The sequence below is a fragment of the Verrucosispora sp. CNZ293 genome (genome assembly GCF_002754655.1).
In genome coordinates this window covers 1204336-1262006 of record NZ_PEFR01000001.1, presented here as the reverse complement: position 1 = coordinate 1262006, position 57671 = coordinate 1204336, and the positions used below count along the sequence as shown (strand labels likewise).

Annotated in this window: 55 protein-coding genes and 1 pseudogene (1 of these 56 running past the window's edge); 26 read left to right on the top strand and 30 right to left on the bottom strand. The window is 71.9% G+C overall.

The annotated features are described in order from the left end of the window. The first annotated feature begins 34 nt into the window (after positions 1-34). From CLT74_RS05760 to smpB, 5 genes are all read left to right on the top strand, one after another. Positions 35-478, top strand: a complete 444-nt coding sequence (locus CLT74_RS05760) for an SCP2 sterol-binding domain-containing protein (RefSeq protein WP_099845613.1) — start codon at positions 35-37, stop codon at positions 476-478. After that, entirely contained in the window at positions 475-2535 is a 2061-nt protein-coding gene (locus CLT74_RS05755) for a glycogen debranching N-terminal domain-containing protein (RefSeq protein WP_099845612.1), read from the top strand. The genes CLT74_RS05760 and CLT74_RS05755 overlap by 4 nt, the downstream gene beginning before the upstream one ends. Positions 2536-2571: 36 nt before the next feature. Then, positions 2572-3084, top strand: coding sequence for an NUDIX domain-containing protein (locus tag CLT74_RS05750; RefSeq protein ID WP_099845611.1), 513 nt, complete (start codon positions 2572-2574; stop codon positions 3082-3084). A 123-nt stretch (positions 3085-3207) separates the two neighbouring features. Then, the gene (locus tag CLT74_RS05745) at positions 3208-5628 is read left to right on the top strand and encodes a hypothetical protein (protein ID WP_099845610.1); all 2421 of its coding nucleotides are present in this window, start codon (positions 3208-3210) and stop codon (positions 5626-5628) included. 47 nt (positions 5629-5675) lie between these two features. Continuing rightward, entirely contained in the window at positions 5676-6167 is a 492-nt protein-coding gene (smpB, locus tag CLT74_RS05740) for an SsrA-binding protein SmpB (protein WP_099845609.1), read from the top strand. Between the two features lie 37 nt (positions 6168-6204). Here smpB and CLT74_RS05735 read toward each other — a convergent pair whose 3' ends face one another. From CLT74_RS05735 to CLT74_RS05725, 3 genes are all read right to left on the bottom strand, one after another. Continuing rightward, positions 6205-6618: a hypothetical protein gene (locus CLT74_RS05735; protein ID WP_099845608.1), complete on the bottom strand. Its 414-nt coding sequence runs from the start codon at positions 6616-6618 to the stop codon at positions 6205-6207. A 41-nt stretch (positions 6619-6659) separates the two neighbouring features. Then, positions 6660-7556 carry an MHYT domain-containing protein gene (locus CLT74_RS05730; RefSeq protein ID WP_099845607.1) on the bottom strand — a complete coding sequence of 299 codons (897 nt, stop codon included), beginning with the start codon at positions 7554-7556 and terminating at the stop codon, positions 6660-6662. 170 nt (positions 7557-7726) lie between these two features. Continuing rightward, the gene (locus CLT74_RS05725; protein WP_099845606.1) at positions 7727-10504 is read right to left on the bottom strand and encodes a DEAD/DEAH box helicase; all 2778 of its coding nucleotides are present in this window, start codon (positions 10502-10504) and stop codon (positions 7727-7729) included. An 86-nt stretch (positions 10505-10590) separates the two neighbouring features. On the opposite strand from CLT74_RS05725, the gene CLT74_RS05720 reads away from it, so the two are divergent. Continuing rightward, a complete protein-coding gene (locus CLT74_RS05720) occupies positions 10591-11358 on the top strand; it encodes an HAD-IA family hydrolase (protein WP_099851380.1) in 768 nt (255 codons plus the stop codon). A 112-nt stretch (positions 11359-11470) separates the two neighbouring features. Here the strand turns inward: CLT74_RS05720 and CLT74_RS05715 are convergent, their stop codons facing one another. After that, on the bottom strand, positions 11471-12403 hold the full coding sequence (locus CLT74_RS05715) for a diacylglycerol kinase family protein (RefSeq protein ID WP_099845605.1): 933 nt from the start codon (positions 12401-12403) through the stop codon (positions 11471-11473). Between the two features lie 228 nt (positions 12404-12631). Between CLT74_RS05715 and lanKC the strand changes: the two genes are divergently transcribed. The 4 genes from lanKC (at position 12632) to CLT74_RS05695 (ending at position 18935) form a co-directional block, all read left to right on the top strand. Then, complete coding sequence (lanKC, locus tag CLT74_RS05710; RefSeq protein WP_099845604.1) at positions 12632-15226, top strand: class III lanthionine synthetase LanKC; 2595 nt, start codon at positions 12632-12634, stop codon at positions 15224-15226. A 5-nt stretch (positions 15227-15231) separates the two neighbouring features. Further along, positions 15232-15351, top strand: a complete 120-nt coding sequence (locus CLT74_RS05705; RefSeq protein WP_093405935.1) for a SapB/AmfS family lanthipeptide — start codon at positions 15232-15234, stop codon at positions 15349-15351. Between the two features lie 72 nt (positions 15352-15423). Beyond that, positions 15424-17154: an ABC transporter ATP-binding protein gene (locus CLT74_RS05700; protein WP_099845603.1), complete on the top strand. Its 1731-nt coding sequence runs from the start codon at positions 15424-15426 to the stop codon at positions 17152-17154. Next, a complete protein-coding gene (locus CLT74_RS05695; protein ID WP_099845602.1) occupies positions 17151-18935 on the top strand; it encodes an ABC transporter ATP-binding protein in 1785 nt (594 codons plus the stop codon). Before CLT74_RS05700 ends, CLT74_RS05695 begins: the two co-directional genes overlap by 4 nt. 27 nt (positions 18936-18962) lie before the next feature. Here the strand turns inward: CLT74_RS05695 and CLT74_RS05690 are convergent, their stop codons facing one another. From CLT74_RS05690 to CLT74_RS05655, 8 genes are all read right to left on the bottom strand, one after another. Continuing rightward, positions 18963-19541, bottom strand: a complete 579-nt coding sequence (locus CLT74_RS05690; RefSeq protein ID WP_099845601.1) for a response regulator transcription factor — start codon at positions 19539-19541, stop codon at positions 18963-18965. A 122-nt stretch (positions 19542-19663) separates the two neighbouring features. After that, the gene (locus tag CLT74_RS05685; RefSeq protein ID WP_486582025.1) at positions 19664-20269 is read right to left on the bottom strand and encodes a response regulator transcription factor; all 606 of its coding nucleotides are present in this window, start codon (positions 20267-20269) and stop codon (positions 19664-19666) included. A gap of 194 nt (positions 20270-20463) precedes the next feature. Next, positions 20464-21726 (bottom strand): hypothetical protein, encoded by a 1263-nt coding sequence (locus tag CLT74_RS05680; RefSeq protein ID WP_143697080.1) that lies wholly within the window; start codon positions 21724-21726, stop codon positions 20464-20466. 341 nt (positions 21727-22067) lie between these two features. After that, positions 22068-23018: a twin-arginine translocase subunit TatC gene (tatC, locus tag CLT74_RS05675; RefSeq protein WP_099845598.1), complete on the bottom strand. Its 951-nt coding sequence runs from the start codon at positions 23016-23018 to the stop codon at positions 22068-22070. Positions 23019-23036: 18 nt separating this feature from the next. Next, positions 23037-23333, bottom strand: coding sequence for a Sec-independent protein translocase subunit TatA (gene tatA / locus CLT74_RS05670; RefSeq protein WP_099845597.1), 297 nt, complete (start codon positions 23331-23333; stop codon positions 23037-23039). A gap of 249 nt (positions 23334-23582) precedes the next feature. Then, a complete protein-coding gene (locus CLT74_RS05665; protein WP_099845596.1) occupies positions 23583-23831 on the bottom strand; it encodes a hypothetical protein in 249 nt (82 codons plus the stop codon). Between the two features lie 10 nt (positions 23832-23841). Further along, a complete protein-coding gene (locus tag CLT74_RS05660) occupies positions 23842-24864 on the bottom strand; it encodes a helix-turn-helix transcriptional regulator (protein WP_099845595.1) in 1023 nt (340 codons plus the stop codon). Then, positions 24861-25850 carry a WYL domain-containing protein gene (locus CLT74_RS05655; protein ID WP_099845594.1) on the bottom strand — a complete coding sequence of 330 codons (990 nt, stop codon included), beginning with the start codon at positions 25848-25850 and terminating at the stop codon, positions 24861-24863. The genes CLT74_RS05660 and CLT74_RS05655 overlap by 4 nt, the downstream gene beginning before the upstream one ends. A 207-nt stretch (positions 25851-26057) precedes the next feature. On the opposite strand from CLT74_RS05655, the gene CLT74_RS05650 reads away from it, so the two are divergent. Further along, the gene (locus CLT74_RS05650; RefSeq protein ID WP_099845593.1) at positions 26058-27170 is read left to right on the top strand and encodes a DUF3866 family protein; all 1113 of its coding nucleotides are present in this window, start codon (positions 26058-26060) and stop codon (positions 27168-27170) included. A gap of 49 nt (positions 27171-27219) precedes the next feature. Here the strand turns inward: CLT74_RS05650 and CLT74_RS05645 are convergent, their stop codons facing one another. Genes CLT74_RS05645 through rfbA form a run of 4 tightly spaced genes read right to left on the bottom strand, consistent with a single transcriptional unit; the run spans position 27220 to position 30400 of the window. After that, complete coding sequence (locus CLT74_RS05645) at positions 27220-27405, bottom strand: hypothetical protein (RefSeq protein ID WP_099845592.1); 186 nt, start codon at positions 27403-27405, stop codon at positions 27220-27222. 53 nt (positions 27406-27458) lie between these two features. Beyond that, positions 27459-28817, bottom strand: coding sequence for a Pup--protein ligase (gene pafA / locus CLT74_RS05640; RefSeq protein WP_099845591.1), 1359 nt, complete (start codon positions 28815-28817; stop codon positions 27459-27461). A gap of 57 nt (positions 28818-28874) precedes the next feature. Then, positions 28875-29492 (bottom strand): dTDP-4-dehydrorhamnose 3,5-epimerase, encoded by a 618-nt coding sequence (locus tag CLT74_RS05635; protein ID WP_099845590.1) that lies wholly within the window; start codon positions 29490-29492, stop codon positions 28875-28877. Beyond that, a complete protein-coding gene (gene rfbA / locus CLT74_RS05630) occupies positions 29489-30400 on the bottom strand; it encodes a glucose-1-phosphate thymidylyltransferase RfbA (RefSeq protein ID WP_099845589.1) in 912 nt (303 codons plus the stop codon). Before rfbA ends, CLT74_RS05635 begins: the two co-directional genes overlap by 4 nt. A gap of 85 nt (positions 30401-30485) precedes the next feature. Between rfbA and rfbB the strand changes: the two genes are divergently transcribed. From rfbB to CLT74_RS05600, 6 genes are read left to right on the top strand one after another with little or no spacing between them, the layout of a single operon-like run. Then, positions 30486-31481, top strand: a complete 996-nt coding sequence (gene rfbB, locus CLT74_RS05625; RefSeq protein WP_099845588.1) for a dTDP-glucose 4,6-dehydratase — start codon at positions 30486-30488, stop codon at positions 31479-31481. Then, positions 31478-32362 (top strand): dTDP-4-dehydrorhamnose reductase, encoded by an 885-nt coding sequence (gene rfbD, locus CLT74_RS05620; protein ID WP_099845587.1) that lies wholly within the window; start codon positions 31478-31480, stop codon positions 32360-32362. The genes rfbB and rfbD overlap by 4 nt, the downstream gene beginning before the upstream one ends. After that, positions 32359-32760 carry a DUF2304 domain-containing protein gene (locus tag CLT74_RS05615; protein WP_099845586.1) on the top strand — a complete coding sequence of 134 codons (402 nt, stop codon included), beginning with the start codon at positions 32359-32361 and terminating at the stop codon, positions 32758-32760. The genes rfbD and CLT74_RS05615 overlap by 4 nt, the downstream gene beginning before the upstream one ends. After that, positions 32753-33454 carry a glycosyltransferase family 2 protein gene (locus tag CLT74_RS05610; RefSeq protein ID WP_099845585.1) on the top strand — a complete coding sequence of 234 codons (702 nt, stop codon included), beginning with the start codon at positions 32753-32755 and terminating at the stop codon, positions 33452-33454. Before CLT74_RS05615 ends, CLT74_RS05610 begins: the two co-directional genes overlap by 8 nt. Then, the gene (locus CLT74_RS05605) at positions 33451-34755 is read left to right on the top strand and encodes a lipopolysaccharide biosynthesis protein (RefSeq protein ID WP_486582023.1); all 1305 of its coding nucleotides are present in this window, start codon (positions 33451-33453) and stop codon (positions 34753-34755) included. The genes CLT74_RS05610 and CLT74_RS05605 overlap by 4 nt, the downstream gene beginning before the upstream one ends. Then, on the top strand, positions 34752-35780 hold the full coding sequence (locus CLT74_RS05600) for a glycosyltransferase family 2 protein (protein WP_099845584.1): 1029 nt from the start codon (positions 34752-34754) through the stop codon (positions 35778-35780). The genes CLT74_RS05605 and CLT74_RS05600 overlap by 4 nt, the downstream gene beginning before the upstream one ends. Positions 35781-35863: 83 nt before the next feature. Here CLT74_RS05600 and prcA read toward each other — a convergent pair whose 3' ends face one another. From prcA to arc, 6 genes are all read right to left on the bottom strand, one after another. Then, positions 35864-36697 (bottom strand): proteasome subunit alpha, encoded by an 834-nt coding sequence (gene prcA / locus CLT74_RS05595; protein WP_099845583.1) that lies wholly within the window; start codon positions 36695-36697, stop codon positions 35864-35866. Positions 36698-36759: 62 nt separating this feature from the next. Next, the gene (gene prcB / locus CLT74_RS05590; protein ID WP_199172119.1) at positions 36760-37599 is read right to left on the bottom strand and encodes a proteasome subunit beta; all 840 of its coding nucleotides are present in this window, start codon (positions 37597-37599) and stop codon (positions 36760-36762) included. Then, positions 37518-37949 carry an endonuclease VII domain-containing protein gene (locus CLT74_RS05585; RefSeq protein ID WP_486582022.1) on the bottom strand — a complete coding sequence of 144 codons (432 nt, stop codon included), beginning with the start codon at positions 37947-37949 and terminating at the stop codon, positions 37518-37520. The genes prcB and CLT74_RS05585 overlap by 82 nt, the downstream gene beginning before the upstream one ends. 96 nt (positions 37950-38045) lie before the next feature. Continuing rightward, positions 38046-38261, bottom strand: a complete 216-nt coding sequence (locus CLT74_RS05580; protein ID WP_013734319.1) for a ubiquitin-like protein Pup — start codon at positions 38259-38261, stop codon at positions 38046-38048. A 119-nt stretch (positions 38262-38380) separates the two neighbouring features. After that, entirely contained in the window at positions 38381-39898 is a 1518-nt protein-coding gene (gene dop, locus CLT74_RS05575) for a depupylase/deamidase Dop (protein WP_099845580.1), read from the bottom strand. A gap of 189 nt (positions 39899-40087) precedes the next feature. Next, positions 40088-41869 (bottom strand): proteasome ATPase, encoded by a 1782-nt coding sequence (gene arc, locus CLT74_RS05570; RefSeq protein WP_099845579.1) that lies wholly within the window; start codon positions 41867-41869, stop codon positions 40088-40090. 178 nt (positions 41870-42047) lie between these two features. Here arc and CLT74_RS05565 point away from each other — a divergent pair, with 178 nt between their 5' ends. Next, the gene (locus CLT74_RS05565) at positions 42048-42341 is read left to right on the top strand and encodes a ferredoxin (RefSeq protein WP_099851377.1); all 294 of its coding nucleotides are present in this window, start codon (positions 42048-42050) and stop codon (positions 42339-42341) included. Positions 42342-42374: 33 nt separating this feature from the next. Here the strand turns inward: CLT74_RS05565 and CLT74_RS05560 are convergent, their stop codons facing one another. The 3 genes from CLT74_RS05560 to CLT74_RS05550 form a co-directional block, all read right to left on the bottom strand. Next, the gene (locus CLT74_RS05560; protein ID WP_099845578.1) at positions 42375-42947 is read right to left on the bottom strand and encodes a hypothetical protein; all 573 of its coding nucleotides are present in this window, start codon (positions 42945-42947) and stop codon (positions 42375-42377) included. 176 nt (positions 42948-43123) lie between these two features. Then, on the bottom strand, positions 43124-44095 hold the full coding sequence (locus CLT74_RS05555) for a tRNA (adenine-N1)-methyltransferase (protein WP_199172323.1): 972 nt from the start codon (positions 44093-44095) through the stop codon (positions 43124-43126). 47 nt (positions 44096-44142) lie between these two features. Beyond that, on the bottom strand, positions 44143-45306 hold the full coding sequence (locus CLT74_RS05550) for a M50 family metallopeptidase (protein WP_143697079.1): 1164 nt from the start codon (positions 45304-45306) through the stop codon (positions 44143-44145). Positions 45307-45389: 83 nt separating this feature from the next. Between CLT74_RS05550 and CLT74_RS05545 the strand changes: the two genes are divergently transcribed. The 5 genes from CLT74_RS05545 to CLT74_RS05525 all read left to right on the top strand — a co-directional run bounded on the left by CLT74_RS05545 (position 45390) and on the right by CLT74_RS05525 (position 51936). After that, entirely contained in the window at positions 45390-46304 is a 915-nt protein-coding gene (locus CLT74_RS05545) for a PD-(D/E)XK nuclease family protein (RefSeq protein ID WP_099845575.1), read from the top strand. Positions 46305-46383: 79 nt separating this feature from the next. Then, entirely contained in the window at positions 46384-47580 is a 1197-nt protein-coding gene (locus CLT74_RS05540; protein ID WP_099845574.1) for a sensor histidine kinase, read from the top strand. A 70-nt stretch (positions 47581-47650) separates the two neighbouring features. Further along, positions 47651-48337, top strand: coding sequence for a response regulator transcription factor (locus CLT74_RS05535; RefSeq protein ID WP_099845573.1), 687 nt, complete (start codon positions 47651-47653; stop codon positions 48335-48337). Between the two features lie 282 nt (positions 48338-48619). Then, the gene (locus CLT74_RS05530; RefSeq protein ID WP_099851375.1) at positions 48620-49387 is read left to right on the top strand and encodes an ABC transporter ATP-binding protein; all 768 of its coding nucleotides are present in this window, start codon (positions 48620-48622) and stop codon (positions 49385-49387) included. Beyond that, the gene (locus CLT74_RS05525) at positions 49387-51936 is read left to right on the top strand and encodes an ABC transporter permease (protein WP_099845572.1); all 2550 of its coding nucleotides are present in this window, start codon (positions 49387-49389) and stop codon (positions 51934-51936) included. The genes CLT74_RS05530 and CLT74_RS05525 overlap by 1 nt, the downstream gene beginning before the upstream one ends. A 96-nt stretch (positions 51937-52032) precedes the next feature. Here CLT74_RS05525 and CLT74_RS05520 read toward each other — a convergent pair whose 3' ends face one another. Beyond that, on the bottom strand, positions 52033-52680 hold the full coding sequence (locus CLT74_RS05520; protein WP_099851372.1) for an HAD family hydrolase: 648 nt from the start codon (positions 52678-52680) through the stop codon (positions 52033-52035). A gap of 100 nt (positions 52681-52780) precedes the next feature. Next, positions 52781-53551 carry a neutral zinc metallopeptidase gene (locus tag CLT74_RS05515; protein WP_099845571.1) on the bottom strand — a complete coding sequence of 257 codons (771 nt, stop codon included), beginning with the start codon at positions 53549-53551 and terminating at the stop codon, positions 52781-52783. A 301-nt stretch (positions 53552-53852) separates the two neighbouring features. On the opposite strand from CLT74_RS05515, the gene CLT74_RS05510 reads away from it, so the two are divergent. Both CLT74_RS05510 and CLT74_RS05505 read left to right on the top strand, forming a co-directional pair. After that, positions 53853-54242: a YciI family protein gene (locus CLT74_RS05510; RefSeq protein WP_486582697.1), complete on the top strand. Its 390-nt coding sequence runs from the start codon at positions 53853-53855 to the stop codon at positions 54240-54242. Then, complete coding sequence (locus tag CLT74_RS05505; RefSeq protein WP_099845570.1) at positions 54242-55501, top strand: sigma-70 family RNA polymerase sigma factor; 1260 nt, start codon at positions 54242-54244, stop codon at positions 55499-55501. The genes CLT74_RS05510 and CLT74_RS05505 overlap by 1 nt, the downstream gene beginning before the upstream one ends. A gap of 4 nt (positions 55502-55505) precedes the next feature. On the opposite strand, the pseudogene CLT74_RS05500 reads toward CLT74_RS05505, so the two are convergent. The 3 genes and pseudogenes from CLT74_RS05500 to CLT74_RS05490 all read right to left on the bottom strand — a co-directional run. Then, positions 55506-55766, bottom strand: a pseudogene (locus tag CLT74_RS05500) (methyltransferase type 11); the annotation flags it as partial. 55 nt (positions 55767-55821) lie between these two features. Then, positions 55822-56454: an HNH endonuclease family protein gene (locus tag CLT74_RS05495; RefSeq protein ID WP_486582020.1), complete on the bottom strand. Its 633-nt coding sequence runs from the start codon at positions 56452-56454 to the stop codon at positions 55822-55824. 174 nt (positions 56455-56628) lie between these two features. Continuing rightward, positions 56629-57303 carry a response regulator transcription factor gene (locus CLT74_RS05490; protein WP_099851367.1) on the bottom strand — a complete coding sequence of 225 codons (675 nt, stop codon included), beginning with the start codon at positions 57301-57303 and terminating at the stop codon, positions 56629-56631. A 234-nt stretch (positions 57304-57537) separates the two neighbouring features. On the opposite strand from CLT74_RS05490, the gene CLT74_RS05485 reads away from it, so the two are divergent. Continuing rightward, positions 57538-57671 carry the beginning of a DUF2306 domain-containing protein gene (locus tag CLT74_RS05485; RefSeq protein WP_486582019.1) on the top strand. 628 nt of this gene lie beyond the right edge of the window, so 134 of the gene's 762 nt are visible here — the first part of the coding sequence; its start codon is at positions 57538-57540; its stop codon lies beyond the right edge, outside the window.

Here is a 57671-nt window from a genome sequence, read left to right as displayed (position 1 = left end):
CCTCGGCCGGGCACGGCCCGGAGGAGGTGCCGGGATGTCGGAGGCTGTGCGCGCCTACTTCGACAATCTCGCCAAGGGTGGGGGGCGGATGCTGCGCCAGGTCTCCGGCACCGTGCGTTTCGACCTGCGCTATCCCGACCGGGTCGACAGCTGGCTGGTCAGCATCGAGCAGGGTCGGATCGCGGTGTCGCACGGGGAGGCACCAGACGCGGACACAGTGATCTGCGCCGACGAGCAGCTCTTCCTGCGGATGGCCCGCGGTGAGGTCAAGCCCGTTCCGGCATGGCTGCGCAACGACTTCACCGCCGACGGCGAGTTCCGGTTCGTGATGATGCTGGAGCGGCTGTTCGCGCCGCCACCCGACGCCCACCACCCCCGCGAGGTGGCCGCCCGCCAGCATCCCCACGTCCTGCCCGACAGCCGACAACCCGCGTCGGCTGACGAGCTGCCGCCGACCGGTGACGGGGAGCCGGAGTGAGGAAGCTGGTCCGCATCCTCAACGGCAACATCTTCTTGCTGAGCGAGGACAACGGAGACATGGTCTTCAGCCCCACCAACCCGAGTGGGTTCTTCGCCTTCGACACCCGGTTCCTGTCCACCTGGCGACTGAGTCTCGACGGGGAGCAATTGCACCCGCTGGCCGTGCACGAACCGAGCTACTACAAGATCCGGTTCTTTCTGGTTCCTGGTCATCCGACCCACTACGTCGACGCGAAGGCCTCGGTGATCCGCGACCGGTGGATCGCCGACAGCGCCTTCACCGAGCGCCTGACCGTGCTCAACCACACGAGCGAGCCCGTCGACTACCTGCTACGCGTCGACGTGGACAGCGACTTCGCCCCGGTCTACAACGTGGTCTGGCCGCACGGTTCGGCGCTGCGTGGCTATCGCGACGTCTCCGACGGTGTCCTGCGGCTCGGCTACCGGCGGGAGAACTTCCACCGGGTCGCCGACATCTCGTCGAGCGAGCCCGCCGAATTCGACGAACGCGGGCTGACCTACCGGATCCAGCTCGACCCGCAGGGCCGGTGGACCACGACCCTGCGGGTGGAAGGGCGGGTGCTGCGTCCGGACGGGGCGGACGTGCGGGAACGGCTGCGGCATCCGCGCGGCAAGGTCGGCACCGAGCTGCCGCACGACCTCAGCCAGTGGCTCGCCGAGGCTCCCCAGCTGTACTGCGACTGGGAGTCGTTGTGCATGACCTACCAACGAGGGCTGGTGGACCTGGCCGGCCTGCGTTTCTCTCCGCTGGCGCTGCCGCACGAGACCATGCTCGCCGCCGGGTTGCCCTGGTCGGCCACCATCATCGGCCGCGACAACCTCCTCACCTGTTACCAGACGTTGCCGTTCGTCCCTCAGATGGCGGCTACCACGCTGCGGCTGCTCGCCCTGGACCAGGGCACGGTGCTGGACGACTTCCGGGACGAGGAACCCGGCAAGATACTCAACGAGTTCCGGTACGGGGAGATGGCCGCCTTCGAGCATCGTCCCCAGTCGCCGTACTACGGCGGGGCGGACGTGACGCCGCTGTTCATCGTGCTGCTCGACGAGTACGAGCGCTGGACCGGCGACGCCGCGCTGGTGCGGGACCTGGAGGACGCCGCCCGAGCAGCCCTGTACTGGATCGACGAGTACGGCGACCTGCGTGGTGACGGCTATCTCTGGTACCAGCCGCGCAACGACGAGAGCGGGGCGAAGAACCACTGCTGGAAGGACACCCCGGAGGCGATCTGTTACCAGGACGGCCGGCTGCCCGGGCTGCCGCGCGCCACCTGCGAACTGCAGGGTTACGCGTACGACGCGAAGCGACGCGGGGCCCGGCTGGCCCGCGAGTTCTGGGGCGACCCGACGTACGCCGACCGCCTGGAACGGCAGGCCGAGGAGCTCAAGCGACGGTTCAACAGCGACTTCTGGATCGATGGCGGCGAGTACTTCGCGCTGGCGCTCGGTCCCGACGGCGACCGGGTGGACGCGCTGGCGTCGAACATGGGCCACCTGCTGTGGAGCGGCATCGTGGACCCGTCCCGGGCCGCCGCGGTCGCCGGTCACCTGCTCGGGCCGCGGCTCTTCTCCGGCTGGGGAGTACGGACCCTGGCCACCGGGCAGGCCAGCTACAACCCGCTCGGATACCACGTGGGTACGGTGTGGCCGTTCGACAACTCGCTCATCGCCTGCGGGCTGCACCGCTACGGCTTCGTCGAGGAGGCGGGAATCATCGCGGAGTCCGTCGTCGAGGCGTCCCAGCACTTCGCCGGGCGGATGCCCGAGGCTTTCGCCGGCTACGACCGCGAGCTGACCCGCTACCCGGTGCCGTACCCGGCCGCGAACAGTCCCCAGGCATCCGCCACAGGTGCCACCTTCCTGCTGCTGCGTACCCTGCTCGGCCTGGAGCCGTACGGCGAGCACCTGGTGGTGCACCCGGCGATCCCGGCGCGCTTCGGCCGGATCGAGCTGCTGAACATTCCGGGACGCTGGGGTCACAAGGACGCCATCGGCAACGGCCGCGTGCCGCTCGCGGATCGGGGCCGGCGGTGACCGCGCACCGGACGGTGCCGGGTAACGTGCTGCGGCATGACCGGCGTGGCGTACTCGCACTGCTCGTACTGCGGCGCGGCGTACCCGCCGCCGGCCGGCTGGCCCCGGCTCTGCCCGACCTGCGGTCAGCAGGTCTGGCGCAACCCGTTGCCGGTGGCGGTGGCCGTGCAGCCGGTGCTGACCGCCGACGGCCTCGGCGTGGTCGTGGTCCGGCGCGACATCGAACCCGCCCGGGGCCTGCTCGCGCTACCCGGCGGCTTCATCGAGTACGGCGAGGAGTGGCAGGACGCGCTGGTCCGGGAACTGCGCGAGGAGACCGGCCTGCCCGCCGACGCGGCCGGTGCGACGCTCATCACGGTGCGCAGCGCGCCGGCCGGCGGCACCATGCTGATCTTCGGAGAGCTGCCGGTGCGCCGCGCCGAGGAGCTTCCGCCGTCGGCGCCGACCGCTGAGGCGACCGAGTGGCTGGTGCTGACCGAGCCGGCCGAACTGGCCTTCTCCACCCACACCGAGGTGCTCGCCGATTTCCTCACGCGCCGGTCTGGCTGACCGGTAGGTCACCCGGAAGCAGGAGTGTCCGGCGGTTGGGCGGGTAGACGGCGGGGCCGCACCGGATCGCCGGAGTGGCGGGCCTACGCCAGGTCGGGCCTGGTGACACGTTCCGGGGAGCCGATGACACCTGAACCGGGGACGTCGGACGACGTCGTGGAGCTGCGGGTGCACGGGGTGTCCGGCGCCGACGCCGAGCAGATCCTCGACCGCCCGCACAGTCGCCAGGTGGCTGGCGACCGAAGCGGCGGGTTCTACCGGCCGCGTCCGGGCTATCCGGACACCGAGGGCCCGGCGGGCGTGACGTTGGAGGCATACCGCTGGAGCGACCTTCCGTCCGGCACCACCATCCGGACGCTGTCGTTGATGTTCCTGTTGCCGTTCATGCTGTGCAACGTCGCGATCTGGATGCGGCCGGCACCCCGGAGCGGCACCGGGGTGGGGCTGAAGGCGGTGTGCCGGCTGCTCGCCCTCACCCTCACCATGCTGTACGTGCTGGCCGCGATGGGGGTGGCGCTGGACCTGGTCGCCTGGCGCTGCGTGCCGAACCCGTCATGTCTGGCCGGGCGGCCGTGGCTGTCCTGGATCAGCGACCGACCCGTCGGGCTGACCCTTGCCGTTTTCGCGCTCCTGCCCTTCGGCGCGCTCATGCTGGTCTGGCGGCTCGCCACCCGTCCTGGCCGCAACTTCGACGCCTTTCACACGCCCATCACCACCTCAGGTGGGCACCAGCTCAGCGCGGTGGGTCAGTGGGACAGGGCGCCGACCGTGGACCGGCTGTGCTCCCTGCACGGAGCCGCCGGCCTGATGACCCTCGGTCTCGGTCTGGTCGCCGCCCGGATCAGTTCGGGCCCGTCGGTGCTCAGCGTGACCCTGGCCGTCCTCGGCGGGGCGGTCCTGTTGACCTGCGTCGTGCTGGTCTGCGTGCACCCGTTCGTCGACCTGCTGCCGACCGGCTCGTACGCGGACCGGATCGCGCGCGGGCTGCGCAACCTGGCCTTCGTACTCATCGCCGTGGTGCTGGTCGCGGTGACTGTCGATCCCACTCCGTGGCGGGTCCGCGACGGGCTGCCGGGCTACGCGAGCGCCGTCGGACTTGTCATTCTCTCCCAGGCCGTTCTGCTGTTCCTGCTCGGCACGGGTGCGCTGATCGCCCGGAGCCGCCGACGCCACAGCGCCGCCGACCCGGCGGGCAGCGCCGACCCGGCGGGCAGCGCCGACCCGGCGGGCAGCGCCGACCCGGCGGGCAGCGCCGACCCGGCGGGCAGCGCCGACCCGCCCGAGCGTCGACGCGCCGGCCAGGACCCGGCACCCGGTGTCGAGCCCGATGAGGCGCGCCGCGGATTCGGCCGTAACGGGCTTGGCTCCGGACTGCTGCAAGGGCTGGGCGCGCCGGTGATCGCGGCCACCGCCACCGGTCTGGCGGTGGCGATCTCCGCCGACCTCGTCTACCGGGTGGCCGACCCCCTCAACCGCCGCGCCAACGCCGACGGTGAGCGGGAGATCAGTCCGCCGCTCGGGTACAAGTGGGCCATCTTCGTGTTCCTGGTGGCCGCCGCGGCCACCCTGGTGGCGACCGTGATCATCGTTCTGGCCAGTCGTGCCGCCCGAACGCGTACCGCCCGGGCCACCGTCGCACACGACTATCCCGACGCCCCACCGGCCGCCGGATTCCGGCTGCGGCAGGTCGAGCGGATGATCGCCCGAGCGCGATTCACCGAACGGGTGGAGACACTCGCGGTGGTGTACGCCTGTGTCGTCGGGGCCGGCATGCCCAGCAGCCTGCTCGGCATGCTCGGGCTGGCACCGGGCACCACGGTGCAGCGGCTGACCGGGATTCCGGCCGCGGCGACCGACTTCGGTATCCAGATGGGCAGCTTCCTCATCGCGGCGCTGGTGCTGGGGCTGCTGGTCGGCGGCGTGCTCGCCTACCGTACGTCCGGGTTCCGCAGGTACGTCGGCGTGCTGTGGGACCTGGGTACGTTCTGGCCCCGGGTGGCGCACCCCTTCGCGCCGCCCTGTTACGCCGAGCGCGCGGTGCCGGAACTGAGCCGGCGGATCGTGCACCTCACCGCGCAGGGACGCGGGGTGCTGCTCACCGGGCACAGCCACGGCTCGGTGCTGCTTGCCGCCACGATCCTCCAACTGCCGCCCGAGGTGTGCGGCAGGTTGGCGCTGCTGACGTACGGATCCCCGCTGCGGCGGCTCTACGCGCGGCTGTTCCCGGCGTACGTCAGCGAGGACGTGCTCCGCGAGGTGGGTGAACGGGTCGACTGGCGGTGGATCAACCTGTGGCGGGACACCGACCCGATCGGTGGCTGGGTCTTCTCGCCGCACCGGCCCGGCCGGGCGCCGACAGTGCCCGGCGCGGCCGGCACGGTGGACCGCCGGTTGCGCGACCCGGTCGACGTCGTCCCGCCGCCCGGCGACAGCGTCCCGCCCCCGATCGTCGGGCACTGGCCCGGCGAGTCAGACAGGCGTTTCGCGACCGCGGTGACGGAGTTGGCCAGCCGGTTGCGGGGCCGGCCCAGCACGGTGTCGTAGTCGCGCACCGACGTCGGGCCCGGGGCGCTGCGACTATCCTTCCCCGGATGGGCACCTCCCCCGACGTCGAACGGACCCTGATCGCGTCGAACCGTCGAGCCCGCCACGACTACACAGTGCTCAAGACCTACGAGGCCGGCATCGTGCTCGCCGGCACCGAGGTCAAGTCGCTGCGGGCGGGACGCGTCTCGCTTGTCGACGCCTTCGCACAGGAACTCGACGGGGAGATCATGCTGTACGGCCTGCACATCGCCGAGTACGGCTACGGCAGCTGGACCAACCATGCACCCCGACGGACCCGCAAACTGCTGCTGCGCCGGGTGGAGATCGCCCGGATCCTCGACCGGACCCGGGAGGGCGGGATCACCCTGGTGCCGCTGTCGATGTACTTCTCCGGCGGCTGGGCGAAGGTCGAGCTGGCCCTGGCCAGGGGGCGCCGATCCTACGACAAGCGGCAGGTGCTGGCCGAACGCGACGCGAACCGGGAGATCGCCCGCGAGCTGGGCCGCCGGCTCAAGGGTCGCCCGGCGCGCGGCTGAGCCGGGCGGCTCGACCCGACACGAGGTGGCGCGGAACTCAACCGGCGAGCAGATGAGCGTGGGCCGCCCGCAACCGGGTCAGCGCGGGATCGCTACCCGGCGGGAAGCGCCGATCCAGCTCCTCCCAGACCTCGGCGAGTGCCGCGGTCACCACCCGTAGCTCGGCGGCGTGCCGGCGGGCACTGTGCTGCCGCTGCGCGTCGAGGCGCCGGGACCAGCCGGCGGTGACCTCGGCCAGCCGGCTGGCGTCGGCACGGGCCTCGGCGACGGTGCGGGCGGCGGCCGCCGGCACGATCGCGGCGACCGGTCGCGGATCGCCGTCGCGGGTGACCACAGTGACCGTGTCGGTCAGTTCCGCCATGGCGACGAGTTGGCTCAGTCGGGTGCGCGCCTCGCGAAGGGGCAGCGAGCGCGCCGGGGCGTTTCGCGGAGTGAGGGCGGGGACAGCCATGAATACATGGTCGGTGCCGGGTACGACACTTTCCGCGACGGTCAGCGCGACTGATGGTCCCGGCGGGACGGAAACTGGGCGCCGGGGCGGGCCAGCGTGGACCGGGCGCGCAGCCCCACCGGGTCGGGTTCGGTCACGTCGGCCGGGCCACCGGCGGCTGCGGTGGAGGGTTGCGCACGCCGGGCGTCCAGGTACGCCAGCGCCGCCCGGTCGTCGTCGTTGGGGGCGGCGAGCAGCGCGTACACCAGACCGACCACACCGAAGATCACCAGCAGCACGATCGGGATCAGCAGCGTGCCGACACCGGCCCCGGAAAGCTCACCCCGGTCCTCGTGCAGGTGCACCGACAGGGCGCTCATCCCGGTGAAGTGCATGCCGTTGACCGCCACCCCCATCACCAGCGCCGAGGCGAAGACGGCCACCCCCTTGCGGACGGTCACCGCGAGCCAGAGCGCGACCGAGGCCGCGACCACGGCGATCAGCACCGACAGCCCGACCCGGAGGTTGTCGTAGAGCAGCCGGCCGTCCAGCCGCATCGCCGCCATACCCGTGTAGTGCATCGCCGCCACCCCGACGCCGGTGAACAGGCCGCCGCCGAGGATCCGTGCCGCCGAGAGCCGACCGGTACCCACGATCGCCAGGCCGATGCCGACCGCCGCCACCGCGATCAGCGCGCTGCCGACAGTGATCGGCACGTCGTACCGGATCCGCGACCCGGTCACGGCGAAGCCCAGCATCGCCATGAAGTGCATCGTCCAGATCGCCGTGCCGCCGAGCGCCCACGCGGCCAGGCTGCCCCACCAGAGCTTCTGACCCGTGCTGGTGGCGGTACGGATCCGACCGGCACAGACCAGGCCGAGGATCGAACCGAGCACCGACAGCGCGTAGCTCAACGCCGGTGTGATCCAGCCGTACTCAAAGTGATTGATGTCCGCCACGTGGGCTCCCCCCAGAGCTGCTACCGACGCGTAGCTCACGCGCCGATGACATGATGTGCGACGCTCTCACCAGGCACAACAGGGCCCCCCTGGCACTTCGGGGCGTGCCGTCGCGGTGACGCAGCGATGCGTCGGTTCGCCGGGGCGAGCGGTCGCCGTCGGGAGCCGACTCAGGCCGGGGAGTGGTACGCCAGCACGCCCCGGTTGACGGCGTTCATCGCCTGCCGCGCGGTGGCCCGCAGCTCGGTCGAGGCACCACCGGAGTCGGCCAGCTGGCCGAGCAGGTCCACCACCTGGCGGGCCCACCTGACGAAGTCACCGGCCGGCATCTCGCCGTCGAGTTGCCCGCTGGTCAGCACCTTCGCCAGCGCCTCGCCCCGGGCCCAGCGGTAGACCGGCCAGGCGAAACCCAGATCCGGCTCGCGGGTGACGGCCAGCCCTCGCGACGCCTCCTCGGCCTCGATCTCACTCCACAGCTTCAGGGTCGCGTCGACCGCCTCGGCGACCGGGCCACGCGGCAGCGAGGCTCGTTCGTCGACGTCGCGGCGGGCCTCGAAGACCACCACCGAGACCGCGGCGGCCAGTTCGGCCGGGGACAGGCCGTCCCAGACGCCGCGCCGCAGGCACTCCGCCACGAGCAGATCCGCCTCCGTCCAGATCCGCCCCAGCATCCGGCCGGCGTCGGTGACGGCCCCGTCGGCGGCCAGGTAGCCACGTCCGGTGAGCAGCGCGACGATCCGGTCGAAGGTACGGGCCAACGAACCCGTCCGGCCGGCGACCCGCTCCCGCAGCTCCTCGGTGTCCCGCTCCAGCCGGCGGCGGCGCTCGGCCCAGCGGGCGTGTTCCTCCCGCTCCGGGCAGGCGTGGCAGGGGTGCCGGCGCAGCTCGGTCCGGAGCTGGCTGAGCTGGTGATCCTCCCCCGCCTGCCGGCCCCGGGCCCCCCGGCGGGAGTGCCGGTCCAGGCCGGTGCCGCTGACCTGTGCGGCCAGGTCACGCCGGGCCGCCGGATTGCGGTGGTTGAAGTGCTTGGGCACCCGGATGCGGGCCAGCACCTCGGCCGGCGTGGTGAAGTCGGCGGGGCTGATCCGGCCGGCCCAGCGGTCCTGGGTGAGCACCAGCGGGCGCGGCTCGCTGAACCCTCCGGCCGCCGGGTCGAGCACCACGGCCAGGCCGGCCCGACGCCCGGACGGCACCCGGATCACGTCGCCCACCCGCAGCCGCTCCAGGGCCGTCACCGCGGCCGCCCGACGCTGGCTCTGCCCCTGCCGGGCGATGGCCCGCTCCCGGTCGGCGATGGCGACCCGCAGCGCGAAGTACTCGTCGAAGTCGCCGTGGTGGCATTCCGCCTCCACGCCGTACGCCTCGATGGTCTCGGTGTTGCGCTGCACCTGCCGGGCCAGGCCGACCACCGAGCGGTCCGCCTGGAACTGCGCGAACGACGACTCCAGCAGTGCCCGGGCCGGCTCCGCACCGACGCTGCCGACCAGGTTCACCGCCATGTTGTACGAGGGCCGGAAGCTGGAGCGCAGCGGGTACGTCCGGGTGGAGGCCAGACCCGCCACGTGCCGGGGGTCGGTCTCCGGGGACCACACCACCACGGCGTGCCCCTCCACGTCGATGCCCCGGCGACCGGCCCGCCCGGTGAGCTGGGTGTACTCGCCAGGGGTCAGGTCGACGTGCGCTTCGCCGTTGTACTTGACCAGGCGCTCCAGCACCACGCACCGGGCCGGCATGTTGATGCCCAGGGCGAGGGTCTCGGTGGCGAAGACCGCCTTGACCAGCCCACGGACGAACAGCTCCTCCACGACCTCCTTGAACGCCGGCAGCATCCCGGCGTGGTGGGCGGCCAGCCCGCGCTCCAGACCGTCGAGCCACTCCCAGTAGCCGAGCACCGACAGGTCCTCACCGGGGATCGCGGTCACCCGGGACTCCACCACGCGGCGGATCTCCGCCCGCTCGTCGGGCGAGGTCAGCCGCAGCCCGGCGGCGAGGCACTGCTGCACCGCCGCGTCGCAGCCGGCCCGGCTGAAGATGAACAGGATCGCCGGCAGCAGGCCCTCGCGGTCCAGCCGGTCGACGATGTCCGGGCGCATCGGCCCACGCCAGCGTGGCCCGCGCCGGCCGGCGCCGAAGGTGGCGGAGCGCCCCTCGCCGATGTCGAGCCGGCGCATCGTGTCCCGGGTGTAGCGCAACAGCTCGGGGTGCACATCGTGCTTACGGGCCGCGGCGGCGTCGTGGAACAGGTCGAACATCCGCTTGCCGACGAGCATGTGCTGCCACAGCGGCACCGGCCGGTGCTCGCTGACCACCACCGTGGTCTCGCCCCGAACCGTGATCAGCCAGTCGGCGAACTCCTCCGCGTTGGAGACCGTCGCCGACAGCGACACCAGGGTCACCGAGGCGGGCAGGTGGATGATGACCTCCTCCCACACCCCGCCACGGAACCGGTCGGCCAGGTAGTGGACCTCGTCCATCACCACGTACGCCAGGCCCTCGAGGGTGGCCGAGCCGGCGTACAGCATGTTGCGCAGCACCTCGGTGGTCATCACCACCACCGGAGCGTCGCCGTTTATGGCGTTGTCGCCGGTGAGCAGGCCCACCTGCTCGGCGCCGTACCTGTCGACCAGGTCGTGGTACTTCTGGTTCGACAGTGCCTTGATCGGCGTCGTGTAGAAGCACTTGCGCCGGGTGCCGTCGGCCGGTTCCGGCCGCCCCGGCGCACCCCGCAACGCCAGGTGTACGGCGAACTCGCCGACCACCGTCTTGCCGGCCCCGGTCGGCGCGCAGACCAGCACGCCGCTGCCCCGCTCCAGGGCCTGACACGACTCCCGCTGGAAGTCGTCGAGGTCGAACCCCAGGTCAGCGGTGAATTCTTCAAGCGCCGGGAACTGTGAGGCCTGGGCGGCCCGGCGGCGCGCCGCGGCGTACCGCTCGGCGGGGCTCGACATGTCCCCAAGATTAGTGCGTGCCCACGACGAGCACCCGGCAAGGCCGAGCGGCGGGGCGGTCCGCGTGGGTCGGTAGGGTGCACGACGTGCCGGATCATGCCGAACCGACCAGCCCCGTGCCCGACGTCGACGGTCGGGGCCCGTCCCGTCGGCAGGTACGGGCGGTGCTGTTCGACTTCCACGGCACCCTCGCGCAGGTGGAGGAGCCCAGTCAGTGGGTGCTGGCCGCGGCGGCGGCGTGCGGCGTCGAGCTGGACCGGGCCCGGGCGACCGCCCTGGCCGATCGGCTGCTCACCGCCGGACGCGCCGGTGGGCCGCTGCCCGCCCGGGTGCCACCCCACCTGGCCGAGCTGTGGGCCGACCGGGATCTCTACGAGCACGCCCACCGGGGCGCCTACACCGGGCTGGCCGACACGGTCGACGCCGGCATCGACGGGTTCGCCGAGGCGCTGTACGAGCGCCTGCTGGTGCCGCAGGGGTGGGTGCCCTACCCCGACACCGCCCCCACCCTGGCCGCGCTGCGCGCCGCCGACGTGCGGGTGGCCGTGGTCAGCAACATCGGCTTCGACATCCGGCCACTCTTCGACGCCTGGGGGCTGGCCGACCTGGTCGACGCCCACGTGTTGTCGTACGAGGTGGGCCGGTGCAAGCCCGATCCGGCGATCTTCTGGCGGGCCTGCGGCATGCTCGGCGTCGACCCCGAGGAGTCGCTCATGGTCGGCGACACCCCCGCCGACGCCGGTGCCGTCGCCGCCGGCTGCGCCGCCCTGATCCTCCCCGCCGCCGACCCCGGCCGCCCCAACGCCCTCGGCTCCGTCCTCAACTTCCTCCCCCACCCCCTAGACCTCCCCTGACCACCCCTGCTTCCGCGATCTTGCACTTGCGGTCGCCGCTATGTCCGCTATGGGCCGCTTTGTTCCGACCAGAAACGCAAGATCGCGGGAGGTGGCGGGTGGTGGCGGGTGGTCAGCGGAGGAGGTGGAGGGCGGCGGGGGCGGCGGTGATGGTGAGTGGGAGAGGCAGGGACCGTTCGCCGTCGGCGTAGGTGGTGATGTCCGCCGCGGCGAGGGCGACGGTGCGGGCGCGGTAGGTGCGCACGAGCGGGTGGGCGACGTGGGTGCCGGCGTAGATGCGCGGCTTGACCCGGATCAGGGTGCGCCTGTCGAACCGGCCGCCGACCACCACGTCGAGCAGGCCGTCGGTCGGGTCCGCGGCGGGGCAGATCCGCATCCCGCCGCCGTAACTGGCCCCGTTGCCGACCGCCACCAGGACCGCGTCGACCTCGATCCGCTCACCGTCGAGGGTGAGGGTGTACCGACGTGGCCGGAGCCGGGCCAGTTCCACCAGGATGGCCAGGTCGTAGCGGCGGGGACCGCGCGGCCAGCGCATCCGGTTGGCCCGCTCGTTGACGATCGCGTCGAAGCCGGCCGCCAGCACCGCCCCGTACCAGCGGAGCGTGCCGTCGAGCCCGGTCATCCGGGCCAGATCGACAGGTCGGCTGCGCCCCTCGCGCAGAGCTGCCGCGATGACCTCGACAGCCGCCCGGGGGTCGGCCGGAAAGCCGGTCTCCATCGCGAAGTCGTTACCGGTGCCCGCCGGGACCGGACCGAACGGCACCGAGGTGCCGGCGACAGCCTGCATGGCGCGGTGCACCGTACCGTCGCCACCGACCGCCACCAGTGCGGCGGCCCCCTCGGCCACGGCGGTCCCGCAGGCCGCCTCGGCCTCCGCCGCGCTGCCGGCCCGCAACAGCCGCACCGGCCGACCGGCCGCCGCGAGCCCGTCCAACAGCTCCGGCAGCAGCCCCCGGTGCCGACCCCGGCCGGCGGTCGGGTTGGCCAGCACGGCGACGGGCCCGCCGAGCGCCGAAGGGTGATCGTCTGAGGTCACGGCGAGCACCGTACTGCCTGGCCGGCGCGGGCGCGAGGGTGCCGCCCCCGACGTCCGCCCAGGCCGGAACGGGCGGTAGGGACAGACCCACCGTCCGCGCCGCAACTGTCATTTGTCACGACCGATGGTGCGGCACGCATTCATCTCCATGACTGAAAACACTGGAGCCGCCATAGGCCGAACGGACAGACTCGAATCCATCAACAGGACCGCGATCGGCGGATGGGAGGAGACACAGTGGACGAGCGCTACGACAGCTACTGCGCTGCCGACCCGCTGTTCTACGACTCCCTCGGCAGCGCTGTCACGCAGCCCACCTTCGCCCCGGCCCGCCGGCCGCTGCCAGCCGGCTGGCGACGGGAGTCGCTCGACGACTGGCTCATCCACGCCCCGGACGGCGAACGCCTGCCGCAGCAGGGCTGGAAGGTGCACGTGTCGGCCACGCTCGCCAACGCCGACCGGGTGCTGGACACCGTCTGGGACTACTGCGTCCCCCGGGGGCTGTCCTTCAAGTTCCTGCGCGGCCCCCGCACCCTGTTGCTGCGCAACTCCAAGTACGCCGCCCGCGCGGCCAGCGGCAAGTTCGTCACCGTCTACCCACGCGACGACGCCGAACTCGAACTGGTCTGCAAGGAGCTCGACGAGTTGCTCACCGGCGAGGACGGCCCGTACGTCCTCAGCGACCTGCGGTACGCCGCCGGACCGGTGTACGTCCGCTACGGCGGCTTCGCCGCCCGGTACTGCCACTCCCCCGACGGGCAGGTCGTCCCGGCCGTCGAGGACGACACCGGCACCCTGGTGCCGGACCGTCGCGACCCGGTCTTCCACCTGCCGTCCTGGGTGACGCTGCCGGACTTCCTCGCGCCGCACCTGGCCGCCCGCAACGCGACAAGCACCGACGAGGTCCCCTACCGGATCGAGAAGGTCATCCACTTCTCCAACGGTGGCGGCCTGTACGTCGGACGCGACAGTCGCACCGACACGCGGCTGGTGTTCAAGGAGGCCCGGCCGCACGCCGGCCTGGACGCCGACGGCACCGACGCCGTCACCCGGCTCGCCCGGGAGGCCGCCGTCCTGCGCCAACTCGCCGACCTGCCGCAGGTGCCGAGGGTGCACGACGAGTTCGCCCTCGGCGACCACCGCTTCCTCGCCCTGGAGTTCATCGAGGGCCGCCCGCTGAACAAAGTGCTTGTCGACCGCTATCCGCTTATCGACGCCGACGCCACCGACGACGACCGCGCGCAGTACGCACGCTGGGCGCTTGACGTCCACCGTCAGGTCGACGAGGTTGTCCGGGCGATCCACACTCGCGGTCTGGTCTACGGCGACCTGCACCTGTTCAACATCATGATCCGTCCGGACGACCGGGTCGCGCTCGTCGACTTCGAGGTGGCCGCCCCGATCGACGGGCACCGCCGGCCGGGGCTGCGCAACCAGGGCTTCGCCGCACCCCGGGGACGCACCGGCGTGGCGGTCGACCACTACGCCCTGGCCTGCCTGCGACTGGCCCTGTTCCTGCCGCTGACCCAGCTGGTGCGCCTCGTCCCGGCGAAGGCGGCACACCTGGCCGACATCATCGCCGACACCTTCCCGGTGCCGAGGGACTTCCTCGACGCGGCGGTCGCGGAGATCACCGGCCCGGACACCCAGCCCGGCGACCGCATCCCACCCACCGCCGAGGTTCCAGCCGACGACCGGGACGGGCTCGCCCGCGCCATTCTGGCCAGCGCCACACCCGCCCGCACCGACAGGTTGTTCCCCGGCGACATCGAACAGTTCCGCAGCGGCGGGCTCAACCTGGCCCACGGCGCGGCCGGCGTGCTGTACGCGCTGCACCGCAGCGGCGCCGGCCGATCGCCGGAACACGAGCAGTGGCTGGTCCGTCAGGCCACCGCACCCCCGGCAGGCACCCGGTGCGGCTTCTACGACGGCCTGCACGGCGTCGCCTACGCCCTGGATACGCTCGGTCGCCGGCAGGACGCACTCGACGTGCTCGACATCTGCCTCCGCGAGTCGACCACCGGGCTGGACCACAGCCTGGCCAGCGGACTGGCCGGAATCGCCCTCAACCTGGCCGAGCTGGGTGGGCGTACCGGTGAGACGAAGCTGCGTGAGGCCGCCTGGCAGGTCACCGGAGAGCTGGTGGACCGGCTCGCCGACGACCCCGACGGCGAGGTCAGCGGCGGCCGGCACCCGTACGCCGGGTTGCTGCGCGGCCGGACCGGAGCGGCGCTGCTGCTGGTGCGCCTGTACGAGCTGACCGGTGACCCGGGCCTGCTCGACCACGCCGCCACCGCGCTGCGGCAGGATCTGCGCCGCTGCGTGGTACGCCCCGACGGCGCGCTGGAGGTCAACGAGGGCTGGCGGACCATGCCCTACCTCGGGCAGGGCAGCGTCGGCATCGGCCTCGTCCTCGACCAGTACCTGCGCCACCGGGACGACGAGCAGTTCGCCGAGGCGAGCGCCGGTGTGCGCCGCGCCGCCCGGTCGCCGTTCTACGCGCAGTCCGGACTCTTCGCCGGGCGGGCCGGCATCATCGTCTACCTCGCCGCCCAGCCCGACGATCCGCAGCTACGCCACGAGCTGGACGGGCAGATCCGGCGGCTGGGCTGGCACGCGCTGCCGTACCGCGACGGCACGGCCTTCCCCGGCGAGCAGTTGCTGCGGCTGTCCATGGACCTCGCCACCGGCACCGCCGGCGTCCTGCTGGCCCTGGCCACCGCCCGGCCCGACGGCCCGACGGCCCTGCCCTTCCTCGCGCCCCTCACCGGCGCACCGGACTCCCCCGCCACGGCGGGGGCGACCCTGACCCCGACGCCTGATAGGAGGTGAACGACATGGCGCTTCTCGACCTTCAGGGACTGGAGGCGGCTCCGGCCGACCGGACCGGCGGTGGTAGCCGGGCGAGCCTGCTGCTCTGCGGCGACAGCTCGCTGTCCGTCACGACCTGCAACTGACGGATCGCACCACGCGAGGCCCTGGACGGTGATCTGACCGTCCAGGGCCACGCCGTATGAGCGGGAGGACCGATGCGAACGCTTGCCGGCGAGGACCGCCTGCTGTTCCGGGTGGTCCGCGACGGTGGCGGCTGGACCGCGATGCTCGTGATGGTGGCACTGGCCGGGGCCGCCGCCGAGCTGGCACTGCCGGCGGTGCTGGGGCTGGCGGTGGACGCCGCAGTCGGTGGGGACGCCTCCCCCCGGTGGCCGGTGGTCGCCTGCGGCCTGGTCGTCACCCTGCTGGTCACCGACGTGCTCGGTGACCTCGCCAGCGGCTACGGCGCCGCCCGGGCCACCGCCCGGCTCCGGCGACGGCTGCTGCGGCACCTCTTCGCACTGGACGTGCGGACCGTCCGCCGCTACCCGGTAGGTGACCTGGTCGGCCGGCTCGCCGGGCAGGCCGCCGACGCCGGGCAGGCCGGCACCGCCGTGGCGCTGGGTGCGATCGCGGTCCTGCCCCCGCTGGGCAGCGTCGTGGCGCTGCTCCTGCTGGAGCCCGTCCTCGGGCTCACCCTTCTCATCGGCCTGGCCGTGCTGACCGTGCTCATGGCCACCTTCGTCACCGACGCCTCGGCCGCCGTCACCCGGTACCAGCGGGTGCTCGGGACGATCGCCGGCCGGCTCCAGGAGGCGCTCGGTGGTTCCCGCACCATCGCCGCGGCCGGCACCACCGACGCCGAGTGCGCCCGGGTACTGGCGACGCTGCCGCAGCTACGCGGCCACGGCCGGCTCGGCTGGCGGCTGCTGGCCCGGGCGAACGCCCGCGTCGCCGCCGTGGCGCCGCTGCTTCAGGTCGCTGTCGTCGCCGTCGGCGGATACGCGTTGACCGTCGGCTGGCTCACCCCCGGGCAACTTGTCGCCGCCGTCCAGTACGCCGCGCTCGGTGCCGGGCTGGGCGCGGTGCTGGCCACCCTCAACCGGCTGGTCCGCAGCCGGGCCGCGGCCCGCAGGATCGCCGAGCCGCTGTCGGCCGAGGCGCGGCCCGACGGCGCCGAACCGCTGCGGCCCGGCGACGGCCACCTGCGGCTGCGCGGGGTCGGTGTCCGCGCCGACGACGACCGGCCGATCCTGGCCGCGATCGACCTGGACATCCCCGCCGGCAGCACGGTGGCCGTCGTCGGACGCTCCGGGGCCGGCAAGTCCGCCCTCGCCGCGGTGGCCGGCCGGTTGTACGACCCGGACACCGGTGAGGTGCTGCTGGACGGGGTGCCACTGACCCGCCTCGACCCGGCCGCGCTGCGTCGGGCGGTCGGGCACGCCTTCGACCGTCCGGTGCTGGTCGGCGAGACGGTGCACGACGCGATCGGCCTCGGCCTGCCCGAACGGTCGGCCCGGCCGCCGTCGACAGGCGTCCCGGCCACCGCGGCCGTGCTGGCCGCGGCCCGGGCCGCACAGGTCGACGGGGTCGTCAGCCGACTGCCCGACGGGTTCCGCACCGCGACCGTGGCGGCTCCGTTGTCCGGCGGTGAGGCGCAACGGATCGGGCTGGCCCGGGCGTTCCATGCCGAACGGCTGCTCATCCTCGACGACGCGATGTCCAGCCTGGACACCGCCACCGAACATCGGATCGCCCAGGCGCTGACCGGCCCGCAGGCGGGACGTACCCGCCTGGTGGTCACCCACCGGGTGGCCACGGCCGCCGCCGCCGACCTGGTCGCCTGGCTCGACGGCGGTCGGCTGCGTGCCCTGGCACCGCACCGGCGGCTCTGGACGGATCCGGACTACCGGGCGGTGTTCGGCGGCGACGGAGTGCTCCGGTGAGTCGCCCCGACGTCGGTCGGACGACCTGGCGGGCGCTGCGGGCCCGTCGCCGGGACGTCGGCCGGCTGTGCGCCTGGTCGCTCGTCGAATCCCTGCCGGCGCTGCTCGCCGGGCTGATCGTCGCCCGTGCTGTCGACCAGGGCTTCCTGGCCGGGCGGTACGCGGTTGGCCTGGCCTGGCTGGGCGGACTCGCGGTGGCCATCCTGGTCGGCGCGGTGGCCACCGGGCGGGTGTACCGGAGCCTCGGCGACGTGGTGGAACCGTTCCGTGACGAACTGGCCGGCCTGGTTGTCCACGGCGCGCTGCACGACGCCACCGGGGCCGGCGGTCGCCCGGACAGCGCCCCGGTGGCCCGCCTGACCCACCATGTGGAGATCGTCCGGGACACCTTCGGCGGCCTGGTCATGGTGGTGCGCGGCTTCCTGTTCACCGCCGGGGCGGCCCTGCTCGGCCTGCTGGCGCTGGACCCGACGGTAGCGGCGTTGGTGGCGGCTCCGCTGCTGGTGGGACTGGCCGTCTTCGCCGCCGCGCTCCCGGCGATGCTGACCCACCAGCGGGCCCAGGTGCGCGCCGGCGAGGCTCTCGGCCGGGCTGCGGCGACCGCGCTCGCCGGTCACCGCGACGTGCTCGCCTGCGGCGCCGAGCAGCGTACGGTGGCCGGCGTCGACATGCGAATCAACGACCATGCCGCCGCCGAGCGGACGCTGGCCCGGATGTCCGCGCTGCGCAGCCTCAGCCTCGGGCTGGGCGGCTGGCTGCCGGTGGTGGTCCTGCTGCTCGCCGCGCCGTGGCTGGTGCGGCGCGGGCTGAGCACCGGCGCGGTGCTCGGCGCACTTGTCTACGTCACCACCAGCCTGCAACCCGCACTGCACACCCTGGTGCAGGGGCTGGGTGGCGGAGGGCTCCGGTACGCCGTCACCCTGGATCGGATCCTGCGTACCTGCCGCCCGCCGTCGCACAGCGACTCCGCGGCCATGCCTGCCCCGGAGCCAGCCGGTGACTCCCCGGCGGTTCGGGTGGCCAACCTGACCTTCCGGTACGGCCCCCGTGCCCGACCGATCCTGGACGGCTTCTCGATGGACCTGCCCGAGGGGGAGCATCTCGCGGTGGTGGGGCCCAGCGGAACCGGCAAGTCCACCCTGGCCGCGCTGGTCGCCGGCCTGGTCGAGCCGGAACACGGAACAGTCCACCTCGCCGGCCGGCCGGTGGCCGCTCTCGCCCCCGCCGACCGGGCCGCGCTGCGGGTGCTCGTGCCGCAGGAGGCGTACGTCTTCAGTGGCGCCCTGGCTGACAACCTCCGCTACCTGTCTCCGGACGCCGACGACCCGACAGTCGAAACCGCCCTGGCCGTGCTCGGTGCCGAACCCCTCGCCCGACGACTGGGTGGCCTGGCCGCCACTGTCGACCCCGCCACGCTCTCCGCCGGTGAGCGGCAACTGATCGCCGCGGTACGCGCCTATCTGGCCCCCGCCCCCCTGGTCATCCTGGACGAGGCCACCTGTCACCTGGATCCGACCCTGGAGGCGACAGTCGAGTGGGCCTTCGCCCGGCGACCCGGCACCCTTGTCGTCATCGCCCACCGGATCAGCTCCGCCGTCCGGGCCCGCCGGGTGCTGGTGTTCGACGAGGACGGCCCGATGGTCGGCGGCCATCAGGAGTTGCTCTCCCGCTCGCCCGCCTACCGTGACCTGGTGGGACACTGGGACGGTGTCCCGGTGGCGTCGCCCGGCGGCGTCGACGCTTACCGTACCGCCGCCGGAGTTCGGTCGGGCCACGGCTGACCCGGGCGCGGGAACGTGCGCCGCCGGTCAGATCCAGCCGGCGTCGCGAGCCACCTGCACCGCCTCCACTCTGGTTCGGGCACCCGCCTTGCGGATGATCCGACCGAGATGGTTGCGGACGGTGCCGGGGGCCAGACCGAGCGATCCGGCCACCTCCACGACCGGCGCGCCGCCCGCCGTCAGGTCGAGGATCTGCGCCTCACGTGGGGTGAGAGGGCTGTCCCGGTGCAGCGCCGCCAGCACCAGTTCCGGGTCGACCACCGGCTGCCCGCGAGACAGCCGGCGGATCCCGTCGACCACCCGCTGCGGCGGCACGTCGCTACCGAGGATGCCGACGGTCCGGGAGGGGGTGAGCATCGTGTGCAGGCTGCCGGCCCGGCGCGGCTCGGCGAGCACCAGCAGCGGACAGGTGTCGGCCACCGGCAGCCCCTCGACGAGGTCCAGGTCGACAACTGCCACGTCCGGACGGCGCCTGCGGATCGTCCATCTGACCACGTCGCCGCGAGCGACCTCCGCCACCACGCTGATGTCGTCCTCCGCAGCGAGCACGAGGGACAGGGCGCCACGGACCAGGGCGCCATCGATAGCGAGCAGGGTACGGATCACCGTGGGCTCCCCGAGCGTCGTCGGCTGTATCACGGACCGTCAGCATTCAAACACGGCCTGCCCGGTTTCGCCCGTCGAGGCCGCCGGTGGCTGGGGCCGCCGTCGGGCGGCCCCAGCCACCGTCACATCCAGCCGTCGCGGCGGGCGAGCAGCACCGCCTCCATCCGGTTGCGGGCACCGGTCTTACGCATGATCGCCGACAGGTGGTTACGCACCGTGCCGTGCGCCAGGAAAAGCCGACGGGCGATCTCCTTGAGCGGCAGCCCCTCGGCGGCCATCCTCAGCACCTCGACCTCCCGAGGCGTCAGCGGGCCCGTGGCGGGACGCAACGCCGTAGCGGCGGCGGCCACGTCGATGACCCGCTCCCCCGCCGCGAGCGCCCGTACGGCCCGAACCAGCTCGTGCAGCGGCTCGTCCTTGCCGATCAACCCCTTCGCTCCGGCCGTCAGGGCCTCCTCCACCAGGCCCCGACCCCACCTGTCGCACAACGCCAGGATCGCTGTCGCGGGTGCCGTCTCGGTGATCTCGGTGATCACCTTCACCGGCTCTGGGGCGCCCGACGCCAGATCCACAAGCACCACGTCCGGGAGGTGGCGACGCACCATCCCGGGCAACTCGCCGAGCCCCGTCACCTCGGCGACGACCTCGACGTCCTCCTCGCCGGCCAGTGCCGCGCACAACGCGCTGCGCAGCAGACCCATACTTTCGCCAACCACAACGCGGATCACCACGTAGCTCCGATCTGAGGTACGCGTCGCGGCCGTCTCCCGGTCCCCTGGACGGGACTGCGCAGGTCGGCCAGACGCGAACGGACTGGGCCCGGCCCGTGGGACGTCGACTTGGGACGACCCCGGGCACCCGTACGACCACGCCGGGCGGCCAGCCGGTGATTCCCGGCGGCGCGGGCGGGTCAGGGGCGGGCTCAGCCAGGTCGGGCGGACACCCCGGGGAGACGGCTCGCATGTCCACGAGGGGCAGGGATGTCAGGCCGGGAACTGGCGGTCGCCGGCACCCGACACACGTCGAGGGTCAGCCCGCGCAGCGGTCCGGGACCACCGTCGGCACCCCTGACCCCGTCCCCACCGGGCTTCGGCTTCGCGGGGCGGTACGGGACGCCGGTCTGCGCCGGCGTCGACGCGGACCTCGCACCTGCCGGGCCGGTCGAGGGCCGGTGCCAGCCGGACGCCGCCACCCCGGTCAGGGGGGCGGCAGGCGACACGCCCACCAGCGATACGGCGGGCGCTGATGCCACGGGCGGCGGATCCGGTGCCAGGGATCGGCCTGGCCCGGTCCCGTCCGCGAGGTTCGGAGCCGGAGCGGTCGTCGGCACCCCGAGGATCGGTCGCCCCACGGTGGACGGCCCCGTACCGGGACAGCCCGACACGACAGGAAGCGCGGGAGCCACCAGGTCCGCCACACGGACGACAGGCGTCACCACCACATCCACACCCGACGACACCGTCGCCACGACTGTGGTCAGCACCGGCCGCGCGACGGCCGTCGTCTGCGCCACCACTGTGGTCAGCACCGGCCGCGCGACGGCCGTCGTCTGCGCGATGACGGCGTCCGCAACGGCCAGCGGTGCCGGGCCCGTCGCGGCCCGGGTCACCGCCGGCAAGGGTGGCAGGGGTGGCAGGGGTGGCAGGTCAGCCTGCCGGTCGGGGGCCGGCGCCCGGTCGCCGACGACCGGCACCCTCGGTCGGGTGGGCGTCGCCTGGGCACTCCGGCCAGACCCGGGGCCTGCCGCGCCACTGTTGATCGGTGCGCGGTCGGCCGGCGATTCGTCGGCCGACGGCGATCGCGCGGCACGAGGGGTCGCCGGCCGGTCCCGGACCGATCGGCCGCTGCGCGACACGATCTGCTCCACACCCCGCTCGTCATCCGGCCGGCCGGCACCCGGGGAACCGAGTCGCGGGCTCCGGACCTGGTCGGACCGTCGGGCCTCGTCGGACCGCCGAGCCTGGTCGGACCGCCGAGCCTGGTCGGACCGCCGGGCCTGCGGGCCTTCGACGAGCCCGGCGATCAGATCGTCGACGGGTGCGGTGCGCCGGACGCGTTCCGAGGTCCGCTGGCCCACGTCCACCGACGGCCCGTCCCCGACGTCCGTCAGGGCCGCCGGCAGGTCGGCGATGTCCGCGCTGGCCGGGTCGCTCGACAGGGCACCGAGGAGGACACCGACGCCCACGGTGGCGGCTCCCAGGAGCGCGCAGCGGGCGAGGGTGGCACCCCACCGTGCGGCCGATGCGTCGGGCCCCCGCCCGGCGGCGGATGGACGGCGGAACATCGGACGGCGCACGGAGCCCCTCTCTCGCCAAACACGTCGACACATCGTATTCAGTCGCTTACCCCGTCGCAGAGCGTGCAGAACCCGTTGACGGATTGCCGACTGTCCTGCTGACGGCAGCTCTACCGACGGCTATCGGTTCGGTCGTACGGTGGCTCCCCACTCGCGAACGCGTCCACGAAAAGCGACGAGCCTTCCATCGCTGGAAGGCTCGTCGCGCTGGTCGGCGTGGTGGTGCCGCGTCAGGTTATGTCGTCGTAGCGGCGGTCGATCGGAGCCGGCGCGTCGACAGGTGCGGGAGCATCGATCGGCGCGCTCACGTCAACCCGCTGCCCCGCCTCGACCGGCTCGCGGTCGAACTCCAACGGAGAGACCTCGTCGTCGGCGATCCCGGCGTAGACCTCCTTGCCGCGCCCGCGCCGCTTGTCGTTGAGGAAGGCGACGCCCACCGCGGCGAAGTAGAGCGCACACAGGCACAACGCCAGCGCGGTCATGCCGAACGGATCCGGCGTGGGGGTGACCACCGCCGCGAAGGCGAAGAAGGCGAAGACCGCGACCCGCCACCAGCCGAGCAGCCGCTTCGCACTGGCGATGCCGACGAAGTTGAGCATCAGCACGATCAACGGAAACTCGAACGCCACCCCGAACATCAGAATCAGGTTGGTGATGAACGATATGTAGCGGGTGATGTCGAGGGTGGTGTTGATGTCGTCGCCGGAGACCTGCAGGAGGAACTCCAGGCCCTTCGACGCCACGAAGTAGGCCAACACCGCACCGGCCGCGAACAACGGTGCCGCGAGGGCGGTGAAGATGTACGCGTACCGACGCTCGTGCCGGTGCAGGCCCGGTGCGATGAAGGCCCAGAGCTGGTAGAGCCAGACCGGCGCGGCGAGGATCAGACCGACCCAGAGACCGATCTTCAGGTTGAGCAGGAAGAGGTCCGCCGGACCGAGCTGGACGAAGTTGCATCGGCCGTCGGCGAGTTTACTGCCGGGCAACTGGCAGTACGGCTGGGACAGCAGCTCGCGCACCGGCCCGGCCAGCCAGATGCCGACGCCGAAGCCGACCAGAATGGCCAGCGACGCCTTGAACAGGCGGTTACGCAACTCGCGGACGTGCTCGATGAGGGTCATCGAGCCGTCGGCGGCCCGCTCGAAGTTGCTCGGTCCGCGCTTGCGGAGTCCGAAAGCCACGGTTACCGGACCCGGGGATCAGTTCTCGCGGACGCGCTGCACCGGGTCGACGACCGGCTGCTGCACCGTGCCCTGGTAGGGCGGCTGCTGCGGCGGCGGTGCCGACTGCTGCGGCGGGTACTGCTGGTAGCCGGCCTGCGCGTCGGCCTTGCCGGCGAGGTCACGGTCGTCGTCGGCCAGGCTCTTCGTCTCGGCCTTGATGATGCGCAGCGAGCGACCGAGGGACCGTGCGGCGTCGGGGAGCCGCTTCGCGCCGAAGAGCAGAATCAGCACGACCACGAGTACGGCGATGTGCCACGGCTTGAGGGCACCCATGTGAAGCTCCAGTCGCTTGTGCCAACGGGGGTGTTCCGCAGCCCATCGTACGTGCGACGACGGCCGTTGCCACCCGCCGGGGCGGTGGTGGTTCGTCCCGGCGGGTGAAGTCTCGGCCAACCGCGCGTGTCCCGTCAACCAGGTGGCTGGATCATTCTGCGCGAAGTCGGCCCGCCGCGTGCAGCAGAACGCACCGTACGGGCAGGATCGCGCACCGCGCGGAGTTGCTCAGCCGGTCGGCGACGCGGCTCAGTCGCCTCGGCGGGATCTGATCAGGGTGAGCCGCTGCTGGGTCGTCTCCAGCCGGCTCTGCAGCCCCTCCGCCCGCTGCTGGAGGCTCTCCGCCGCCTCGCGCAGCGCCGTCGCCTCGTCGGCACGCCGCTGCAACGCCAGCGCCGCTCGGCGCAGCCGGGGCAGTCGCGCCAGCACGGGTCGGACCGCCAGCGCGAGCAGAACCAGGGGCACCAGCACCAGCGCGAGCACGATCCACTTCAGCACGGGGGCCAGCCTACTGCCTGTCGCCGGCCGTCGCCGGGTCCGCGCCGGCCGGCACCGGCTGCGCGTACGCCTCCAGGGCCGCGACCGCCGACTCGTGGACCTGCCCGGCCAGCTCGGCCGGCGCGACGACCTCGACGTCCGGGCCGAGACCGAGCACGAACCGCCGGGCCCAGCCGAGGTCGCTGACGCGCAACGACACCACCCACCGTTCACCGTCGGACTCGACCCGCTCACATGGGTAGTACTCGGTGATCCACCGTTCCCCCCGACCGATCCGCAGCGTGATCAGCGGCAGGTCGGGCGACGGTCGGAACGCCCCCTCGCGCAGGTCCTGCGGTTGCGCCTGCGGCGGCACCACGGCGGGCTCGGCCAGCTCGGTGACGGCGTCGATCCGGTCGGCCCGGAACAGCCGTACCGCCTCGGCGCGGCGGCACCACGCCTCCACGTACGTCCGGCCGCCGACCATCAACACCCGCAGCGGGTCGATGACCCGCTCGGTGGTCTCGTCGCGGGCGGCCGTGTAGTAGGTGATGCGCAGCGCGCGACCACCCTCCACCGCGGCCCGCAGCTGCTCCACCCGCCCGGTGTCGCCGGGTAGGCGTACCTCCACCGGCGCGGCGACCAGGTCACCACCCGCGTCCTCGATCTTCGCCAGGGCCCGCTCGACCGCTTCCCGGTTGGCCACCCCGGGTGTCTCGGCGAGCATCCGCAACGCCACCACGAGCGCCAGCGCCTCGTCCGGGGTGAGCCGTAGCGGCCGGTCGATGCCCGCGTCGTAGGTGATGGTCACCCGGTCACCGTCGAACGCCATGTCGATCAGATCACCCGGGCCGTAACCGGGCAGCCCGCAGACCCAGAGCAGCTCCAGGTCCTCGCGTAGCTGCCGCTCGGTGACCCCCAGGTCACCGGCCGCCTCGGCGATCTCGATGCCGGGCCGGGCGAGCAGGTACGGCACCAGATTCAGCAGCCGCGCCAGCCTGTCGGCGGAGGCTCGGGAACCCGCGCGGGCGGCCGGACGGGTCGTGCCGCTCATGGGACCACCGCCAGGGTGTCGTGTCGGGCGGCGATCTCCTTGAGCCGCTGGATGACGGCCTCGCGGACCTCGGGCGGGTCGACCACCCGCACGTCGGGCCCGTAGCCGACCAGGTGACCGGCCAGCGAGCAGGCGTCGCCGTACGGCAGGACCAGCCGGTCCGCGTCGGGCCCGGCGGTGACCTCCACCGCCCAGCGCCGCAACCCGGCCGCCCGCCCGGGAGTGACAAGCACTGTCGCCCGGCCGGGCCGCTCGACCGGGCCGGACCAGCGAGCCACGTGACTGATCAGGTCGACACCTGTCGGTGGCTGGTAGGCGCCCGGCTCGCCGGTGGCCCGTACCGGACCCACCACCCGCGACAGCCGGAAACAGCGGGTGGCGTCGCGGTCCAGGTCGTGACCGACCACGTACCACCGGCCGCGCCAGCAGACCACGCCCCACGGTTGCAGCCGGCGTCGGGCCGGCGCGTCGCGGTCCGGCACCCGGTAGTCGAAGCGGACCTCCCGCCGGTCGCGGGCCGCCGCGGTCAGCGGCGCGAACGCCGGGTCGACAGTGACCATCGGCTCCAGCCCCAGGGTGGCCTGCGGGTCCACGTCCACGCCGGCGGCGCGCAGCTTCGCCAGCCCCGACGAGGCGGCGGCGGCCAGGCCGGCGTGCTGCCACAGTCTTGCGGCGATACCCACCGCGGCTGCCTCGTCCGGCTGGAGGGGAATGTCAGGCAGCGCGTACTCCCGGCGGGCGATCCGGTACCCGGGCTCCGCGTCGAAGGCGCTCGCCGTCCCGGTCTCCAGTGGTACGCCGAGCTCCCGCAACTCGGCCTTGTCCCGCTCGAACTTGCGTTGGAAAGCTTCGTGCTCACGGGCGTCGTCCGGATCATGCTCATATCCGGGTACGGTCGCGGCGATCTGCGCGGCGGTCAGGAACCGCCGCGTGGACAGCAGGCAGATCACCAGGTTGACCAGGCGTTCGGTGCGGCTGCGCGACACCCCGTAGACGCTAGCAGCCCTCACCCCACCCACAGGCACCCCACGCCACCCACCCTCCACCCCGTGCCCCCACCCCGTTCCCCCTCGCGCCGATCCTGCACCCATGGTCGCCGATATGCGGCTTTTGAGGAGATACGCAGGGACAGAAAGAACAAGATCGGCGGGGTGGGGCGGGGGTGAGGGTGGGGTGGGGGTTAGCGTGCGGGGGTGGTGCGGTGGCGGGCGGGGACGGTGGCGGGGCTGCGTCGGCGGTGGGCCGGGGCGGTGGAGTTGGACGTCGAGGTGGATGGCGGCGGCTCGATGCGGGCGCTTGCCTATCCGGCCCTTGTCGGTGAGCCGGAGGCGGGCGACCGGGTGCTGCTCAACGCCGGTGCGCTGCTGATGGGGCTGGGCACCGGCGGGTACGCCCTGGTGGTGGCGCTGCCGGACCGGCTACCGCCGGATCCGCCGCAGGCTCTCGACTCGCGTGACGCGGGGCACCTGGTCAAGGCCCGGTACACGCCGTTGCAGCCGATCCTGCTCGGCGTCGACGAGGAGGCGTCACCGCACCGGGCGGTGCTGGCCGCCGCCGACGACCTGGCCGGGCTGCCGGTGGTCACCGCCGACCTGCACTCCGCGCTGCCGGCGATCCTGGCCGCAATTCGCGTCGACGCGCCCCAGGCTCGGGTGGCGTACCTGCTCACCGACGGCGGGGCGCTGCCCGCCTGGTTCTCCCGCACCCTCGCCGGCCTGCGCGACGACCTTGTCGGCACGATAAGCGTCGGGCAGGCGTTCGGTGGCGACCTGGAGGCGTCGACGCTGCACAGCGGGCTGCTCGCCGCCCGGCACGTGCTCCACGCCGACATCGCGGTGGTGGCGCAGGGCCCGGGCAACCTCGGCACCGGCACCCGCTGGGGGTTCTCCGGAGTGGCCGTCGGGGAGGCGGTGAACGCCGTCGCCACCCTCGGCGGACGCCCGGTCGGCTCGCTGCGGATCTCCGCCGCCGACCCGCGACCCCGGCACCGGGGCGTGTCGCACCACAGCCTCACCGCGTACGGACGGGTGGCGCTGGCCCGCGCGGAACTGGTGGTGCCGGCGGAGCTGGACCCGACGCTGGCCGCCGAGGTCGACGCCGCGCTGCAACCGCTCGCCGAGCGGCACACGCTGGTGCGGGTGGACACCACCGGGCTGGACGCGGCGCTCCGGGGCAGCCCGGTGCCGCTGTCGACGATGGGGCGCGGACTGGACGCCGACCACGCCTACTTCCTGGCCGCCGCCGCGGCCGGCCGGCACGCCGCCCGCCTGGCGGCGCGGACGCCCCCGGCGTCGGCCGAGCGTTGACCGGGCCGCTGCGCTGCCGCAGGCGTTGACAACGGGCCTTCCTGGCAGCTCAGGCGAAGATGATCAGAGCGATCCAGGCGCCCACCATCAGCGCCAGGGCCAGGGCCAGCACCCAGGTGGGCACGGTGTACTCACCGCGACGGTTGCGTTCGATCTCGGCGCGGACCCTGTCGCGGCGGCGTTCGATCCAGCCTTGCCGCTGGGCGCCCGGGGTGGGAGGTTCAGGAGGATTCATGACCGGACCAGCCTACCCGGGGCCGGCCTGTCGAACCGGCCCCGGTCGACCCGTCACATGCTGGCGATCAGCCGTTCCACCCGCTCGTCGTACGCCCGGAACGGGTCCTTGCAGAGCACCGTCCGCTGCGCCTGGTCGTTGAGCTTCAGGTGCACCCAGTCGACGGTGAAGTCCCGTCGCTTCTCCTGGGCGTGCCGGATGAACTCGCCGCGCAGCCGGGCCCGGGTGGTCTGCGGCGGCGTCTCCTTCGCCTCGAAGATCTCCGGATCGGTGGCCACCCGGTCCACGTCGCCGCGCCGCTCCAGCAGCGCGTAGAGCCCGCGGCCCCGGCGCAGGTCGTGGTACGCCAGATCCATCTGCGCCACCCGGGGATGGGACAGCGGCAGGTCGTGCTTGCGCTGGTAACGCTCGATCAGGCGCAGCTTGGTCACCCAGTCGATCTCCCGGGAGACCGGTTCCAGGTCGCCGGTCTCCACCGCCCGCAGTACCCGGCCCCACAGTTCGACCACCCGCTTGGCGGTCTGGTCGCCGCCCCGGCGCTCGACGAACTCGGTCGCCTTGGCGAGGTACTCCTGCTGGATCTCCAGGGCGCTCACCTCCTTGCCCGAGGCCAGCCGCACCTTCCGCCGGCCGGTGATGTCGTGTGACACCTCCCGGATCGCCCGGATCGGGTTCTCCAGGGTGAGGTCGCGCATCACCACGCCACCCTCGATCATCCGCAGCACGAGGTCGGCGGTGCCGACCTTCAGCAGGGTGGTGACCTCGTTCATGTTGGAGTCGCCGACGATGACGTGCAGGCGGCGGTACCGTTCCGCGTCGGCGTGCGGCTCGTCCCGGGTGTTGATGATCGGTCGACTGCGGGTGGTGGCCGAGGAGACGCCCTCCCAGATGTGCTCGGCCCGCTGGGACAGGCAGTAGACCGCGCCGCGCGGCGTCTGCAACACCTTGCCGGCACCGCAGATCAACTGCCGGGTGACCAGGAACGGGATCAGGACGTCGGCCAGCCGACCGAACTCACCGTGCCGGGACACCAGGTAGTTCTCGTGGCAGCCGTAGGAGTTGCCGGCCGAGTCGGTGTTGTTCTTGAACAGGTAGATCTCACCGGCGATGCCCTCGTCGTGCAGCCGTTTCTCCGCGTCGATGAGCAGCCCTTCCAGGATCCGCTCCCCGGCCCGGTCATGTGCGACCAGGTCGACCACCGAGTCGCACTCCGGGGTGGCGTACTCGGGGTGTGAGCCGACATCCAGGTAGAGCCGGGCGCCGTTGCGCAGGAACACGTTGCTCGACCGGCCCCAGGACACGACCCGGCGGAAGAGGTAGCGGGCCACCTCGTCAGGGGACAGCCGCCGCTGTCCGCGGTAGGTACAGGTGACGCCGTACTCGGTCTCCAGACCGAAGATTCGCCGTTCCATGATGAGACATTAGCCGTACGGAGGCCCTGTTCGTCACTGTCGGGGCACGTGCCGGCCTCACTCGTCGGTGGGATCCGCCGTGGCCGCCAGCGTTTCGACGTACCGCAGACACGCGTCGTACTCCGGGAGCAGCCCCGCCGCCCGGGCCTGCGCCAGGGTGGGCGCGGCGGCGTCGCGGACGGACAGTTGCGGCACGCCGGCCGGCCAGTCGATCCCCAGTTCCTCGTCCAGCGGATGCACGGCGTGCTCCGCCGACGGGTTGTAGGTGGTCGAGCAGAGGTAGGTCAGGGTGGCGTCGTCGGTCAACGCGCAGAACCCGTGGCCGAGCCCCTCGGCCAGGTAGACCGCGCGTCGGTCGACGTCGTCCAGCCGCACGCCCTCCCACCTACCGAAGCTCGGCGAGCCGACCCGCAGGTCCACGACCACGTCGAGCACCGCCCCCCGGACGCAGGTGATGTACTTGGCCTGCCCCGGCGGCGCGTCCGCGAAGTGGATCCCGCGCACCACGTTCCGGGCCGAGACGGACAGGTTGCCCTGCGCGAGCTTCAGCGGATGCCCGACCGCCTCGGCCAGGCGGTCGAAGCGGTACCACTCCAGGAACAGCCCGCGCGGGTCGCCGTGCTGCTGCGGGGTGATCTCCCAGGCGCCCTCGACGCTCATCGGCCGCAACTTCACCGGGCCGCCCCCGCCCCGCCGAGCTCGCCTGTCGGCTCCTGCCGCCCACCGGCGAGCAGGTCGAGCAGGTAGTCGCCGTAGCCACTCCTGGTCAACGGCTCGGCCAGAGCGCGCAACTGAGCGTCGTCGATCAGACCGGCCCGCCAGGCGGCCTCCTCCACACAGCCGATCTTCATGCCCTGCCGTTCCTCGATCACCCGGACAAACTCGGCGGCCTGCATCAGGGAGGTGAAGGTGCCGGTGTCCAGCCAGGCGGTCCCCCGGTCCAGCACGGTGACCGACAGCTCACCCCGTTGCCGGTACGCCTCGTTCACCGCGGTGATCTCCAGCTCGCCCCGGGCGCTGGGGGTGAGCCCGCGGGCGATCTCCACCACCCGGTTGTCGTAGAAGTACAGGCCGGGCACCGCGTACCGGGACGTCGGCCGCTGTGGCTTCTCCTCGATCGCCAGCACCCGACCGTCGGCATCGAAGTGCACCACACCGTACGCCTGCGGGTTGGCCACCGGATAGGCGAAGATCCGCCCGCCCACCGGGTCACCTGCCTCGGCCAACTGTCGGCCGAGGCCCACCCCGTGAAAGATATTGTCGCCGAGGATCAGCGCCACCGACTCGTCACCGATGAAATCCGCGCCGAGCACGAACGCCTGCGCGATGCCCTCCGGCCGGGGCTGTGCGACGTACTCCAACCGGAGCCCGAACTGACCGCCGTCGCCGAGCAACCGCTGGAACTGCCCCTGCTCCTCCGGCGTGGTGATCACCAGGATCTCCTGCATCCCGGCCATCACCAGGGTGGAGAGGGGGTAATAGATCATCGGCTTGTCGAACACCGGCATCAACTGCTTCGACACCGCCCGGGTGATCGGCCACAGCCGGGAACCGGTGCCACCGGCGAGCAGGATTCCACGCATCCGGGGGAGACTACCGGCAACCGGGGGGCCGGCCGCGCCTCGCCTGCGCTGCGGAAGTGGCCGTTTCGCGTAGACTTCCGGACCCGTGAGGATTCTGGTCACCGGCGGCGCCGGCTTCATCGGTTCGGAATACGTCCGGATGCTGCTCGGCGTCCCCGGCGGCACCGCGGCGGGCCTACCGGCCCTCCGACCGACCCGGGTCACCGTTCTCGACGCACTCACCTACTCCGGTAACCTGGCCAACCTCGCACCGGTGGCCGACGACCCCCGACTACTGTTCGTGCAGGGCGACATCCGTCATCCCGACGTGGTCGACAAGGCCGTCGCGGGGCATGACGTGGTGGTGCACTTCGCCGCCGAGTCCCACGTCGACCGGTCGATCGCCGGTGCCGCCCCCTTCGTCACCACCAACGTCCTCGGCACCCAGAATCTGCTCGACGCCGCGCTCCGGCACCGCGTCGCCAGGTTCGTGCACGTCTCCACCGACGAGGTCTACGGCTCCATCGCCGAAGGCTCCTGGACCGAGACCTGGCCGCTGGCGCCCAACTCGCCCTACTCGGCGTCGAAGGCCGGCTCCGACCTGCTCGCCCTGGCCTACCACCGCACCCACGGCCTCGACGTGGTGGTGACCCGCTGCTCCAACAACTACGGGCCCTACCAGTACCCGGAGAAGGTCGTCCCGCTGTTCGTCACAAACCTCCTCGACGGACAGACCGTCCCGCTCTACGGCGACGGCGGCAACGTGCGTGACTGGCTGCACGTGCACGACCACTGCCGGGGCATCGCCCTCGTCCAGGACAAGGGCCGCCCAGGCGAGGTCTACCACATCGGTGGCGGCACCGAACTGACGAACAAGGAACTGACCGCCCGGCTCCTGGACGCCTGCGACGCCGGCTGGGACCGGGTGACACCTGTCGCCGACCGTAAGGGACACGACCGCCGCTACTCGCTCGACATCAGCAAGATCAGCAATGAGCTCGGGTACGCCCCCAGCATCACCCTCGACACCGGTCTCGCCGACACCGTCCGCTGGTACCGGGACAACCGCGCCTGGTGGGAACCGCTCAAGGCGGCCACATGAGATTCCTGGTGACCGGAGCCGGCGGAATGCTCGGACGTGACCTGGTCGACGTGCTCGGCACCCGACCGGAACACCGGGTCACCCCCGCCACCCGCGCCGAGCTCGACATAACCGACGCCGCCGCCGTGCACGCCGCCGTCGACGGGCACGACGTGGTGGTCAACACCGCCGCCTGGACCGACGTCGACGCCGCCGAGGCACACGAGTCAGCCGCCACCGCCGTCAACGGCGACGCCGTCGTCCACCTCGCCACCGCGTGCGCCGCCCACGGTGCCCGCCTGCTGCACCTGTCCACCGACTACGTCTTCGACGGCACCGCCACCGTCCCCTACCCCGAGGACGCGCCGACCGCCCCACTCAACGCGTACGGTCGCGGCAAGCTCGTCGGGGAACAGGCCGTGAGCCGGCTGTTGCCCGACACCGGATACGTGGTGCGTACCGCCTGGCTCTACGGCCGCCACGGCCGCAACTTCGTCACCACCGTGCTGGACCTGGCCGACCGACGCGACACCCTCGACGTCGTCGACGACCAGCGCGGCCAGCCGACCTGGTCCCACGCCCTGGCCCGCCACCTGGTCAGGCTCGCCGAGGCCGCCCACGCCGGACACGCCGCGCCCGGGATCTACCACGGCACCTGCTCCGGCGAGACCACCTGGTACGACCTGGCCCGCGCGGTCTTCGCCCGGCACGGGCTCGACCCGGAACGGATCCGGCCCACCACCAGTGCCCGGTTTGTGCGACCCGCCCGCAGGCCCACGTACAGTGTGCTGAGGCACGGCCGGTGGGCCCGGGCCGGGTTGCCGCCCCTGCCGGACTGGCACGCCACCCTGGCCGACGCGTTCGCCCCCGCCGCTCCACCCTCCCCGTGGAAGGTCGTATGAAGCTCACCCTGGTCACCGGCCTGACCGGTCTCGTCCTGCTGGCCACGATCGTCGAGCTGCTGCGCCGCCGGCAACTACGCGAGAAGTACGGCATGCTCTGGCTCGGCCTGCTGTTCGTGGTGATCCCGCTGTCGCTGTTCCCCCGGCTGCTCGACGGTGTCGCGGATCTGCTCGGCGTCGCCTCCGGCGTCAGCCTGGTCCTCTTCCTCGGCATCGTCTTCCTGCTGCTGGTCTGCATCCACCTCAGCTGGGAGGTAAGCGCGCTGGAGGAGGAGACCCGCACCCTCGCCGAGGAGTTCGCCCTGCTGCGTGCCGAAGTCGAAGCCGAACGGGTGGAACGGGCGGAGTGGGCCGCCCGGCATCCGGACCGGACGGAGATGGTGTCCCGCGATGGTTAACGGCAAACGACTACTGATCATCATTCCGGCGTTCAACGAAGCCGCCTCCATCGGCGACGTGGTCGGCGAGATCCGCGGCGAACTGCCCGGAGTGGACGTACTCGTCGTCGACGACGGCTCCACCGACCACACCGCCGCCGTCGCCGCCGCCGCCGGCGCCCGCGTCGCCCGACTGCCGTACAACCTCGGCGTCGGCGGGGCCATGCGGCTCGGTTACCGCTACGCCCACGACCACGACTACGACGCCGCGGTGCAGGTCGACGCCGACGGGCAGCACGACCCCCGGTACGTGCCGAAGCTTGTCGACCTGCTCGACGACTACGACCTCGTCATCGGCGCCCGCTTCGCCGGCGAGGGCGAATACACCGTACGCGGCCCCCGCCGCTGGGCCATGGGCATGCTGTCGGTGGTGCTGTCCGGCCTGGCCGGCGCCACGCTCACCGACACCACCTCCGGTTTCCGGGCCGCCAACCGACGGATGATCGGCACGTTCGCCCGCTGGTACCCGGTCGAGTACCTCGGCGACACCGTCGAGACGCTCGTGCACGCCGCCCGCCGCGGCTACCGGATCCAGCAGGTCCCGGTCGCCATGCGCCGCCGGATGGCCGGCACCCCCAGCCACTCCCCCGCCAAGGCGATGATCTACCTCGGCCGGGCCCTGGCCGTCCTCACCCTCGCCCTCATCCGCCGGTGACCCGCCGCCTGCTCCGCCTCGTGCCACCCGGCACCATCCCCGTCGGCACCGGTCTGGCCGTGGTCGGACTGGCCGCCTACGTCCACCTCGCCCTGGCCGGACACAACCTCGACGCCGCCGACTACTCCTCGCTGTCGGTGCTCTGGTCCGTCGTGTTCACCCTCGGCATCGGCGTGTTCTTCCCCGTCGAACAGGAGGTCGCCCGCCTCGTCGCGGCCCGGCACACCCACGGGCTGCCGCCCGGGCCGGTACTGGCCCGTGGCGCCGCCGTCGCCGCCGTCGTGCTCGGCCTGCTCCTCCTGCTCACCATCGGCACCGCCGACATCCTCACCGACCGGCTCTTCGACGGCGACCCCACGATGGTGCCCGCCCTGGGCGGCGCGCTGGCCGCACTGGCCGTCGCGCACACCACCCGTGGGGTGCTCTCCGGCCTGCGCCGCTTCGGCTGGTACGGCACCCAGCTCGGCCTCGACGGCGGACTGCGCATCGGCCTGGTCGCCGCCCTCGCCGTCACCGGCGTCGACTCCCCCGTGGCCTACGCGCTGGTGCTCGTCGTGGCACCACTGGCCGCCGTCGCGCTGACCGCCGTACCTGTCGCCCGGACGATCGGCCGAGGACCGGCGGTCCCCTGGCCACCGCTGATCCGCGGACTCGCCCTGCTCACCATCTCCAGCCTGCTCGCCCAGGTGGTGGTGAACGTCGGCGTGATCAACGTACGGCTGCTCGACCCGACCGACGTCGCCACCGCCGGCGCGCTGCTCTCCGCGCTGGTGCTGGTCCGCATCCCGCTGTTCGTCTTCGGCTCGATGCAGGCCGCGCTGCTGCCCGGCCTCTCCACCGCCGCCGCCACCGGCGACGAGCCAGCCTTCCGCGCCCTGCTACGCCGAGCCCTGGCCGTCGTCACCGCCCTCGGGGCCCTCGGCGGCATCCTCGCCGCGCTGCTCGGCCCGTGGCTCGTGCGGGCCCTCTTCGACACCCCCGACGTGCTCGGCCACGGCGACTTCGCCTGGCTCTCGGTGGCCACGCTGGCGTACCTGTGGGCGATGGTGCTCGGTCAGGCGCTGCTGGCCCGCGACCGGCACCGCGCCCAGGCCATGGCCTGGACCGTCGGCGTCGCCGCGCTGGCCGCCGCGACCCTGCCCCCACTGCCGGTCGCGCTGCGCGTCGAACTCGGCTACACCGTCGGGTCGGTGGTGGCCGCAGCCGTCATGCTCGCACTGCTGCGCCGCCACCGGACGCCTCCGCCCGCCGCACCGGCCGCCGCCCCGATACCCGCCACCACAAGTGGAGGAGCTCCATGAGACCGCCCCGCGTCACCGCCGTGATGCTCGCCTACGGTGCCGAGCCCTGGCTTGTCGACGCCGCCCGGGCCGTACTGGCCAGCACCGGTGTCGACGTCGAACTGGTGGTGGTCGACAACGGCTGCACCGGCGACGGCATCGACGTGGCGAAGGGGCTGCCGGGCGTACGGGTCATTCGGCCGGAAGCGAACACCGGCTACTCCGGCGGCTGCAACCTCGGCGCCGCCGAGGCCACCGGCGACTGGCTGGCCTTCGTCAACTCCGACGCCATCGTGGCTCCCGACGCCCTCGCCAAGGTCGTCGCGGTGGCCGCCGAGCCGGGCGTCGGCGCCGCGATGGCGTCCATCCGACTCGCCCACGACCCCGAGCTGATCAACACCTCGGGCAACCCGTTGCACTTCACCGGCCTCTCCTGGGCCGGCGGCAACGGCGAGCCGGCCAGCGCCCACGCCCGACGCACCGTGGTGCCGTCGCTGAGCGGCTGCTGCTTCGTCATCAGCCGCCACCGCTGGGCGGAACTCGACGGCTTCCCCGACGAGTACTTCGCCTACCACGAGGACACCGAACTCAGCCTGCGGCTGTGGCAGCGTGGCCTCCGCCTGGAGTACGTGCCCGACGCCGTGGTCCTGCACCACTACGAGTTCTCCCGCAACGACCTCAAGCTCTACCTGGTCGAACGCAACCGCCTGATCACCCTGCTCACCGCGTACCAGGGCCGGACGCTGGCGCTGCTGGCCCCGATGCTGCTGCTCACGGAGGCCGCCATGCTCGCCGCCGCGCTGGCCGGTGGCTGGGGACGTCAGAAGACCCGTGGCTGGGCCTGGCTGTGGCGGCACCGGGGCTGGCTCCGCGCCCGTCGACGACGCCTCCAGGCCGAACGCACAGTCGGCGACGGCACCCTGGCCGACCTGATGACCGCCCGGGTCGCCCCGTCGAACGTGGCCGCACCACCCGGAATGGGCGTCTTCAACGCGGTCGCCGCTGCCTGGTGGGCACTCGCGCGGCCACTGCTCGCCCGCCGCTGACCCTGCCCCGAGAACGAAGCGGCGCCCGGCCTGTCGAAACCGCTCGGGCGCCGCACAGCCCGGTCCGATGCCCGGGGCCGAACTCAGGTGTCGGACTTGTCGCCCGGCTTGTCCTCCAGGTCCGCCGAGCCGGCCGAGGAGGTCGGCTTGTGACCCTCCTTCCTCGGCGTGCTCGGGGTCTGCGCCCGACCACCCTCCGCCGCCGACTCGCCGGCCGCGTCGCCGTCCAGCAGCGCGGTCAACGCGGCACCCGTGATCCGCCGGAAGGTGCGACCCACCCGGTTACGATCCAGGACCGCGACCTCCAACTGGTTGGCGGCGATCGTGCGGGCGGCACCACCCTCGCCACCAACGCTGCCCAGCGCCTGCACCGCCACCTTCACCGCCTCGCCGAGTGACATGTCCGGCCGGTGGTTCGCCTTGAGTACCCCGGAGATCGCCTCTGCCTGACCACCCATCGCCATCCGGCCCGGCTCGTCGGTCACCGAACCGTCGTAGGTGTTCCGGTAGAGCGAATCGTCATCGGGGGTGGCACCCACCTCGGCCACACAGATCTCCACCTCGAACGGCTTCGACTGCTCGGTGAAGATGGCACCGAGGATCTGCGCGTACGAGTTGGCCAACGCCAGCCCGGTGACGTCCCGCCGGTCGTAGCTCAGACCGTTGAGGTCCGCCATCCGCACCCCGGCCCGGCGGAGGTTCTCGAACTCGTTGTACCTGCCGACGGCGGCGAACCCGATCCGGTCGTAGATCTCACTGACCTTGTGCAGCGCACTGGAAAGATTCTCGGCAACGAAGAGCACCCCACCGGTGTAGCTCAGGACCACCGCGCTGCGCCCCCGGGCGATGCCCTTGCGGGCCAGCTCGGAACGGTCGCGCATGATCTGTTCGGGCGAGGCGTAGAACTGCATGGCCACGGCGGCGGCTCTCCTTCGGGCGCGGTACTCGGGGAAACAGGGATCAGCTGCGGGCGGGCGGCTCAGCCACCCGGATTCTCCATCCGGCCGGCGACCACGCTCTCCGCGATCGTCGAGGTCTCCACGTCGGTCAACCGGTGCGTACCCTCGGCCGTCGCGGTCATCACCACCGGGTAGATCCGCCGCGTCAGGTCGGGCCCACCGGTCGCGGTGTCGTCGTCAGCTGCGTCGTAGAGCGCCTCCACCGCCAACCGCACCGCGTCGTCGACGGTCAGCCCGGTCCGGTACCGCTTCTTCAGCGCCGACTTGGCGAACAGCGAACCCGAGCCGATCGCGTCGTAGCCGGTCTCCTCGTACGGGCCGCCGGTGACGTCGAAGCTGAAGATCCGGCCGGCCCGCGTCGGATCACTGGCCGCCAGGTCGAAGCCGGCGAAGAGCGGAATCACCGCCAGCCCCTGCATAGCCGCACCCAGGTTGCCGCGAATCATCGAGGCGAGCCGGTTCGCCTTACCGTCGAGCGAGAGCATCGCGCCCTCGATCTTCTCGTAGTGCTCCAGCTCCACCTGGAACAGCCGCATCAGCTCGATGCCGACACCTGCGGTGCCGGCGATGCCCACAAGCGAGTACGCGTCGGCGGGGTGCACCTTCTCGATGTCCCGCTGGGCGATCAGATTGCCCATGGTGGCCCGCCGGTCACCGGCCATCACGACACCATCGGTCGCAGCGATGGCCACGATCGTGGTGGCGTGCGGGGCCAGATCGGCGGCCATGCCCGGGGGCAGCGCCCGTCGGCCCGGCAGCATCTCGGGGGCCGCCTTGCTCAGGAATGCCGTGAAGGAGGACGTCCCCGCGTTGGTGAACACATCTGGAAGACGCCCGGATGGATCAAAACCCGCTGCCACGTGGTTCCTCTCAGGTACGTGATGGCCCTGGCCAGCCTCGTCGGACTGTCACGGAACTGGCCAAGACCACCGTTGCAGTTGAAGCAGAGTATCCCGCGCACCCACCCGGGGCGATGATCGTGGTCCACATGTTCCGGATCGGGGTCACCGCAGACCGCGCAAACCCCGCCCTGCTCGGCCAGCAGTTCGCCGAACTCCCGCTGCCCGATGCCGTACCGCCGCCGCAGGTGGTACTCACGGGTGCCGCCGTACAGCCGTTGGGCGGTCTCCTTACCCCGTGCGTTGTGGCAGGGCTTGCAGTAACTGTGCCGTCCGCTGGCCTTCCGCGTGGTGCTCGGGAAGTCGCCCAACGGCTTGATCTGCTCGCAGTCCGGGCACGAGGGCTAGCGTTCGTTGGCACCGTGGGCACATCTTGTCCGACCCGGCGGGCAAGTCGGACATATGCCTCATTGACCCCCTTTCTGGACATAACCCCTCACGAATTCTTCGGCGTTTTCCTCGAGGACGGAGTCGATCTCGTCGAGCAGGTCGTCGACGTCCTCGGTGATCTCGGCGTGCCGCTCGGCGACCTCCGGGTTCGCCTCGACTGTGACGTCCTCGACCTCTTCGCCCTGGCGGGACTTGCCCGACTGCGACTGACCGCCGCTGTCACGAGTGGCCATCGTTGCCTCCTCCACGATCTCCCTGCGATGAACTTACCTCGCGCGAGCGACGAATCGTCCCCCGCGCGCCGGTACCGGCGCGCGGGGGACGGACAGCTGACGAACGGCAAACCTGTGGGTCAGCGGCCGGTCAGGGTCTCCAGCAGATCCTTGGCACTGGCACAGCGGTCGAACAACTCTCCGACGTGCCGCCGGGTGCCGCGCTCCGGCTCCATCATCGGCACCCGCACCAGCGACTCACGGCCAACGTCGAAGATCACCGAGTCCCAGCTGGCGGCGACCACTTCGGAGGCGTACTGGGCCAGGCAGCGGCCCCGGAAGTAGGCGCGGGTGTCCTCCGGCGGCTCCGTCATCGCCGAGCGACTCTCCTCGTCGCTGAGCAGCGTCTTCATCGACCCACGGGAGACCAGCCGGTGGTAGAGGCCCTTTTCCGGGCGTACGTCGGAGTACTGCAGGTCGACCAGCTGGAGCTTGTGCGATCCCCAGCCGAGCTTCTCCCGCTCCCGGTAGCCCTCCAGCAGTCGCAGCTTCGCCACCCAGTCCAGCTCGTCGGCGCAGAGCATCACGTCGCGCCCGAGCCGGTCGAGCACGTTCTCCCACCGGTCCAGCACGTCGGCGGTCTGTTCGTCGACGTCGGCGCCGTAGCGATCGTCGACGAACGCCCGTACCCGCTCCAGGTAGGCCCACTGCACGTCCATGGCGGTCAGCCGGCGTCCGTCGCGCAGTCGCATCAGGTGTGACAGCGACGGGTCGTGGCTGACCGCGCGCAGTTCGCCGACGGGGTCGGCGATGCCGAGGTCCGGGCCGAGTGCCTTCTCCTCGATCATCGTGAGGATCAGCGCGGTGGTGCCCACCTTGAGGTATGTGGAGATCTCCGAGAGGTTCGCGTCGCCGATGATGACGTGCAGGCGACGGTACTTGTCCGCGTCGGCGTGCGGTTCGTCGCGGGTGTTGATGATCGGCCGCTTGAGGGTGGTCTCGAGACCGACCTCGACCTCGAAGAAGTCGGCGCGCTGGGAGATCTGGAAGCCGCTCTGGCCGCCGTCCTGGCCGATGCCGACGCGGCCGGCCCCGCAGACGATCTGCCGGGTCACGAAGAAGGGAGTCAGGTACGCCACGATGTCGGCGAACGGCGTCTGCCGGCGCATGAGGTAGTTCTCGTGCGCGCCGTAGCTGGCGCCCTTGTTGTCGGTGTTGTTCTTGTAGAGGTGGATCGGCGCGGTGCCGGGGATCGTGGCGGCCCGTCGCGCCGCCTCCGCCATCACCCGCTCTCCCGCCTTGTCCCAGCGGACCACGTCGCGCGGGTTCGTCACCTCGGGGGTGGAGTACTCCGGGTGCGCGTGGTCGACGTAGAGCCGCGCCCCGTTGGTCAGGATCACGTTGGCCAGGCCGAGGTCCTCGTCGGCGAGCGCCTCGGCCGGGTCGTAGGCCGCGCCGGAGTAGGTGAAGCCGCGGGCGTCCCGCAGCGGTGACTCCTCCTCGTAGTCCCATCGCGCCCGGCCGCCGCGGTTCAGCTCCGGTCGGGCGCCGTAGGCGTTCACCACCTGCGAGGAGGTGACCATCGGGTTGGCGCCGGCCTGGCCGGGCACGGAGATGCCGTACTCGACCTCGGTGCCCATGATTCGTCTAACGCTCATCGACCTACCCGCTTCGTTTGCCCGACCGGTCCCCGTCATGTCGAGCGTAGTCGCCACTTCGCCAACCGGGGGCGTGGCGGTGGGGCGGGTCCGCCCCGGGGCCGAGGTGGCGTGCCGTGTGCGACGCGGTCTCGGGGTACGACGGGGCCCGCGACGCGTGGCGTCGCGGGCCCCGGTGGCGCGTACCGGTCAGAGGTACTGACCGGTGTTGCTGGCGGTCTCGATGGAGCGTCCGGCCTCGGCGCCCTTGCCGCCGGAGACGAGCGTGCGGATGTAGACGATCCGCTCGCCCTTCTTGCCGGAGATGCGGGCCCAGTCGTCCGGGTTCGTGGTGTTGGGCAGGTCCTCGTTCTCGCGGAACTCGTCGACGCAGGCGTCGAGCAGGTGCTGCAGACGCAGCCCCTTGCGACCGGAGGTGAGGAACTCCTTGATGGCCATCTTCTTGCCCCGGTCGACGATGTTCTGGATCATCGCGCCGGAGTTGAAGTCCTTGAAGTACAGGACTTCCTTGTCACCGTTGGCGTAGGTGACCTCCAGGAAGCGGTTCTCCTCCGTCTCCGAGTACATCCGGAGCACCACCGCGTCGATCATGGCGGCGACGGTGGCCTGCGGGTCGCTGCCGTGTTCGGCCAGGTCGTCGGCGTGCAGCGGCAGGCCGGGGAGGATGTACTTGGAGAAGATGTCCTTGGCCGCCTCGGCGTCCGGGCGCTCGATCTTGATCTTCACGTCGAGTCGTCCCGGGCGCAGGATCGCCGGGTCGATCATGTCTTCCCGGTTGGAGGCGCCGATGACGATGACGTTCTCCAGGCCTTCGACGCCGTCGATCTCGCTGAGCAGCTGCGGCACGATGGTGTTCTCCACGTCGGAGGAGACACCGGAACCGCGGGTGCGGAAGACCGAGTCCATCTCGTCGAAGAACACGATGACCGGAGTGCCTTCGCCGGCCTTCTCCCGGGCCCGCTGGAAGATCAGCCGGATGTGCCGCTCGGTCTCGCCGACGTACTTGTTGAGCAGCTCGGGGCCTTTGATGTTGAGGAAGAAGCTGGTGTGCCGCTCCTTGCCCTGCCGCTCGGCGATCTTTTTGGCGAGGGAGTTGGCGACCGCCTTGGCGATCAGCGTCTTACCGCAGCCCGGCGGGCCGTAGAGCAGGATGCCCTTCGGCGGGCGCAGCTGGTGCTCCCGGAACAGGTCCGCGTGCAGGAACGGCAGCTCCACCGCGTCGCGGATCTGCTCGATCTGGGAGTGCAGGCCGCCGATGTCGCTGTAGTCGACGTCCGGCACCTCCTCCAGCACGAGTTCCTCGACCTCGCTCTTGGGAATCCGCTCGTACGCGTACGCCGAGCGAGGTTCGATCATGAGCGAGTCGCCGGCCCGGATCGCACTGCCGATCAGGGTCTCGGCCAGGTGCACGATGCGTTCCTCGTCGGAGTGCGACACCACGAGCGCCCGGTCACCCGGTGCGCCTTCGGGGCCCGCGAGGATCTCCTTGAGCATGACCACCTCGCCGACCCGCTCGTAGCCGAACGCGTCGACGATGTTGAGCGCGTCGTTGAGCAGGACCTCCTGGCCGCGTTGCAGCTCACCCACGTCGAGCGAGGGTGAGACGGCGACGCGCAGCTTGCGACCGCCGGTGAAGACGTCGACAGTGCCGTCGTCGTGCCGGGCCAGGAAGACGCCGTAGCCACTTGGGGGTTGAGCGAGCCGGTCGATCTCCTCCTTGAGCGTCACGATCTGCGCGCGAGCCTCCTTGAGAGTGCTCACGAGCCGTTCGTTGTTCTCGGTCAGCCGCGCCAACTGCGCCTGGGTGGCGGCCAGCCGCTCTTCGAGCTGCCGGACGTGTCGGGGGCTCTCGGTCAACTTGCGCCGCACCAGAGCGAGTTCCTCTTGAAGGAACGCGACCTGCGTGGAGAGATCGTGGGCCTCCTTCTCCCACCGTGCGGCGCGCGAGTCCGCGTCGTCGCTGCGTGCCACGTCCCACCTCCCCGGGGGGCTTGAACGTTCTGACCTAACACTAGCCGCTATGAGCCCGATTCGGTCCTCCGCAACGCGCCTGTCACCGAAGCTTGATCGCCAAGGGTGGGTCGACGGGCGGGTACGGGCATTCGGGTACCGTCGAGGGGTGGGACGGGAGAACATGGGGGGTGCACCGGTGGCCGAGGTCGCGACCGACCAGCTGCAGGTCTGGGTCGACCAGGATCTGTGCACGGGCGACGGGCTGTGCGTGCAGTACGCGCCGGAGGTCTTCGAGTTCGACGTCGACGGGTTGGCGTACGTCAAGGGCCCGGACGGTGAGCTGGTGCAGGCACCGGGCGGCCGGGTCGACGTGCCGGAGCACCTGCGCCTCGAGGTGATCGACTCGGCGAAGGAGTGCCCCGGCGAGTGCATCCACGTCGTGCGCGGCAGCGACGGCGTCGAGGTCGCCGGCCCGGAGGCCGACGACTGATCCGGGAGCCCGGCTGATGCCGGAATGACCCCACTACAGCAACGGACGGCCGACCACCGAGGCGACCAGCCGGGCGAACTCCTCCAACCGGGCGATCTGCCCGGCGCCGCCGTCGTCGAGGGTCTTGCCGAAACGCAGCGCGTCATGGCGCGGCCCGCCAGCGCTCTCCTCGCTCGGCGGCGATTCGTCGAGCGAGGTCAACAGCAGGTAGACGTCGATGCTGTCGACCCGGATCTCGCCGTTGTCGTGGCGGAACAGCCGGCGCCGGCAGCCGACCTCGGTGACCGAGGAGACCGGCACCACCCGCAGCGACGAGGTCATCGAGCCCGGCGGCCCCTCCCCCGGCGGCACGTCCTCGCCGTGCCAGAGCACCAGGCGACTGCCGTCGCAGACGACGACCTCCTGCCACACACCGTTGACCTCGTTGACGAAGCGTTCCAGGGTGAAGCCGAGCACCGACGCCCCGCGCAGGACGCCGCCGAGCGCCTCCAGGGCGACGTCGGGGTCGCGCAGGTAGGCCCGCGCCGCAGATTCGAGATCGGTGTACGGCGACCAGTCGGGAAAGACGGCCGGCAGGTCGCCACCCCCGAAGCCGGGACGGCTCATGCCGGCCCTCCGCTGCGCTGCGGGCCGACATGAGGCACAAGGGCACCGAGTTGACGATTCGCTCGCTGACGCTCACTCATGCCGGCCCTCCGCTGCGCTGCGGGCCGACATGAGGCACAAGGGCACCGAGTTGACGATTCCCTCGCTGACGCTCACTCATCGGATCACCTCCGCCGTCACGGCCTGTCCGTCTCCTGCGTCACCTCGGGTCGTGTCTGCTCGGCCGACGCCTCGTGCGGCACCGCTGTCGCCTGCCGGGCCGCCTCCGCCTCGCGCAGCGCCTGGCGGCGTTGCGCGTACGCCTCGGTGCCCTTGCTGGGCTTGCGACGCCGTGGCGGGGCGGTGACTCCGGGGGCGAGCTTACGCGCGGAGACGAGGAAAGCGGTGTGGGCGATCATCCGGTGGTCGGGGCGGACCGCGAGCCCTTCGGCGTGCCAGTCGCGGACCAGTGACTCCCAGGCTCGTGGCTCGGTCCAGCCGCCGCGCTCGCGCAGCGCCTCCACCAGCTCGGACAGTTGGGGGGTGGTGGCCACGTAGCCGATGAACACGCCGCCGGGCAGCAGCGCGCGTTCGACCATGTCGAGGTTCTCCCAGGGGGTGAGCATGTCCAGGATGATCCGGTCGAAACCGGTCTCGCGGCACCCGGCGACGTCACCGACGTGCAGGTGCCAGGCCGGGTGCGGGCCCTGGAAGAACGACTCGACGTTGCGGCGGGCGATCTGGGCGAAGTCGTCGCGCAGCTCGTAGGAGTGCAGTTCACCGGTGGTGCCCACCGCGCGCAGCAAGGAGCAGCTCAAGGCTCCCGAGCCGGCGCCGGCCTCGAGGACCTTGGCGCCGGGGAAGACGTCGCCCATGGCGACGATCTGCGCGGCGTCCTTGGGATAGATCACCTGGGCGCCCCGGGGCATGGAGAGCACGTAGTCCGACAGCAGCGGGCGCAGTGCCAGGAACGCGGTGCCGCCACCGGAGGTGGTCACGACGCTGCCGTCGGGCAGGCCGATGAGCGTGTCGTGCGCCAGGATGCCGCGGTGGGTGTGGAACTCCTTGCCCGGCTCCAGGGTCACCGTGTGCATCCGCCCCTTCGGGTCGGTCAACTGCACCCGGTCACCGGGCTGGAACGGCCCCCGCCGCACGGCGGGCGGCTCCACCTTCTCCTCGGGGAGGTCGCTGGCCGAGTGGGCGGAGTGGGTCACGGTCACGTGTTCATCTTCCGGTGAGGTTCGAGCAGTTGAGCCAGATCCGCGATGTGCAGAACGCCGACGACATCTTCGCCTGCCGTCACGACGTACTGTGCGCCCGGGTGGGCCTGCACGGTTTCCAGCACCTGTTCGCCGTCCGTGGTCACCGGGATGGCCGGCAGATCGGCGAGGGTACGGGCGACCGCGTCCACGGCCAGCCAGGGCCGGCGGGCCTCCGGTACCGCCGCGGCGGCGGCCGGGTCGACCAAAGCCACCGGCCGCCCGGCGGTGTCGGTCACCAGCAGCGCGGCTGCCTGGTGCGGCTCGGTGACCGGGTGTTCCTGCTCGGCACGGCGCTGCGCCTCGGCCAGCGGGGTGCCGGTGGGCACCGGGTGCACCGGGCGGGCCAGGTTGGCCAGGTCGATGAGAGGGAGCCGCCGGCTGATCCGGGACATCCGGATCGACTGTCCGGCGCCGTGCCAGAGGGTGAGGGCGACAAGTGCCGTCAGCGGCAACGCCAGCAGGCTCAGCACGTCGATCGCGTAGAGCGCCGCCACCAGCAGCGCGGTGCCGACGGCGAGGACCCGGCCGGCCCATCCGGCCACCTCGGTGGCCCGGTGCCGGTCCCGGGTCAGTGCCCACACCACCGCACGCAACGCCCGCCCTCCGTCAAGCGGTAGGCCGGGCAGGATGTTGAACACCGCGACGATGACGTTGCTCGCTGCGAGCTGGAAGGCGAGCTGGTCGGCCACGGTACGGTCGGGCAGGGCCAGCGTCGCGGCGACGGCAGCCGCGCCGAGCACCGCCGAGACGGCCGGCCCGGCCAGCGACACCAGCAGGTCCACCCGTGGGGACGGGGCGTCGCGGTCCATCTCGGTGTACCCGCCGAGCAGTTCCAGGGTGATGCCGCGCACCCCGATGCCGAAGCGTCGGGCGGTGAGGGCGTGGCCGAGTTCATGGGCCAGCACCGAGCCGAGCAGCGCGAGGACGAAGCCGGCACCGACGAGGTAGCCGCCGAGCGGGGACAGTTGCAGCCGTTGGCCGGCCAGTTCGCCGTACAGGACCGTGATCAGCAGGGCGAGCAGCAGAATCGAGGCGTTAAGGTACAGCGGCACCCCGAGGATCCGGCCCACCCGCATGCCGGGACGCTGGCTGGCCCGTGGTCGCCTGCGCTGTTCCATCGGGCTGATGCTACGCGGCCGGAGATCACCTACCGGAATGGCGGCGGCCGGCCTGTCATACCGGTGGCCTAACCTTCCGGGGCATGACGGCGGATCCGGTGATCACTCAGCAGGCCCCGACCCCGATCGAGCTGCCGCCGACGGTGCGGGCCTCGCTGTCCCCGTCGCGGGCGGCGGATTTCAAGACCTGCCCGCTGCTCTACCGGTTCCGCAGCATCGACCGGCTGCCCGAGCGGCCCACCGTGGAGCAGGCACGCGGCACGCTCGTACACGCGGTGCTGGAGAGGTTGTTCGACCTGCCGCCGGCCGCCCGCACCCCGGAGGCCGCCGGTGATCTCGTGGCCGGCCAGTGGGACCGTCTGGTCACCGAGCAGCCGGAGTTGGCCGGGCTGTTCGCCGAGGGCGACCCCGCCGCCGCGGCGGAGTTCCTCCGCTCGGCGTCGGCCCTGCTGGGCGGCTACTTCGCGGTGGAGGATCCGCGCCGGCTGGAGCCGGCCGAGCGGGAGAGCCTGATCTCCGCCGTGGTCGACGACGAGCTGCTGATCCGCGGCTACCTCGACCGCCTCGACGTGGCTCCGGACGGCGCCCTGCGGGTGGTGGACTACAAGACCGGCGGCGCACCGCGGGAGGCGTTCGAGGCGCGGGCGTTGTTTCAACTGAAGTTCTACGCGCTCGTGTTGTGGCGTACCCGTGGCGTGGTGCCCCGGGTGCTGCGTCTCCTCTATCTCAAGGACGCCGAGGTGTGTGACTACGCCCCGGACGCGGAGGAGCTGCTGCGTTTCGAGCGGACGGTGGTGGCGTTGTGGCGGGCGATCGAGCAGGCCACCGCCGCCCGGGATTTCCGGCCCCGGCCGAGCCGGCTCTGCGACTGGTGCAGCCATCAGGCGCGCTGTCCCAGCTTCGGCGGCACGCCGCCGCCGTTTCCGGAGCCGGCGGCGACGCCCGATCCGCTGCGGGACGCCAGGACCTCCCCGGCGCCACCGGGCGCCGACGAGTAGCCGCTCTCCTTCCCGGGGATGAGGGTCGAGTCACCACACAAGACGATCTTTCGGCGGCGGGGGCGGCTAGCGTCGTGGCGTGGGTAATGCGCTGAGGGAGTGGCTGCGTCGCAATCGGCTGGCCGGTGACGCACTGCTGGCTGTCGGCCTGATCCTGGGAGAGGCCGTGTTCACCCTGCTCACGCCCCGGGAGTTCTGGCCACGGCCGCTGCCGGCGGCGCTGGGGTGGAGCGTGTTGTGCGCGGCACCTGTCGTGCTGCGGCGGGTGGCGCCGTGGCCGGCGCTGCTGGCCGCGTTGGCGACGCTGCTGCTGCCCGTCCTCATGTCGGTGGCGCCGACCACCCAGAGCCTCACCTTCGTGGTGCTCACCTACACGATGGCCGCCTACCGTCCGGTGCGTCCCGCGGTGGTCGCGGCGGTGGGGTTGTGGCTTCCGGTGGCCGTGGCGAACACGCTGGTGCCGCCGGAGGGCATCCCTCAGGTCAGCACGGCGTTCCTGATCGCGAACAACATCCTGGTGGGGATCGTCTCGTTCTCGGTTGGCCGTACGGTGCACGCCCGGCGCTCCTCCACCGAGGCGCTGCGGGAACGGGCCCGGGTCGCCGAGGCGAATCAGCGGGCGCTGGCCGAGCAGGCGGTCGCGGACGAGCGGCGCCGGATCGCCCGGGAGTTGCACGACGTGGTGGCCCACCATGTCAGCGTGATGGGGGTGTTGGCGACCGGGGTGCGGCGGGTGCTGCGCCGCGACCCGGACGGCGCCGACGAGGCGATGGCCACCATCGAGGAGACCAGCCGGGCGACGCTGCGGGAACTGCGCCGGTTGCTCGACGTGCTGCGTACCGAGGCCGAACCGGCTGTGGAGTTGGCGCCGCAACCGGGCATCGCCGGCATCGAGGCGCTCACCGATCAGGTCCGGGAGGCCGGGTTGCCGGTGACGTTGACGTTGACCGGTACGCCGGGGCAGTTGGAGGAGGGGGTGGCGTTGACCGTGTACCGGATCGTGCAGGAGGCGCTGACGAACGCCCTCAAGCATGCGGGTACGGCGACCGCGCAGGTGCGGGTCGGTTTCGGTGGCGACGCGGTGGAGGTCGAGGTCACCGACACCGGTCGCGGGCCGTCACCGGACACCGATCGGATCGGGCACGGCCTGGTCGGGATGCGGGAACGGGTCGGCCTCTACGGTGGGATCCTGCGCCTCGGCGCGCGGACCGGCGGTGGTTACCGGGTGTACGCCCGGATTCCGGTCGAGCCCCTACCGGACGCGAGCCGTCGGTGAGGCGGGCCTCCGGACGCGAGCGGTCGGTGAGGTGGGCGTGGTGAGCGGGACAGCCGACAGGGAGGACCAGATGGTCGATGCGACGGGCCGGGACCGGCCGGTGCGGATTCTGCTCGCCGACGACCAGCCGTTGCTGCGTACCGGCTTCCGGATGGTCCTGGGTGCGGAGGCCGATCTGGACATCGTGGCGGAGGCGGGCGACGGGGTGGAGGCGGTGGAGTTGTCCCGTCGGTTGCTGCCGGACGTGGTGTTGATGGACATTCGGATGCCGCGGATGGACGGAGTGAGTGCCACCCGGGCGATCGTGGACGCCCGGCTGCCGGTGCGGGTGCTCATCCTGACCACCTTCGATCTGGACGAGTACGTCGTGGGGGCGCTGCGGGCCGGGGCGAGCGGCTTTCTGGCCAAGGACGTGCCGGCTGAGGATCTGGTCACCGCGATCCACACGGTGGCCGCCGGTGACGCGGTGGTGGCGCCACGGATCCTGCGTCGCCTGCTGGACCGGTTCGCCGACGTGCTGCCGGACCCGGCCGCGACGCCGCCGAAGGCGCTGGGCGCGTTGACCGAACGGGAGCGGGAGGTGCTCGTGCAGGTCGCCCGCGGGTTGTCGAACGCCGAGATCGCCCGGGCGCTGTCGGTGAGCGAGACCACCATCAAGACGCACGTCGGACATGTGTTGACCAAGCTGGGGTTGCGCGACCGGGTGCAGGCGGTGGTGTTGGCGTACGAGTCGGGCCTGGTCCGACCTGGGGCGTAACGCGGCCGTTGCATCCGTCACCTACCGTGACGGCCTGCGGTGGAAATCGGTTGACCCTCACGCGGCGGCAACGTCCAGGATGACCGTGACCACCCGCTGCCGGATGACCGCCGGTTGCCGGGGTCGGGGACAACCCTGACTTCAGTTGGGTGGTACCCGCAGCCGGAAATCCGCTCCGCCTCCGCCCGGAGTCGGACGGATCGGCGGTGGGCAGCACAGATGATGGACTCGCACCGGACCAGCGGGGGCGGTGCGAGCAGACTCGACGGAGAGGTACGTAACGTGACCGCTACGACAGGCCAGCCGGCATCGGCCGCAGCCCGGGCGAGCGATGTGTGGAAGGTGTACGGCAGCGGCGAGGCTCAGGTCATCGCCCTGCGGGGGGTCAGCGCGGAGTTCGAGCGCGGACGGTTCACAGCGATCATGGGCCCGTCGGGTTCCGGCAAGTCGACGTTGATGCACTGCCTGGCCGGGTTGGACTCGGTGACCCGGGGGACGGTGGCGATCGGCGAGACCACAGTCACCGGGCTCGGTGACGCGGGTCTGACGAAGCTGCGCCGCGACAAGGTCGGCTTCATCTTCCAGCAGTTCAACCTGTTGCCGACGTTGACCGCCAAGGAGAACATCCTGCTCCCGCTGTCGATCGCCGGGCGCAAGCCGGACCCGGCCTGGTACGACGTGGTGATCGACACGGTGGGTCTGCGGGACCGGTTGGGACACCGCCCGGCGCAGTTGTCCGGCGGTCAGCAGCAACGGGTGGCGTGCGCTCGCGCCCTGGTCGCCCGCCCCGAGGTGATCTTCGCCGACGAGCCGACAGGTAACCTCGACTCGCGCTCCGGCGCGGAGGTGTTGAACTTCCTGCGCGACTCGGTACGCCAGCACGGGCAGACCATCGTCATGGTCACCCACGATCCGACGGCCGCCGCGTACGCCGACCGGGTGGTGTTCCTCGCCGACGGGCAGATCGTCTCGGAGTTGATCGAGCCGACCGCCGACACGGTGCTGGACACGATGAAGAAGCTGGACACGCCCGCCGAGGTGACCGGCTGATGTTCCGGGCAACCCTGAAGAGTCTGCTGGCCCGCAAGGTCCGGCTGATCCTGTCCGGCCTGGCCGTGGTGCTCGGCGTCATGTTCGTCTCCGGTGCCTTCGTCCTCACCGACACCCTGGGCCGCTCCTTCGATTCGCTGTTCGCCGACGCGTACGCCGATGTCGACGTCAACGTGGCCGCCAAGCCGAAGCTGGAACTCGGCGAGATGGAGGGCGAGCAGCTGGCCAGCCCGTTCCCGGCCGCCACCCTGGAGCGGGTGCGCGCGGTGGACGGGGTGGCCGAGGCCACAGGTGTGGTCGTCGCCGACGGGGCCCGGCTGATCGGCAGCAACGGCAAGGCCGTCACCTCGTTCGGGCCGCCGCAGCTGGGCGGGAACTGGACAGGTGAGAGCGACCTGGTGCGGCTGCGGGAGGGCCGGGAGCCGCAGACCGACGACGAGATCGTGATCAACAAGGGGTTGGCGGACGCCGGCCGGGTGGCGCTCGGCGACCGGGTGGGTGTGCTCACCCTGGAGCCGCGCAAGGATTTCACGATCGTCGGCATCTTCGGCTACAGCGGCGACCGGGACTCCCTGGGCGGCACCAACGAGGTCATGTTCACCACCCCGGTGGCGCAGCAGCTGATGCTCGGTGAGCCGGACACGTTCAGCAACATCGTGGTCACCGCCGCCGCCGGAGTCTCCGACGACCAGTTGCGCGACTCGGTGGCCGCGGCGATGGGCGACGACTTCGTGGTCAAGACCGGCGAGCAGCTCTCCGCCGACGCCGCCGCCGGCCTGAAGGAGGGGCTGTCCTTCTTCAACCGGATCCTGCTCGGCTTCGCCGCGGTGGCCCTGCTGGTCGGCACGTTCCTGATCCTCAACACGTTCTCGATCATCGTGGCGCAGCGCACCCGGGAGTTGGCGTTGCTCCGGGCGGTCGGGGCCAGCGGCAAGCAGATCATCGGCTCGGTGGTGCTGGAGGCGGTGGCCGTCGGCTTGATCGCCTCGGTGTTCGGCCTGGCCGCCGGCATCGGCATCGGCGCGCTGCTGGCGTACCTGTTCGGCAACCTCGCCGGTGGGCTGGCCCTGGCCGGGGTGGCGGTGCCCGCCTCGGCGGTGATCGGCGCGTTCGGTGTCGGTCTGGTGATCACGGTGCTGGCGGCGCTGCTGCCGGCGCTGCGGGCCGCGCGGATCCCACCGATCGCGGCGATGCAGGACGTGGCGACGCCGGACCGGCCGCTGACCAAGGTGACTGTCGGCGGTGCGCTGGTCACCGCGGTCGGTGCCACCCTGCTCTTCCTCGGCCTGGGCGGGCACGCCGGCGGCAGCACGCTGGCCACCATCCTCGGTGGCGTGCTGTTCTCGTTCATCGGGGTCGCGCTGCTGACGCCGCTGATCAGTCGTCCGGTGGTGGCCGCGCTGGGCACGGTCTTCTCCGGCTGGGTGCCGGGCAGGCTGGGCCGGCTCAACTCCGGTCGCAACCCGCGCCGTACCGCGATCACCGCCGCCGCGCTGATGGTGGGCATCGCCCTGGTCACCGGGATCACGGTGATCCTGGACTCGGCCAAGAGCAGCATCAGTGGGCTGGCGCAGGACAGCATCAGCGCCGAGTTGGTGATCGCCGGGGCGCAGTCGGGTCCACGTCCGCCGTCCTTCGACCCGTCGGTGCTGGACGAGGCGAAGGCGATCCCCGGGGTCCGTCTGGTCGACGGCGAGTATGGCGACATGGCGATGGTCGGCGGCCAGACCACCTGGGTCGGTGCCAGCAGTGAGCCGAGCGCGCTCACGCAGATGTTCGGTCTCACCGCCACGGCCGGCGACATCGACCGGCTGGGGCCGGGCCAGATGCTTGTCAGCTCCGACACGGCGGAGTCGCGTGGCCTGTCGGTCGGCTCCACAGTGCCGGTGCAACTGGCCCGCGGCGAGGAACGCACCTACACGGTCACCGGCATCTACGAGAGCACCCCGCTGTTCGGTGGCGTGACGTTGCCGGCCGAGGCGGCGCGTGACTTCTCCATCCCGCAGCCCATCCAGGGCTACATCCAGTTGGAGTCGGGGGTCCGGGCGGCCGACGTGCTGCCCCGGGTGGAGGCGCTGCTGACGAACAGCCCGGAGGTGTCGGTGGCCGACCGGGACGCGTTCATCGAGCAGCAGGCCGGTCAACTCGACGGGCTGCTCCAGATGATCCAGATCCTGCTGGCGCTGGCCATCGTGATCGCGGTGCTCGGCATCATCAACACCCTCGCCCTGTCGGTGCTGGAGCGGACCCGGGAACTGGGTCTGCTGCGTGCCATCGGTCTGCGCCGGTCGCAGACCATGGGGATGATCACCGTGGAGGCGGTGGTGATCTCGGTGTTCGGTGCGCTGCTCGGCGTCGTGGTCGGTGCCGGTCTGGGTGCCGCGGTGGTGGAGGCCCTGCGCGACGAGGGCATCACCAGGCTGGTCCTGCCGTGGGGCCAGATGGGTGTCTTCCTCGGCCTGGCCGCGATCATCGGCGTGGTCGCGGCGGTGCTGCCGGCGATCCGGGCCGCCCGGATCAACGTGCTGGGCGCCATCGCGCACGACTGAGGCACCGCATCGACGGCCCCTGTCACCGGTCGGTGGCAGGGGCCGTTCGCTGCGCTGCCTCAGCCGGGACGGACCGCGCTGGTGGGCGGGGGCGGTTCAGGCGGGGGTCCGACGCAGCAGTCCGGCCAGCAGGTCCAGGTCCGCCAGGAGCAGGCTCTCCAGTTGGTGTACGCCGTCGGTGGGCGCGAGCGGCACCTCGGCCGGCACGGCCAGCACGGCGGCACCGGCGGCTACCGCACTGGCCACGCCGGTCGCCGAGTCCTCGATCGCCACGCACCTGTCGATCGGCACCCCGAGCAGCCGGGCGGCCGTCAGGTACGGCTCCGGGTGCGGCTTTGTCGAGTCGACCTCGTCACCGCAGACCACCACGTCGAAGCTGTCGCGGCCGAGGGTGTCCAGGGCGATCTCGACAAGTGCCCGGCCGCTGGAGGTGACCAGGGCGGTCGGGATCCCCGCCTGCCGGACCGCGCCGAGCAGCGCCAGCGCCCCGGGCCGCCACCGCAACCCGGTGCGGAACAGCTCCAGAATCCGCACGTTGATCCACTCCGCGCTGGTCAGCGGATCCCGGTGCGGCTGTCCCAGATCGTCGTGCAGGATCCGCATCGAGTCGGCCATGCCCGTACCGATGATCGCCCGGCGGGCCTCAGCCGACAGGGTGCCGCCGTAACGGTGCGCGAGTTCGGCCAACGCGACGTCCCACAACCGTTCGCTGTCGACCAGGGTGCCGTCCATGTCGAAGAGCACGGCGTCCGGACGGATGCTGCTCACCGGATCCTCCTCGGGCTCGGGTAACCGGTGAATCCTGCCAGCCACCGGTGCCCGGCGCTCGACGTAGTGACCTTTCTCAACCCAGGTCGCAGGCGTCCAGGGACCGCTCGTAGCCGCGGAAGAACGCCTCGGACCGCTGCTCTGGGGTGCCGTGCGAGCCCTCGGCGAACCACGGTTGACCGGAGTCGTCGCCGACGGCCAGCAGCCCCTCGTTGAACTCGTCGAGGTCGCCCTCCTCCAGGGTGAGCCGGCCGGCCCGCACCGAGTCGCCGAGGAACGCCCCGGCCATGCAGTCGGCCTGCAACTCCTGCTGGATGGTGAAGTTGTAGCGGATGCCCAGCCGGGTCTGGATGCCGTGCGCGTACTCGTGGCCGAGCAGGTAGAACACGAACGCGTCACCGATCTGCCGGAAGGCCCCGAAGGACCAGTTGATGTCGTACGCGATGTAGTCGCTGACGGTGCAGTAGACCGCGTTGTTGCGGGGCACCTCCTGGCCACCGCAGGAGACCTCACCGTCGCGCTGGTACGGGATGACCCGCCGGATCGGCCGGAAGGTCTGCCCCGACGCCTCGAACTGGTCGGCCCAGTACAACTCGGCCAGCCGCTGCGCGTCGGCCACGTCCTGCCGGAACTCCTCCACGGTGTCGGTGCCGTCGGCCCGGGTCACCTCGGCCGTCGGTTCGGCCGGTGCCCGCTGCCCGGTCGGTTCCGCCGGGCCGTCCACCGGCTCCACCATGCAGGCGGCCGCCGCCACCAACGCCACCGCCAGGCCGGCGAGCCTCCCCCGGCGTCGCCCTCGCCCACCTGCCGCCACCGTGCTCCTCCCGCCTCGACGTCGCCGATCCAGTACCCCGACGGTACGACCGTCACGCCCGTTGCCGTCAGGTACGCCTTACCGCCCCGTCCGGTTCAGTCGCCCGCCTTGTACGGCGTGTTCGAGGAGGCTCGCCGGCCTGGCGGAGTCCTGGACGGCGTCCGGCGCACCGACGGCGTGGCCGGTCGGAGTACGGCATGGCCTCCTCGAACACGCTCTATGGTCGACAGCGGGTGCGGTGGTCCGTGTCCGGAACGGACGTCCGGGTCCGACGTCCCTGATGAATCGGCACCGGGAGGGTGCCGGACGCGAGAGGGAGACACCCGTGAAATACATGATCATGTTGTACGGCTCGCAGCGGGACTACGACGCGATGGCCGGGCACAGTTCCGACCGGCCGGCGATGACTGCCGAGCAGGTGGCCGCGATGCACGCGCACATGGGCAAGGTGCACCAGGAGCTCGCCGACGCCGGTGAACTGGTGGACGCCCAGGGCCTGACCGCGCCGGTGCACGCCCGCCGGGTCCAGCTCCGCGACGGTGCTCCGATGGTCACCGATGGACCGTACCCGGAGACGCAGGAGGTTCTCGCCGGGTACACGGTGGTCGAGTGCGCCAGCTTCGACCGGGCCGCCGAGATCGCCGCCACCCTGGTCAACCCGGACAACCCCGGGGAGTACGTCGATGTCCGACCGATCGCCGAGGGCATCGACGAGCTCGCCTGATGGACGAACCGAGCGTCGAGGACCTGTTGCGCCGGCTGGCGCCGCAGGTCCTCGGCGCGCTGGTACGCCGTTACGGGCATTTCGACACCGCCGAGGACGCCACCCAGGAGGCGCTGATCGCGGCGGCCACCGGCTGGCCCCGTGACGGCGTACCGGCGAATCCCCGCGCCTGGCTGATCACGGTGGCGTCCCGACGGCTGACCGACCTGCTCCGCGCCGAGCAGGCCCGACGGCACCGGGAGGACGTCGTCGGCCGGCGGGTGTTGGCCGAGTGGCGGTTGCCATCGTCAGGTGACCGGGTGGCGGACTCCGACGACACGCTGATCCTGCTGTTCCTGTGTTGCCACCCGTCGCTGCCCCCGGCCACGCAGATCGCGCTGACCCTACGGGCGGTGGGCGGGTTGAGCACTGCCGAGGTGGCCCGGGCGTTCCTGGTGCCGGAGCAGACCATGGCCCGGCGGATCACCCGGGGCAAGCAGCGGATCCGCGACAGCGGGCTGCCGTTCGCGATGCCCGCGCCGGCCGAGGTCCCGGCGCGCCTCACGGCCGTGCTCCGGGTGCTCTACCTGATCTTCAATGAGGGGTACGCGAGCACCTTCGGGCCGGGGCTGCTCCGCGCCGATCTGTGCGCCGAGGCGATCCGACTGAGCCGGCTGCTGCGTCGGCTGCTGCCTGACGCCGAGGAAGTGACGGGACTGCTGGCGTTGCTGCTGCTCACCGACGCCCGCGCGCCGGCGCGCACCGGTCCGCACGGCGAACTGGTGTCGATGGCCGAACAGGACCGTGCCCGCTGGCGTGCCGACCAGATCGCCGAGGGCACGGCGCTCGTGGTCGAGGCGCTGCACCGGGGACGACCCGGCCCCTACCAGGTCCAGGCCGCCATCGCCGCCCTGCACGACGAGGCGCCCGGCCCGGACGAGACCGACTGGCCGCAGATCGTCGCGCTGTACGAGGTGCTGACGGCGATGGACGCCAACCCGCTTGTCGCGTTGAACCACGCCGTCGCGGTGGCCATGACCGACGGTCCGGACGCGGGACTGGCGCTCGTCGACAAGGTGGCCGCCGACGGACGGCTGTCCCGGGATCCGCGGTTGGCCGCCGTACGCGCGCATCTGCTGGAACGACGCGGCGAGGCCGCGGCGGCCCGGGTCGCGTACCGGACGGCTGCCGCGCAGGCCACCAACCTGGCGCAGCAGCGTTACCTCAACGCCCGCGCCGACCGCCTCCCCGGCGACTCACCGCCAGCAGGCACGACGTGACAGGTCAGGCGTCCAGCGGGTCGGCCGGCACCGCCACGGTTATCCGGATCTCGGTGGTCAGGCGGAGGCCGCCATCCGGTGCGCGCGCGGCGTCCAGCGCCTCGCCGGCGGCGGCCGTCGCGGCGGGCAGCCGGTCCTGCGGCAGGTGCCGCAGCAGGGCCCGTCCGCCGTGTGACCACATCCATCGCATCCAGTGGTCGACGTCGTCGAACCGGCTCTCGACCCGGTGCTCGACGATCGAGGTGACGGCGAGACCCGCGAGGGCGGGACGTCGTCGACGCCCCGCCCCCGTCACCGGTGCCGCACTGGCGGACGGGATCTCAGCAGGTGTTGAGCATGCTGCTCAGCGCCGACTTCTCCGCACTGTTGACGGTGAGGCCGTAGTACCACTTCACCTGGATCCAGGCGCGGGCGTAGGTGCAGTGGAAAGCCGCGCGCGGGGGCTTCCAGGCGGCCGGGTCCTTGTCGCCCTTGGACGAGTTGACGGTGCCGGTGACCGCCCACAGTTCCGGCCCACCGAGGTCGTTGGCGTAGGTCTGACGCCGCGCCGTGGTCCAGGACCAGGCTCCGGACCGCCACGCCTCGGCCAGCGGTACCACGTGGTCGATGGAGATCTCGGCCGGGTTCGTGCGGGTGACCCCCTCGTAGGGGCTGTACCAGGATCCGGACGTGGGATAACAGCTGGAGTCGACGACGACGTTGCTGCCGTCGCGTTTGAGCACCTGCTCCCGGGTGTTGCAGGTGCCGGTGACCGTGATCCAGTGCGGGAACAGATCACGGTTGTAGCTGGACTGGTGGGACTCGGCCGCGACGGTGAGCGAGTTCAGCCGGCTCACCGCCGTGCTGTACGAGGGGATGTTCGGCGGCGTCGCGTGAGCCGCGGGCGGGACGAGGACGACCGACAGGACGACGGCGACCATCGAGACGATGGCGGCCCTGCGTAGGTGAGCCACGGGGGGACTCCTGACTGTCACCTGCGACGGCGGGTGGGGGAACCCGGCTTGGGGCGCGGCAGGCGACATCAGGCATTCTCGCAAACATCGCGATCAATACATGTCTTCGCGCCGGAAGCCCCGTGAACGCCGCGTGAAGACCGCCCGGCAGGTCAGCCGGATCGTCACGAGGCGTTACCCGGGACGGTCCGGGCCGCTACGGACGCGGTCGGTCTCGTACGCCCACATCGCGATCTCCACCCGGTTACGGGCGCCGAGCTTGACCATCAGGCTGGCGATGTGGGTCTTCACGGTGCTGAGGCTGATGTGCAGCTCGGTGGCGATCTCGGTGTTGGTGCGACCACGCGCGACGGCGACGAGCACCTCCTCCTCCCGCAGCGTGAGCGCGTCGACAGGCTGCCGCGGCGGCGCGGCCGGACCGGCGGCGGCGAAGGCCCGGAGCAGCCGCGTGGTGACGTTCGGGGCGATGAGCGCGTCGCCCGCGGCAGCGGCCCGCACGGCCTGGGTGAGCAGGGCCGTGCCGGCATCCTTGAGCAGGAACCCGCGCGCTCCGGCACGGAGCGCGGCGTAGACGTACTCGTCGAGGTCGAAGGTGGTGATGACGACCACCGCCAGAGGCTCGGTGACGGTGGGGCCGGCGAGGCGGCGGGTGGCCTCGATGCCGTCCACGCCGGGCATCCGGATGTCGAACAGGCACACGTCCGGACGTAGTCGCCGGGCGAGTTCGACGGCCCGGTGTCCGTCGCCCGCCTCCCCCACCACCTCGATGTCCGGCTGGGCGTTGAGGATCATCGCCAGTCCGGTACGGACGATCTCCTGGTCGTCGGCGACGATCACGCGGGTGGTCACCCCACGATTGAACACGGCTCCGGGCCTGGCCCAAAGTACGGCCGTCTCCCCCGCCCATCGGCCGAGCCGACGCCGGCCCGCACTGCGATGAGTTTCCACAGTCGTGACGCCAGGATCGATGAAACAGGAGCGGCCGGTCCCTTCCCGACTGACCCGCACCCCGTCCGGCCACTGTCGGGCGGGCAACGGGCCGTGGGCGGGGTGCTGGTCGCCGCGAGAAGGGATGCCACAGCTGTGACAGCCTCCGCCAGGTCGACCTGGCTCATCCCCGCCGGTCTGCTGGTGCTCGGCGTGGTACCGGTGGTGGCCGGCGGGCTCCGCCTGGCCGAGCTGGCCGGCGGCGCCCAGGTGCTGCCCGACGGCGACCG

Excerpts from the sequence above, each read along its gene's own strand:
- CLT74_RS05760 (WP_099845613.1), top strand. The coding sequence starts at position 35 with ATGTCGGAGGCTGTGCGCGCCTACTTCGACAATCTCGCCAAGGGTGGG.
- CLT74_RS05750 (WP_099845611.1), top strand. The coding sequence starts at position 2,572 with ATGACCGGCGTGGCGTACTCGCACTGCTCGTACTGCGGCGCGGCGTAC.
- CLT74_RS05745 (WP_099845610.1), top strand. The coding sequence starts at position 3,208 with ATGACACCTGAACCGGGGACGTCGGACGACGTCGTGGAGCTGCGGGTG.
- smpB (WP_099845609.1), top strand. The coding sequence starts at position 5,676 with ATGGGCACCTCCCCCGACGTCGAACGGACCCTGATCGCGTCGAACCGT.
- CLT74_RS05735 (WP_099845608.1), bottom strand. The coding sequence starts at position 6,618 with ATGGCTGTCCCCGCCCTCACTCCGCGAAACGCCCCGGCGCGCTCGCTG.
- CLT74_RS05725 (WP_099845606.1), bottom strand. The coding sequence starts at position 10,504 with ATGTCGAGCCCCGCCGAGCGGTACGCCGCGGCGCGCCGCCGGGCCGCC.
- CLT74_RS05705 (WP_093405935.1), top strand. The coding sequence starts at position 15,232 with ATGGCGCTTCTCGACCTTCAGGGACTGGAGGCGGCTCCGGCCGACCGG.
- CLT74_RS05700 (WP_099845603.1), top strand. The coding sequence starts at position 15,424 with ATGCGAACGCTTGCCGGCGAGGACCGCCTGCTGTTCCGGGTGGTCCGC.
- tatA (WP_099845597.1), bottom strand. The coding sequence starts at position 23,333 with ATGGGTGCCCTCAAGCCGTGGCACATCGCCGTACTCGTGGTCGTGCTG.
- CLT74_RS05660 (WP_099845595.1), bottom strand. The coding sequence starts at position 24,864 with ATGAGCGGCACGACCCGTCCGGCCGCCCGCGCGGGTTCCCGAGCCTCC.
- CLT74_RS05645 (WP_099845592.1), bottom strand. The coding sequence starts at position 27,405 with ATGAATCCTCCTGAACCTCCCACCCCGGGCGCCCAGCGGCAAGGCTGG.
- pafA (WP_099845591.1), bottom strand. The coding sequence starts at position 28,817 with ATGGAACGGCGAATCTTCGGTCTGGAGACCGAGTACGGCGTCACCTGT.
- rfbA (WP_099845589.1), bottom strand. The coding sequence starts at position 30,400 with ATGCGTGGAATCCTGCTCGCCGGTGGCACCGGTTCCCGGCTGTGGCCG.
- rfbD (WP_099845587.1), top strand. The coding sequence starts at position 31,478 with ATGAGATTCCTGGTGACCGGAGCCGGCGGAATGCTCGGACGTGACCTG.
- CLT74_RS05615 (WP_099845586.1), top strand. The coding sequence starts at position 32,359 with ATGAAGCTCACCCTGGTCACCGGCCTGACCGGTCTCGTCCTGCTGGCC.
- CLT74_RS05610 (WP_099845585.1), top strand. The coding sequence starts at position 32,753 with ATGGTTAACGGCAAACGACTACTGATCATCATTCCGGCGTTCAACGAA.
- CLT74_RS05600 (WP_099845584.1), top strand. The coding sequence starts at position 34,752 with ATGAGACCGCCCCGCGTCACCGCCGTGATGCTCGCCTACGGTGCCGAG.
- CLT74_RS05580 (WP_013734319.1), bottom strand. The coding sequence starts at position 38,261 with ATGGCCACTCGTGACAGCGGCGGTCAGTCGCAGTCGGGCAAGTCCCGC.
- dop (WP_099845580.1), bottom strand. The coding sequence starts at position 39,898 with ATGAGCGTTAGACGAATCATGGGCACCGAGGTCGAGTACGGCATCTCC.
- CLT74_RS05560 (WP_099845578.1), bottom strand. The coding sequence starts at position 42,947 with ATGAGCCGTCCCGGCTTCGGGGGTGGCGACCTGCCGGCCGTCTTTCCC.
- CLT74_RS05550 (WP_143697079.1), bottom strand. The coding sequence starts at position 45,306 with ATGGAACAGCGCAGGCGACCACGGGCCAGCCAGCGTCCCGGCATGCGG.
- CLT74_RS05545 (WP_099845575.1), top strand. The coding sequence starts at position 45,390 with ATGACGGCGGATCCGGTGATCACTCAGCAGGCCCCGACCCCGATCGAG.
- CLT74_RS05535 (WP_099845573.1), top strand. The coding sequence starts at position 47,651 with ATGGTCGATGCGACGGGCCGGGACCGGCCGGTGCGGATTCTGCTCGCC.
- CLT74_RS05525 (WP_099845572.1), top strand. The coding sequence starts at position 49,387 with ATGTTCCGGGCAACCCTGAAGAGTCTGCTGGCCCGCAAGGTCCGGCTG.
- CLT74_RS05510 (WP_486582697.1), top strand. The coding sequence starts at position 53,853 with ATGATCATGTTGTACGGCTCGCAGCGGGACTACGACGCGATGGCCGGG.
- CLT74_RS05505 (WP_099845570.1), top strand. The coding sequence starts at position 54,242 with ATGGACGAACCGAGCGTCGAGGACCTGTTGCGCCGGCTGGCGCCGCAG.